We start from the raw sequence: 48,925 nt of genomic DNA on the forward strand, positions 1-48,925 counted from the left end.
AGCCGTTCGAGACTAGGACGTTGATAGGTCAGGTGTGTAAGCGTTGTGAGGCGTTGAGCTAACTGATACTAATGACTCGAGAGGCTTAACCATACAACCCAGATGGGTTTTGCTAAGTAGCACTTAGCTTGAATAGAAACACTTAAGAAGTGATACTCAATACAGCTTTCTAAATTAACAAATAAAGATTAATTACGCAGGAAATTGTTAGGCTGACAAAGCCGTGACGAGCGAGGCGCGGAGTGTACGTTAGTACATGAGCACAGTAGCGAGGAGACAATGCCGTCAGACGGACAATTAACCAGTAAGAATTTGCTTGGTGACAATAGCCTTGTGGAACCACCTGATCCCATCCCGAACTCAGAAGTGAAACGCAATCGCGCCGATGGTAGTGTGGGGTCTCCCCATGTGAGAGTAGGTCATCGCCAAGCGCCTAAATAAACAATGAAGCCAGCTGAATAAGCTGGCTTTTTTGCATTTAGAGTTTTGAATTTCAACGTTCTATTCTTCAAAATACTTCTCTAATCACTGACTTCTTTAATTTATCGCCTCATACGCAATGTAAACAGAGAGCCCCTCATTGCTCCGTTTTCTTCATTCTCTAACACCCTTAGCATCATTCATTTAAATGGCTGCTTGGTCTAAATACTGTAGCGCATTGAGACCCCTTTGATTTTTGTCCTTATAGGACTAATCAGTAAATTTAAAGCTTGTACTCTTTGTATGCTCGTTTAAGGGGGAGTCAGAACCTTATTGTCAGCCCATTTTTGCTTTTGGTTTCATCTTGGCTGGTATCTTCATTTCGTCATTACTCCTCAATAAAAATTTCTGCTTTGCCGTTTCATTAGCGAATATTCATTTTATCGGTCGTTCACTAAGGATCCCTCAGACACTTGTTGCTGATCTTATGTTAATTGGTCTTACCAATTTACATTCGTCGATTAAGTTTGTTATCAATACAGATGTTGTGTGGTTGTTAATTTAAAACGCGAATGTTGGTTAAGGGCGAAGGAGGTAGGGCAGTGAAAGGGGAGCTAACGCAACAGTTATTAGACGCTGTTGGCATCATGTTATTGGGGATGGGGCTGGTCTATTTATTTTTAAGTGTATTGATATTAGCTGTGAATCTGGTTGCTAAGTGGTGTCGTGAAGAGCACAAAGCAGTAGAACCGTTAAAGGTCAATGATGCGAGCTCAACTGGAGCTGCAAGCACTTTAGATCCTAAATTGGTGGCTGCGATTAGCTTAGCCGTCCAGCAGTATCGTTCTCAGGCTCAATAATGGAGCGCCATATGAACCGAGTAAATTCGATTGTGGCGTCTAAGCCATTACAGTTAACCGATGTCGTCTTGAGGGATGCACATCAGTCTATTTTAGCGACGCGTTTACGCCTCGATGACATGCTTCCGATTGCACCTTTGCTTGATAAAGTCGGTTTTTGGTCGCTGGAGTCTTGGGGCGGAGCGACCTTCGATGCCTGTATCCGTTATTTGGGTGAGGATCCTTGGGATAGGATCCGCGAACTGAAAAAGGTCATGCCCAATACGCCTCAACAAATGTTGCTGCGCGGACAAAACCTTTTGGGTTATCGCCATTATGCCGATGATGTAGTCACACGTTTTGTTGAGCGTGCCCATGCTAATGGTGTCGATGTCTTCCGTATCTTTGATGCGATGAATGATGTGCGTAACCTAGATATGGCAGTTAAAGCGGTGCGTGATGTCGGTGGGCACGCGCAAGGCACAATTTCTTATACAACTAGCCCTGTTCATTCGGTTGATACTTGGGTTGATATGGCAAAGCGTCTTGAGGACATGGGCTGCCATTCGCTGTGTATTAAAGATATGGCGGGCTTACTCAAGCCTATGGAAGCTTTTGAGCTTATCAGTCGTCTAAAATCACAAACTCAACTCATACTATCTCTGCATAGTCACGCGACTACAGGGCTGAGCACGGCGACCTATCAAAAGGCTATTGAGGCGGGAGTCGATGTGCTCGATACCGCCATTTCTTCCATGAGTCAAACCTATGGCCATACCGCAACTGAAACGGTAGTCGCTATGGTGGAAGATACTGAACGTGCAACAGGCTATGATCTTGTATTACTTGAGGAGATTGCCGCTTATTTTCGTGAGGTTCGCAAAAAATACGCCAAATTCGAAGGTGCGCTAAAGGGGATTGATCCCCGTATTCTACGTGCGCAAGTCCCTGGCGGCATGCTGACAAACATGGAGAGTCAACTCAAAGAGCAAGGTGCACTAGATAAGATGGATGCGGTGCTGGAGGAGATCCCTCGGGTACGCCAAGATTTAGGTTTTCTGCCTTTGGTTACACCAACTTCGCAAATTGTTGGCTCGCAAGCCGTTATCAACGTACTGATGGGACAAAGATACCAATCGTTAACGAAAGAGACTGAAGGTGTGTTAAGGGGCGAATATGGCGCTACGCCAGCGCCAGTGAATTCAGAGTTGCAGGCAAGAGTACTTAATGGGCAGGTGGCGATCACCTGCCGTCCTGCGGATTTACTCGTACCAGAGTTAGACAAGTTGCGTGCAGAGTTATTATCAAAGGCGCAGGATCAAGGGATTAGTCTCGTCTTAGAGAGTAAGGAAAAGTCTTCGGACGATGATTTACTCATTTATGCGCTCTTCCCACAGATTGGCTTACAGTTTTTAAAGCACCGTCACGATCCAACGGCCTTTGAGCCAAACCCTGAACTTGCGCCAATCTTACCAGTTACGCCGCGTGAGGCCGAAACCTATACCGTCACGGTTGAGGGGCAAGCTTATGTGGTTGAGGTTGCCGAGGGCGGCGAAATTAGTCAGATCCAACCTCAAGGACAGGTAGCTTCGCAGCTTAATTATGCCCCTACTTCTCATTTAAACAGTGCTCCATTGGCTCAATCCGCCGAGATTAAGCTGAAGATGAGTGCGCCGCTATCGGGCAATATCTTTAAAGTGCATGTGGGGATTGGCGACAAGGTCTGCGCTGGCGATGTGGTGATCATCCTTGAGGCGATGAAAATGGAGACAGAGATCCGCGCTCAGGGGGATGGTGTTATTACCCATCTCTTTGTGAAAGAAGGCGATTCAGTTGTCGTGGGTTCTCAATTATTGGCCTTAGCCTAGGAGTCTATATGGATGGTTTACTGGCGTTTTGGGCCGAAACGGGCATAGCCCATTTTACCGCAGGGCAGGTCTTAATGATGGTCGTTGGCATGTTGCTGTTATACCTCGCTATCGTGCGTGGATTTGAGCCTTTGTTGCTGTTGCCTATTGGCTTTGGTGCAGTGCTGGCGAATATTCCCAACGCAGGCTTTACCGAAGAGGGAGGAATACTCTACTACGCCTATCATGTGGGGATTGAAACCGGCGTTTTTCCACTGCTGATCTTTATGGGAGTCGGAGCACTAACAGATTTTAGTGCGCTGATCGCCAACCCAAAAACCTTATTACTCGGCGCGGCGGCGCAGTTTGGGATCTTTGCGACCTTAATTGGCGCTATAGCGCTGAATTTGGTGCCAGGCTTTGAATTTACCATGCAGGATGCCGCAGCCATTGCCATTATCGGTGGCGCGGATGGACCAACGGCTATTTTCCTTGCCTCTAAGCTTGCACCTGAGTTACTGGGAGCGATTGCTGTGGCGGCTTATTCCTATATGGCGTTGGTGCCGATTATTCAGCCGCCGATCATGCGTTTACTCACAACCCAAGCGGAACGTGAGATAAAAATGGAGCAGCTACGGGAAGTCAGTAAAAAGGAGCGGATTATTTTTCCGCTGATGGTATTAGGCTTAACCATTCTGTTTTTACCCGCGGCAACGCCACTGGTAGGGATGTTTTGCCTGGGTAACTTAATGCGCGAATCGGGCGTGGTGGATCGGCTCTCAAAAACAGCACAAAACGAGCTGATTAATATCGTGACGATTTTTTTGGGCTTAGCTGTCGGCTCTAAATTATCGGCCGAGCAGTTTTTGCGGGTAGAAACCTTGGGGATCTTAGTACTTGGTGCCCTTGCTTTTGGTATAGGTACTGCCGCAGGAGTGTTGATGGCAAAACTGATGTGTAAGTTATCCGGCGGTAAGGTTAATCCGCTGATTGGGGCGGCAGGAGTATCGGCTGTGCCTATGGCTGCAAGGGTAGTGAATAAAGTGGGATTAGAGGCTAATCAGCATAACTTTCTATTAATGCATGCTATGGGACCGAACGTTGCTGGCGTGCTAGGTTCTGCGGTCGCTGCGGGGATACTACTTGCCGTACTCGGCTAATAGGATAAAACGAAAAATATAGTATTAACCCATAGTGTAAGGTTATCGCGCCGGCTAAAGCGAGTACTAGGGCGTGTTGACGTTTTATGGTTATTTTTGCAGCAATTAGGCTGGCGTTTATGCAAGGCAAAGTCCGTGCAGTGTAGTTATTCTACATAAACGGACGATAACGCAGCAGAAACGTCAGCCAAATGCTGCCCGAAGGGTTCGTCTGGCAAGCCCTTTCTCTTACTTTCTGTCATAAGAGCCGCTCGTCATTTGAGTAAACTACACATCATTCCTCGTTTCGCGAGCACGAGCTTGCCAGAACGAACAAAATTTAATCTCGAAACGTCAACACGCCCTAAATACATTGATGTGTTGGTAGGCCATATTTACACGATCTAAATAGGCTGGAGCCCTAGGCTACAGCGTGCCATGTGCTAAACCATGGCAGGCTTATGCACCGATTCATTAACCTGTCATTTTCAACGGTGAAGCTTAAGAGAAACTTAGCTATTGTCCGGAATAAAATTTATATAATCATGTTGAAAATAGAGGTTTTTTTATTTTATATAAATGATAGGCTAGTAAAAAGTGTGCGCAATAGCACACTTTTTATCGCGTTAATGGAGACGAGATAATGGGCAATGATGATCTTTCAGCGTGTTTAAATGGTGAATATGTCGTTCTAGAGCCTCTGTCGTTATCCCATGTGGCGGCACTTAGCTTAGCGGTCACTGATGGTGAACTGTGGCGTTTATGGTTTACCAGTGTGCCTGAGCCGAGTGAGATGAAAGCTTATGTAATGAAAGCCTTAGCTGAAAAATCCCGTGGGGAAAGTTTTCCCTTTGCGGTGCGAGACAAAGTTTCTGGTGAGATTGTGGGTTGTACGCGCATTTGCCATTGGGAGAGTGAGCATCGCCATTTAGAGATTGGTTACACTTGGTATGCTAAGCGCGCCCAGCGCACAGGTATTAATACCGAGGCTAAATTGCTACTACTCACCTTTGCCTTTGAAACCCTTGAGGCCATTGCGGTGGAGTTTAGAACCCATTGGCACAATCAAGCTTCGCGCCAAGCCATCGCTCGTTTAGGAGCCAAGCAAGATGGGGTTTTACGGAATAATAAAATTCTTAAGGATGGCACCATTCGGGACACTGTGGTTTATTCCATTATTGATTCTGAGTGGGCGACGGTGAAACATCATTTAATCTTTCGCTTACAACAGCGACTGGTAGTGTAAGGAATGATGCGTATCGCGCATATCTAATATGAGTAGATATAGCTTGATAAGACGTCAATATGGATATGGACTTAAGGTTGGTTAAGCCGATGGCAAATAGAATCATTCAAGCTAATGAGTCCCACAGTCATGATATTGCTCCTTTATTTAATGAGTATCGGCAGTTTTATGGCTGTAAGGATGATGTAGAGGCCGGTGAGCTGTTTATCCGAACTCGTTTGCATGAAGGGTCATCGGTGATTTTTTTTGCGCGCTCACCTCAAGGCTTAGGCTTGGGTTTTGTGCAGTTATATCCCAGTTTTTCATCCCTTAATTTAGCGCCGATTTTTATTCTGAATGATGTATTTGTCACGCAGCATGCGCGATGTGTCGGGCTAGGTCGGGCGCTGGTACAACGGGCAGCAGACTATGCTCGTAGCCAAGGAGCGCGTTATTTAGTGCTCGAAACCCAAAAAGAGAATTTACGTGCTCAAGGGCTTTATGAAGCACTTGGGTTTGTGCGCGATCAACAATTTGTAACCTATGAACTTGAGCTAAATCCTTAGCTTAAGTCGCTTACTCTTAATTACTAATAAAAAGGACTATATCAATGTTAAAAGCTTTTGCTATTGCAGGTCTTATGCTGACGATGAGCCACAGCGTGTTTGCGGATGAAGCACAACAGGCTTTGGCTAAAGAAGCCATAGAATGTGCAGCCTATTATCAAATTAGCTCTGAAGCGATTGGCGCCATGAATGCTCCACAAATGCAAGCGGTGGGTGAACGCTTAAAAGCGTCTAAAGTTGAAGCCGAAAATCTGGCGAAGAAATACCAGTCAGAAGCCGAGGTCACTCAAGCGGTTGCCGATGCCAAAGCTCGTCAAATACAAAGCTTGGGTGGCTCTAGTAATCTCGGGGTATTGATGGGGAAATATAAAGAAGAGTGTAAAAACTTACTGGCTGATCCTCAAAAGCGTCTCGATTACTGGACAATGGCAACCATGTAACGTGGTTACTATGACTGACGTAAAAACCACCTTCGGGTGGTTTTTAGCATGCATTGCGATAAGGAGCGAAGAGGTCGAGCATCCACTCGATAAATGCTTGCACTTTTAACGGCAAGCTTGGGGATTTAGGTGTGAGTAGGTAATAAACGTATGGGCTGGTAAACGGTGCATGAAAGGGGATGACTAAACTGCCATTAGCTAATTGTTCTTCAATAAAAAAGCGTGGGATCAGCGCCGCGCCCATGCCACTGGCAGCTGCCTGACTCAACATGTAAAAATGCTCCACGCCAAAGGTTTGTTCTTGCGTGAGTGTTAAGCCTACCTTTTCAGCCCAATAATCCCAAAGTTCTGGGCGAGTGGTGTGTTTGAGTAAGGTGACATGATTAATATCCTCAATACATTTCAGTTTTGGGGCCAATGACGGCGCGCAAACTAAGCACAGATCTTCATCCATGAGTTTGATGTAATTCACTCCCTTGGGCAGCTTGGTACTACTGCGGATCGCGATGTCGTAGCGCCCTTGGCTGAAGTCAACGGCAAAGTCACCTATCGAGAGATCCACATATAAATGTGGATAACGCGACTTAAATTGCTCCATACGAGGGATTAACCAGTTGATGGTTAAACTTGGTAATACATTGATGGCTAAGGTTTGTGGCCGAGAACCTTGGCTACGCAAATCGGCGGTGGCGCTCGATAGGGTTTGCAGCGCCGCTTGTACATGGGGGAAGTAACGCTTGGCTTCGTCTGTGAGTTCGACTTTTTTATGTAGCCTAACAAAGAGGGCGAAACCTAAAAAATCTTCTAATACCCTGATTTGTTTACTGATTGCGCCATGGGTGACGTGCAGTTCTTTGCTCGCCAGCGTCATACTCTGTAAGCGGGCAGCAGACTCGAATGCCCGTAATGCATTGAGCGGTGGCAAGCTAGTAAACATATTCATATCCAAATCAAAGTGTTTAACAAACGGTTTAGTGTGAGCTTTGCTCACGCTAGCGCGACAATAACTCCTTTGCATTTATAAGGCAAACGCAGTCTAATGCGAAGCCTTAGCTCCTATAACTCAATTATAAAAATCATGGAATTTGAATTAACTCTACAAGTTGCAGCATTACTGTTTGGCGTGGCGATGGTGGCGGGCTTTATCGACTCTATTGCTGGAGGTGGGGGATTACTGACCATTCCTGCGTTAATGTGGGTTGGGTTACCGCCAGCGGTCGCTCTTGGCACTAACAAGTTACAGGCCTGCGGTGGCAGCTTTTTTGCGAGCTTGTACTTTGTTCGTAAGGGATTGGTTGATCTCAAAACTGTCAAACTCGCGCTGTTTTGTGCCTTTATCGGCGCGGCGTTAGGTACAGTGTTGGTGCAGTTAGTGGATACCAAAATCCTTGAGTTAGTATTGCCGTTTTTAATCCTCGCTATTGGTTGCTACTTCTTGTTCTCGAAAAAGATTTCGGAAGATGATCGCCACCAAGTCTTAACCCCTACCGCCTTTGCTTTTACTGCCGCGTTAGGTGTGGGCTTGTATGATGGCTTTTTTGGTCCGGGGACTGGCAGCTTTTTTGCGTTGGCGTTTGTTACCCTTGCGGGTTTTGGCCTCGCCAAAGCGACGGCTCACGCAAAGGTGTTGAATTTTTCGACCAATATTGCCTCGCTGATTTTTTTCGCCCTTGGCGGAAAAGTCATTTGGTTACTCGGCTTAGTGATGTTAGCGGGCCAAGCCATTGGGGCAACCTTAGGATCACGTTTAGTGGTCACTAAGGGCACAAAGATCATTAAGCCCTTAGTAGTGACCATGTCACTGGCCATGAGTGTGAAATTGCTCGCCAGCCAATACCAACTGTTTTGATGATGATTTTGGTACGGATCAACTTTCTTCAAGCTGAGCACTGACCTTATTTGCGCTAATGGTGATCTGTTAGCGCAGTCTTCGACCTCTTTGCTGTAAATCTCTCCACTCCCATTGTATTGACTATACTCAGCGGCATTTTTTAGGATAACCTAGCATTTTTTAAAGTGTTTTTAGGGTTTATTGGCGAGTCATTGGGCGAGGTTATCCGACAAGCAGCTTCGACAAATAACTTAACGACAAGCATCCCGCGCCATAGCGTTGGCTTAGCATCCATTAAGGTTTAGCAATAATGCGATTTATTCACACCTCAGACTGGCATATTGGCCGTCAGTTACATAATCAATCATTACTGGATGATCAGGCCTATGTACTTGATCAAATTGTTGCATTGGCGCAGCAGCACAGTGTTGATGCGGTGATTATTGCGGGGGATATTTACGATAGATCGATTCCACCCGCCAGTGCCGTCGCTTTGCTTAATGATGTGCTTAATCGCCTTGTTAACCAATTGGGTATACAAGTACTGATGATTGCTGGTAATCACGATGGCCATGAGCGTTTGGGATTTGCTGCTAAACAAATGGCTGCCAGTGGTTTACATATTATTGGGCCGCTACAGGCCGAATTAGTGCCTACTCGTTTAACCAGTGCCAGTGGCGACGCTTACTTTTATCCGCTGCCTTACGCTGAACCTGCTACCGTGCGCCAAGTTTTTGAAACCGATGCCAAAGGCCTTAGCGTATCGAGCCATGAAGAGGCGATGGCGTTATTGCTAGAACAGGTCCGCTCCCATGATAGCCAAGGTTTACCTAAAGTGGTGGTGAGTCATTGCTTTTTGGATGGTGGCAGCGAGTCTGAATCCGAACGGCCATTAAGTATCGGCGGCGCGGATAAAATTTCCCCACGGCTGTTTAGTGACTTTGACTATGTCGCCCTAGGGCATTTACATGGTCCGCAATACAAAGGCTGCGAACAGGTGCGCTACTCAGGCTCAATCCTAAAATATTCCTTTAGTGAGCAACACCAGCATAAGTCTGTCACCTTAGTGGATATCGCTGCGCAATCTCCCGCTCAAATCCAACTCTTACCCTTAACTGCGCTACGTGATGTGCGGATAATTGAAGGTGAATTGGCACATTTATTAGCAGTAGGGAAAACCGATGCCAAGCGTGAGGATTATTTAATGGTGCGTCTGCTCGATAAACACGCCATTTTAGATGCCATGGGCAAACTGCGCAGTGTTTATCCCAATGTGCTGCATTTAGAACGCACCGGATTGATGGCGGGCGATCAGGCGGTGGTGCTCAATCGAGATCATATAAAAAAAGGTGAAATGGCCATGTTCCGTGACTTTTTTGCCCAAGTCTCGGGGGATGAATTAACGCCGGCGCAGCAGGCGGTGATGGAGGATATCCTAACCCAGCTTCATCGAGACGAACTTGAACGCAGCGAAACACATCGTGACGTAAAAGAGGAGCAGGCAGAATGAAGCCTCTACAACTTTCCATGTCGGCTTTTGGCCCGTTTGCTTCGACTCAGACCATTGATTTTACTGAACTTGGTGATAATCCGTTATTTTTGATCAACGGGCCAACTGGCGCGGGTAAAACGACTCTGCTCGATGGTATCTGCTTTGCGTTGTATGGAAAAACCACCGGCAATGAGCGTGAAGGCAGCCAAATGCGCTGCGATATGGCCGATGATAATCTGCTTACTGAAGTGACCTTTAGTTTTAAATTGGGTAACACTGCTTATCGTATTCGCCGAGTGCCCGAACAGGACAGACTCAAAAAGAATGGCGAGGGGTCGACAGTCCAAAAGAGCGAGGCGCAGCTGTTTAAGATCGCTCCCTATGGTACTGAAACCCTATTAGTCGCCAGTAAAGTCTCAGAGGCAACGGCTGAAATTGAAGCATTAACGGGCTTAGACGTAGAACAATTTCGTCAGGTTATGGTGCTGCCACAGGGGAAGTTTCGTGAATTACTCATGGCTGACTCCAAGGCACGTGAGCAAATTTTTAGTCAATTATTTCAAACCCATATCTATAAACGTATTGAAGATATCTTAAAGGCGAAGGCGGCCGATATCCGCGGCTTGGTTAAAGAGCAGCGTGCGCGTCGCGATGGCATTCTACAAACCGCGGAGCTAGCGAGTGATGACGAGCTTGCCGCTGAATTTAGTCGAATAGAACCCGAATTGGCGGCCGCTATCGCCGCGAAAGAACGTAGCACGGCGGCGCATCTACAGGCGTTAAAACAGCATGACAGTGCGCAGCAACGGTTTGCTGAATTTACTCGTTTAAGTGAATTAGAATCCCAAGCCACTTTGCTTCATGAACAGCAAGCAGATATTGCAGCGCAAACGGCTCGCCTGAATGTCGCAAAGCAAGCGCAGCGTCTTAAGCCCTTATTGGATAATGCGTTATCGAGGGAGCAGGAAGCGACAATTGCTAATGATCAGCGCAGCCATGCCCAAATGGTACTTGAAGCGGCAAAGCTTGCGCTTGCCAAAGCTGAGATCGAAGCGCAGGAACTTATTCCCCTTGAACAACAGCTGCGCGATTTTGATCAACAACATAATCAACTCAGCACGTTAGTACCGCAGTTGGCAGAATTTTCTAGCCTTGAACAAGCTTTATCGCAGGCAAAAGAGATACTGCAACAAACCAAAGATCAGGGACAAGAGACTAAGACGGCGCTTGTAAGCTTAGTTGATCAGCGCAGCACCTATGAAAATCAATTGCCAGCATTACAACAGCAAAGTGAGCGTCAACTCGCGACCGCACAAGCCTTGCAGCAACAGCGCCACTTACTTGAGTTGTTCAAACAATGGCAACAAATTTGCGCCAAAGTTGCACAAACCGAAGAGGCGCTTGTACAAGCAGGATTACAAGGAAAGACGCTGAGCGCGCAGCATCAGGCAGCGCTAAGTGACTATAAGTCTTTACAGCTCAGTTGGTTTCAAGGTCAAGCAGCCATTTTAGCGAGGGAACTCAAACTCGATGAACCCTGCCCAGTTTGCGGCAGTATCGAGCATCCTCATCCTGCAACCAGTCATGATCATTTACCAACGGACGCACAGCTGCAAGCTGCGCAGGATGCCGAGGTGAATGCACTCGAACAGCTCAGCAAAGCGAGGGCAGAGTATCGGGGGCTACAAAAACAGTTAGAAGCACAGCAGTCGCAGGCAAATGAACTGGCCTCCTCGCTGGGGGATACGGTTGAGTTACCACTTGAATCGCATGTCCACCGGCTTGAGGAATTAACACGCCAAGCAAAACAAGCTGAAGTCGCCACCCAAGCATTGCAGCAGTTACAGCAGCAAATCAAAGCGTTGCAGCAGCAAGAGTTAGTATTGATGCAACAATTAGAGCTTGAGCGTGAGCGGTATCATCAACAAGAAGGTGAAGTGGCGCGTCTATCCGGTCAATTAGCGGAAAAGGCGCTTCGGATCCCTGACGAATACCGCTCGCTTACTGCGTTAAATCAAGCGATTAATAATAATCAACGGCAGCTTGAGAACACTCGTGAGCAGATTCATGCTCTTAGAAACTCACTAAAGCAGGCATCTGAGCATTGTGTGGCGGCGCAAACGGCGCTAGAGGCTGCGATACAACGCTGCCATAGCGCAGATGAGCAGCAGGCTGTGGCCGATGGTGACCTTAACTCACAACTGCATTTAGCGGGTTTTACTGATAGGGACGCATTAAGGGCGGCATTGTTAGCCGATGAGCAAATTCAAGCGTTGGGCGAGCGTATTGAAACCTATCATCGACAGTGCGCCTTAAATCAATCACAGCTTGATCAGCTAAGAACTGAGCTTAGTGATGTCAGCGTGCCCGACCTTGATGCCCTAGAATCCATGCTCGCAGAAAAGCACCAACAACTTAATCTCGCTGAAGCTACATGGAGCCAACTTAATACGCGGTTCTCTTTGCTTAAACAAACTCAAACACAGCTCAGTATTGTCGATCAAAAAGCGAAAGCCCTTGAGGATGAATACGCCATTATTGGCACCTTGGCCGATGTGGCCAATGGCAATACCGGCAACAAGATTTCTCTGCAACGTTTTGTATTAAGCGTATTACTCGATGATGTTTTACTCGCAGCAACTCAGAGATTACACCTGATGAGTAAAGGTCGTTATCGATTACTGCGTAAAGAAGACAGAGCGAAGGGAAATAAGGCATCAGGGCTTGAGCTTGAAGTCGAAGACGCTTACACCGCAAAAGTGCGTCCCGTGGCGACCTTAAGTGGTGGGGAGAGTTTTATGGCAGCTTTATCAATGGCGCTGGGTTTATCAGACGTGGTGCAAGCCTACGCCGGTGGGATAAAACTTGATACGTTATTTATCGACGAAGGTTTTGGCAGCCTAGATCAGGACTCCCTTGAACTTGCCATCCGTACCTTAATGGATTTGCAATCGGCGGGTAGGATGATCGGCGTGATATCCCATGTTTCTGAGATGAAAGAGCAGATAAATACCCGAATAGATCTCTTGAAAACCTCCCATGGGAGCGAAATCAAGGTGATTTTGCCTTAGTGTCAGTTAAAGGGATTAATTGTTTATTTAACTTATTGTTTTTATTGTGATGGAAGACGTTATTTTGTGCTGTTTAACATCTGGATACAGAACGCACAATTGATTTAAAGTGCCAACTGACGCATGTTTTTGGGAAATAGTGCTGTTAAAGTGCAAAATAGCGTTTGTCATAATCGGTTTTTTGGGATAAGTTGGGAAAATTCGGGCTTCCCTAGGCGGGACTGGTTCAAAAATATAACGCAAAAACGATAACAAAAGGTGAAAGCGTTGCAGACAGGCAAACCCAATTTGGCTAATTTTCCGCAAATTCGTTTGCAGAATTTATCTTCAGCCCATAAAAATATTCTCCTCGTAGGTGGTTTATTGATCGGTGCGGCGATGTTAATGCCGAATGCTAATCATGTCGTACCCACAGCACAACGAATTCCCGTAGCTCTCGACATTGAAACTGTTTTACCGCAAGTTTCTGAGCCTGTTGATTCTACCACTGTTATTGACAATACCCCTGATTTTGAGCGTGTTATTGCCTCCGGTGATACTCTAAGCGCTTTATTCTCTAAGGCGGGTGTTGACCAGCTAACGATGTATAAAGTACTAGAGGCCGATTTAAATATTTTGGCACTCGATACCTTATTACCTGGAAACCGGATTCAGTTTTGGCTCGATAATGATGGCCAACTACAAAAGTTGGAGCTTTATTTTAACGCCGCACGTCAAGTCGTATTTACTCGTTATGAAGATGGTAGCTTCAACGTTGAAGAAATTAACGTTGAAGGCGTTTGGCAAAACCGCATTATTACTGGTGATATTAAAGGCTCATTTTACGTATCGGCTCAAAAAATGGGCTTAGCGGCAGCTGATATTCAGCGGATTGAAGATTTACTCAAAGAAAAAGTGAATTTTGCACGGGATTTACATGCAGGAGATAAATTTTCTGTTTTGGTAAATGATCAATATGTTGAAGGTGAAGCAACCGGTAGCAGCCAAATATTAGGCGTTAGCATTAAAACTGGGCGTTCAGAAATCAGTGCCTTTCAGCATACTGATGGCAGTTATTATGATGCAAAAGGGCGCAGTTTAGTGCGTGCTTTCCAGCGTATTCCATTGGCTAAACAGCCTCGCATGAGTTCACGTTTTAACCCTGCTCGTAAACATCCGATCACTGGCCGTATTTCCCCCCATAATGGTACTGATTTTTCTGTCCCTATTGGTACTAAGGTTATCGCGCCTGGTGATGGCGTGGTGAGTTTAGTAACGGATCACCAATTTGCAGGTAAATATATTGTGATTGAACATGGTGGTAAATATAGTACCCGTTATTTACACCTTTCAAAGGCATTAGTGCGTAAAGGCCAGAGAGTAACACGTGGCCAAGTGATTGCTTTATCTGGTAATACTGGGCGTTCAACTGGTCCGCATTTACATTATGAATTCCATGTAAACGGTAAACCCGTCGATCCAATGAAAGCCGATATTCCTATGGCGAGCCAATTAGCAAACCAAGAATTGCGTAGCTTTACGAATATGGTCAATAGTCGTCAGTCGTTGATGAATTTAGGTTAATTCATTTTCGTTTGTCCCGTTCTGAGTATAAAAACGCCGATGAATACTGATTCATCGGCGTTTGTATTTCTATTGAGTGTGCCTCAGCAACTAAATGATTTGAGTGGTGTATTTGTCAGGCTTTTTGTTGGGTTTGTTGTTTGGCTGCATATGCTTGGATAAGACTGCTTGCTTAAATTTGATTAAATTTCGCCCTTGTTATCGGTATTTAAAATAGTAAATCGAGCCTCTTTAGGCTTTAGTGAGCGTACAGGTATTGATTGAATGACGTGTGAATAGCGAAGATAGCTAGCAGAAAATATCTAACCACTCTTACTTTGAGATATCTTCAAATTTATTTAATCAAGATCGATAAACAATATTAACTTGCCTGGCGTTTCTGCATCGCTTTTAACGCACATTTACATAGACGCCCCTTTAATGCAGGACATCCTCCACAGGGAGACTTTTTATAAGGACGAAGTGCAAAGCTTCGCTCTGTCGGTAAGGGGGAAATACGTTTGATGGCTGCAAAGGATAAAAATTGTGCATCATTTGCGGCATTAAAATGCGCTTTGGCTAATTTTAATTGCTGCTTACGGGCTGCTTTATCAAGATCTTGAATGTGTTGTTTGGTAATATACTCAGCCAATAATTGATTTAAGTGCTTGCGTTGTGCTTTTTTACTTTTGGCCGCAGTCGTCTGTTTTATTGGTTCCGCTGAGAAAGATGATTTTGCAGCATAGTTAACTGATGCCGCATAGGATAATGTTGCCTGTTGCTTTTGCAGTTTCTTGGCTTGTTTCTTACACCATTTTTCTAGCTTTCTACCAATATTTTGCGTTTTCATACAGCCTAAGTACGTGACAGATAATACATGACTATTCTAAATGAAAACTATTATCAGTCAACTCTTGGGTCAATAAAAATAAGTACTCAAACTGAGTCTATTGAGTGCGCGATATAAGGGGATTGATTGGCATCAATACAGGTCAGCAGTAAGCGCAGATCAAATTCAAATTGGTGGTAATCTGGTTCCATATAAGTACACAGATTATAAAAAGCTTTATTGTGATCCTTCTCTTTTAGGTGGGCGAGTTCGTGCACCACTACCATTCGTAACAAAGGTTCAGGTACACGTTTTAAGCGAGAAGATATACGAATTTCATTCTTCGCTTTGATTTTGTTACCTTGCACTCTAGAGACGTAGGAATGTAAGCCAAGTGCATGATGACTCATGCTAATTTTGTCATCAAAGATCACTTTCGATAGGGGAGAGGATTGGCGTAAAAACTGATTTTTTATCCCTTGGGTATAGTCGTAGAGGGCTTTATCGCTGCGGATATGATGAATGTGCGGATGACGGCGAAGCAATACTTCCCCAAGCTTGCCACTTTGTAAAAGCTGTTCAACTTGGCGTTGGATATCTAGGCTATAACCACTGACATATTTTAGGTTTTGCATGATGCTTGCGACATGTAAGAGGCTTGGCGCTAAGTGATAGCGCCAAGCAAGAGCACTTAAGCTTTACCAAAAATATGGCGATTTTGCTGAGCGTAGGCAGCTTCAAAGGCGGGTTGTTGGAAGCGTTTCAGATCTAAGCTATCAAAGTCTACCTGAGGTGGATTGCGCTTATTTTGTTCCTTGATCGCCACTGGAGATAGCAAGGTTACAGGCAGCTCGCCTAATTGAATTGCGGCTTCGAGTTTGAAGCTAGTAGCAGAACCAGCCAGTTTGCCTTTTTGCTCACGCTCAATAATTACAATTTCATCGATCTTGTAATCTTCCATCAACTTATGGAAAGCAAAGTGAAACTCACGAATTGCCTCCGTCGATGCCGACTGTGCAATGCTAAAAGACACTTTACGGCAGCTGGGTACGTTGAAGGTTTCACCTTCGTAACTGAGCAGACTGATGATGGCTTCGCCACCTTTTAATTCAACACCACAAATTCGCATGTTACACCTTTAACTATTTCAAATTACTTATGTATCGCCGGAAGAATTGCTCCCGCGAGTCACTCATTTTGAGCGCTCAAGTTTCACGGACTTGAGCTATCTTTTGCGTTATTTTTAGATTTCGTCGTCATTATCTTGTAGCAGTTGTGCCGCAGGTTTTTTGCGCATTGGCGCATCACCGACATCAACACCCGTGATAAAGCGTTTATCACGGGATGGCGCTGCTTTAACAAGGTGCGACTTAGGTTTAGATTTGGCTTTGGTGTTTGCCTTTACCACACCTCTAGTCGCGACGGACTTTGGCTTTTCTTTTAGACCACTAAATTTAGCTTCAAGCCCCTTAATTACACTGATCTCAAAAGTTTTTCTTAAGAAAAGTTGTACTTTTTTAAAGTTATCCCAATCCTTAGGACCAACTAAGGAGATTGCGTCACCTTTGGCGCCCGCGCGGCCAGTGCGGCCAATGCGATGAACATATTCTTCGGCAAATTTGGGCATATCGAAGTTAATGACTAAGGATACATTCAGTAAGTCTAAACCACGGGATGCCACATCTGTGGTCACCAATATTTGCTGCTGACCACGGGCAAATTGGTCCATGATCTGGTTACGCGCCGTTTGTTTTAACTCACCACTTAAGGCGGCGGTTGCAAAACCTTGAGCCGAGAGCTTAGCGGCTAACCGCTCTGTATCGGCACGGGTGGCGGTAAAAATAATCACTTGCTTGTGCGATTCATCCGTCAGTAAACGACTGAGTAGGGCTTCTTTATGATCTAAATGATCACACAGATAAATTCGCTGCGAAATATCCTGATGTTCACTGTGGGCCGTGCCGATTGCCACATGTAATGGATTTTTAAGTAATGCCGCCGCAATCTCATTGATTTCACTATGATCTAAGGTTGCTGAAAACATTAAGGTCTGACGACGTTTATGATCGGCCGCCTCGTTGATAGCTTTTAACTGTGGCGCAAAGCCTAAATCCAACATACGATCGGCTTCGTCCAAAACTAACAACTCTAATCCATTGAGGAATAAGTTTTTTTGTTCTAAGTGATCAGCGATTCGCCCTGGCGTTGCAACAATAAAATGCGGCTCTTTTGCCAGCGCTTTAGCCTGATCGTTAAAGTTTTCACCGCCTAATACACTAATCGCTTTATATTGGGTATTGGCCACCAATAAGCGTAACTGACTGTACACCTGATGGGCTAATTCGCGGGTCGGTAATAAAATTAATACTCTAGGGTCGCGCTTACTGAGGGCGCGGGTGGAGATAACCCTTTGCAATGCGGGCAGCAAAAATGCCAAGGTCTTACCTGACCCAGTCTTTGATGATGCCATTAAATCTTTACCTGCCAATGCGATAGGTAATGCTTGTTCCTGGATGGCGGTTGGGGTTGCAATCCCCATATGCTTTAAGCTTTGTAACAGACGCTGGTCCAGAGAAAAATCAGTAAACTGCAAAGGTATATCCCCTAAATCTGAGTGAGGGCAGATTATAGCGCTAAATCACTATGGTCAGCTATCTTGATTGGGCATAATCTTGCGTAATCATCTAAATAGCCACTTATTTGCTTGGCTTGTGTCACGCTCGATATTTGCCCCGAGTGCTATGTTTAGCCAAATTGGCTATGAACTTACAGGATATCAAGCGACGATGTGGTTACTCTCTGCCCTTGAGTATGGCAAGGGGATAAGGCCGAGCGTAAACCATATAAATGTATCTAATGACTGGCTAGCATAACGGTTTATGTTGTCTAATGATTGACAACACTTTGGCTGGAATTTAGCTTTTTCACGTCATAGCGCTTCTTTAAATCATCGATTTATTAAGGGAATTTATTATGAGTAAGGGGACAACTCCGACGATCGGTATTGCCTTAGGCAGTGGTGCAGCCAAAGGTTGGGCGCATATTGGCGTACTCAATGGGCTCGCCGCGATGGGAATTAAACCCGATAAGGTCGCTGGATGCTCAATCGGCGCCCTTGTTGGCGCTGCTTATGCTCATAATCATTTAGCGGAACTTGAAGAGTGGGTGCGCAGCTTCTCTAGTTGGGATGTGTTGGGACTGATGGATATTCGTTGGCGTAAAGGTGGGCTAATTGGCGGCGAAAAAGTATTCGATGTGCTGCAATCGCGGATTGGTGATATCAATATCGAGGATTTAGAGCGTCCCTTTGCGGCCATTGCTACGGATCTGTATTCAGGTCAGGAAATCTGGTTTCGCCATGGTGATTTACGCCAAGCCGTACGGGCCTCTTGCTCTATGCCTGGGATATTAGCGCCTGTCCGTCAAGGTGAGCGTTGGTTGGTGGATGGTGCAGTTGTTAATCCTGTCCCCGTTTCGGTGAGCCGTGCTATGGGGGTAGATATTGTCATTGCCGTTGATTTACAAGGTTTTCATACCGGTCGATTACAAGTTTTACCCGTTAATATGACCAGCCATCGGGCACCTAAAGATGAAACCCAAATGCCCGCGCGCCAAGAAACGGGTTTTATGGATTTATTCGCCCGCGGGCGAGAATATGTCGGTAGCTTAACCGATAAGTTTTCCCTAGGGACTAAATCTAATCCCGGTATGATTGCGGTGATGTCCCAGTCGATGAGTATTTTAGAGCAGCGACATAAACGGGCGCGTTTAATGGGTGACCCTCCCGATATCTGTGTTGTACCCGAAGTGGCTAATATCGGCACCATGGAGTTCCACCGAGCAGCTGAAGCCATTGCAGCAGGTGAAGCTGCCGTGGCAAAAGTGGCACATTTAATTGAAGCTGCGATCTGGAAAGGCTAAAAATGTCAGGATGAATTTATCTGTTAATTACGATGTGACACTACTTACTGCTTGATTGGCTTAGTTTTTGCTTTAACACCATTAATCAGTATTAGACGCCGAATTATTGACGATGAATTCTCTTTTAAATGCCCTTAATCTAAATCGTAGCAGTGCTGCTGAAGCTTATGGCCTGAATAGCAAAAAGACGGAGACAGGTAAAACTGAATCGAGTACGGAGTCAAACTCCTCAGCCAAAGAACCCCCTAAGGTTGATACTAAACCGAGTGAGGAGATAGCGCTGTCACCACGGGCACTGCGAGCACAAAAAATTCAGGCCATGTCGAAAGACTTTTTTGCTGATGGCAAATTTAGCGTGGCTGAGATACCCGCTTTAGTCTCGCGGTTACAAAAAGACGGTATTCTTTCCGATGCACAGGTAGAACGGCTCTCGCAAAACGGCATTAGTTTGCCAAGCCAAAGTACCAATAAACAGTCTTTGCAGGATTTTATCGATGATGAGCTAAAGTCTTTGGCTGAAAAATCGCCTAATAGCCCGATGATCAACACGTTAGTGGATGCTAAAAATGTGTTAAAAAACATGGATGATGCCCAGTCGCCAGTGCTGGCACAAAAGGCGACTAAAGTGTTTGGTCAATTAACGGATTATTTGAATAGCAACCCCACCATGAGCGATAGTCAAAAACAGTTATGGCAGGGACTTAAATCAACGATGCAGGTGGCTTCATCCATGGGGATGCAGCAATCGGCGTTGGGACAATTGAGCAGTTATCTTGCCTTAGCTAAGCGCTAGTCTTATTTACAATATTCTTTCAAAAACAATAGACTTTGGCTTTTGGGTCAGAGTCTTTTGTCATTACTAGCGCCATTTCCTGCGTCTACTATCTTGCTTTAGCATCAAGGTCAAGGCCTAAAACTGAGATCATTGGGTTTGGCAGCAGTTCTTATTTGTTCTTTTTATCCATCCGATAAATCATGATCTGGATCATGGAATTTTAGGTGTCGATGCCGCTTAATTGCCTACATATTGTGTTGATAGATTATTTAATCACTATATATAGTGTTAATTTTAATCGGGATGGAGAGGAATTAAACAATGCCAGTCGTGATCAAGCGGGATGGTTGCCGCACACCTTTTGATGAAACAAGGATAAGAGATGCAGTGGTCGCTGCTGCAAACTCGGTTGGGATAGAGGACGCAGATTATGCCGCGACGGTAGCCGCTTGTGTGAGAGAACGAGTGGCGAATATGGCAGAAGTTGAAATCCACCATCTACAGGATGCAGTTGAAAACCTATTGATGGAAGGCCCTTATAAATCATTGGCACGGGTCTACATTGAATATCGTCACGACAGAGACATTTGCCGCGATGCTACCAGTAAGCTCAATCTTGAAATCCGTGGTTTAGTCGAGCAGAGCAATGCCGCACTGTTAAATGAAAACGCCAATAAAGACTCTAAAGTGATCCCAACTCAACGGGATCTGCTGGCGGGCATCGTGGCTAAACATTATGCCAAGAGCCATATTCTGCCTAAGGATGTGGTGGCTGCGCACGAAATCGGTGAGATCCACTATCACGATCTTGATTACTCGCCCTTTTTCCCGATGTTTAACTGTATGTTGATTGATTTGGCGGGCATGTTGACCCATGGCTTTAAGATGGGCAATGCCGAAATTGAGACCCCAAAATCGATCTCTACCGCTACGGCTGTGACGGCGCAAATTATTGCCCAAGTGGCAAGCCATATCTATGGCGGCACCACGATTAATCGTATTGATGAAGTGTTAGCGCCTTTTGTGGCCAAGAGTTATGACAAACATTATCAAGTGGCACTGAATTGGCAGATTAAAGATGCTAAAGCCTATGCCACTGCTCAGACTGAAAAAGAATGCCACGATGCTTTCCAATCCCTTGAATATGAGGTGAATACCTTACATACCGCTAATGGACAAACCCCGTTTGTGACCTTTGGTTTCGGTCTAGGTACTTCGTGGGAGTCGCGTTTAATTCAACAATCGATGCTGAAAGTACGCATGGCGGGGTTAGGTAAAAATCGTAAAACAGCGGTGTTCCCTAAATTGGTGTTTGCCATCCGTGATGGTATTAACCACAAAGTCGGCGATTGCAATTACGATGTAAAACAAATGGCCCTTAAATGCGCCAGTATGCGCATGTATCCAGATATTTTGAACTATGAGCAAGTGGAAAAAGTGACGGGTTCGTTTAAAACCCCTATGGGTTGCCGCAGCTTTTTAGGTTCCTATAAAGAAAATGGTGAACTCGTCCATGAAGGGCGCAATAACCTTGGTGTTGTTAGCTTAAACTTGCCACGTGTTGCGCTAGAAGCGAATGGCGATGAGGCTGAGTTCTACCGTATTCTGGATGTGCGGCTATTACTTGCCCGCCGTGCATTAGATACGCGTATCGAACGGTTAAACGGAGTGAAAGCCAGAGTTGCGCCGATTTTGTATATGGAAGGTGCCTGTGGCGTGCGCTTGCGTGCCGATGATGATATCGCCCAAATCTTTAAAAATGGTCGGGCATCGATTTCATTAGGTTATATCGGTTTACATGAAACCATTAATGCGCTCTATGGCACTGAAACCCATGTGTTTGATGATGCTAAGCTTCGTGAAAAAGCGGTGGCGATTGTTGCGCATCTTAAAGCGGCTACCGACGCATGGAAGGCCGAAACGGGTTATGGATTCAGCCTTTATAGCACCCCAAGTGAGAGTCTCTGCAGTCGTTTTTGTAAGCTCGATGCGCGCCAGTTTGGTGTGGTTGCGGGGGTAACCGATAAGGGCTATTACACCAATAGCTTCCATTTAGATGTGGAAAAGCACGTGAATCCTTACGATAAAATCGATTTTGAGCAGCCATATCCCGCCATCGCCAATGGTGGTTTTATTTGCTACGGCGAATATCCTAATATGCAGCACAATATCGAAGCGCTCGAAAATGTCTGGGATTACAGCTATAGCCGTGTACCTTACTACGGTACTAACACGCCGATTGACGAATGTTATGATTGTGGTTTTACCGGCGAATTTAGCTGTACTAGTAAAGGATTTACTTGCCCTAAATGCGGCAACCATGAGCCAAGTCGAGTGTCTGTTACGCGCCGTGTGTGTGGTTACTTAGGTAGTCCCGATGCCAGACCGTTCAACCATGGTAAGCAAGAAGAAGTGAAGCGTAGGATCAAACACTTGTAACATTTTTGCCTTATTGTGTTTGTTACACTGATATCAGCACAGTCGCTTAGCATGGGACTGTGCTTTGATTTTTTAGCCAGTCTGGCGCTCCTTGTATTTCGTATTGGACTTATACAATGAACTATCAGCAATATTATCCCGTTGATGTGGTCAACGGCCCAGGCACTCGGGCCACCTTATTTGTTTCAGGCTGTGAGCACCAATGCCGTGGTTGCTATAATCAAAGTACTTGGGATGTGCGCTCTGGCCATTTATTTGATAAGGCAATGGAAGATAATATCATCGCCGATTTGCAGGATACGCGAATCGTTCGCCGTGGCTTATCACTCTCTGGCGGCGATCCACTTTTACCCGCCAATCTTGAGGGGATTTTGGCGCTTGTTAAGCGCGTCAAAGCTGAATGTCCCGGTAAAGATATTTGGCTGTGGACGGGCTATGTATGGAATGAATTGAGCGATAAACAGCGTGCGGTGCTGGAATATGTAGATGTGCTGGTGGATGGCAAATTTGAGCAAAATCTTGCAGATCCGAGCCTTCCATATCGAGGTAGCAGTAATCAGGTGATCCGTTTCTTATAAAAGCGGTAACGAGGATCGCTAACTTGCTGTTATAATCCCACACCTTGACACAGTGACCCAGACAAACAGGCCAAAGATTAGGTCAATATCGGTCGGGACTCACTAAAGTAATTTAAGGTAACATAATGAATTTAAAGCAAGAACTGCAGCAGCTAAACGATAAGTTAGATAAGTTTCGTCGTAAACTGGCGGCGGCAGAGCAACGTGGCGATGTTGTCATCGTGGCGCAGTTTAAACGCGAGATTGAGGCTGTTACTAAGCAAATCAATAGCGTAAAAACGCAGCAGTCGCGTTTATTACAAAAGCAAGGGGTGGATATTCAGCACTTGCCATTTCACCGCGCCCTCACCAAAGCCGAGCAAGCCGATATGGGTCAACTGAAAAAGTCAGTAAAAGGCTTAGTTGTTGTGCACCCAATGACTGCTTTAGGGCGCGAAATGGGCTTGACTGAAGTAACAGGTTTTGCACCAGCAAAATTTTAAGCTACATTGCTAAGTTATTCAATAAGTTGCAAAATAGAACACTTATCTATTTTGCAGCGCCTTGGCTCGACATATTACCCATTGAGCTAAATGAGTCACGCAGTTAATAGCTTAGTTTTGTAGTTGATTAAATTACTAAAGTATTTCGTGATTGCTGAAAACACTTTAGAATAGGTGCGCCGTAGGCTAAGTACCTAATCATTGTTTTGTTTATGGATGTTCCTTCCGTCTCATGGAATGAGAGTTGTCGTTAAGGTTAAGTCATGTCGATAAAATATGTCGCGACGTCAAAATTACCCACTCCCTGGGGCGTTTTTGCCATGCACGGTTTTGAAGATACCGAAACCGGTAAAGAGCATGTTGCCCTCACATTTGGCACCCTAAGTAGCGATGCTCCTGTTTTAGGCCGTATTCACTCTGAGTGTCTCACGGGCGATGCCTTATTCAGCTTACGCTGTGACTGTGGATTCCAGCTGCAAACCGCGATGCAAAACATTGCCGAGACCGGCAGTGGGTTTATCTTATATTTGCGTCAGGAAGGTCGTGGTATTGGTCTGCTAAATAAGATCCGCGCCTATGAGTTGCAGGATAAAGGCGCCAATACGGTTGAGGCGAATGAACAGTTAGGTTTCCCTGCGGACATGCGTAAATACGATATGATCCAGCCTATGCTTGAGCAGATTGGCGTAAAGCATGTACGCTTAATGACCAATAACCCTCGCAAAGTCAAAGCGATGAAAGAAATCGGCATCGAAGTGGTTGAGCGCGTACCCTTACAAGTCGGTAAAAATCGCTATAATGAGGCTTACTTAAAGACTAAGTCCACTGAGCTTGGGCATATGATGTCTGAGTATCATTTTACGGATGAACAGTAGTTCTTAGTGCAATAAATTTACCGATTAGGCTGCAAATTAGGATCTGTTTGCGTAAATTGAATATCATTTTTAGTCGGTTTATCGTCAACCTCTGCTCCATTTCGGCGCTATCAATGGGGATTGTTTTCCCGCTGTTGGCGTCGACAGAGCCTGTTTCAAACTCCAGTCACCCGCAAGATTTTGCTGCATTTGCCCCCCAATCTTCCCAAGCGTTTTCGAAGATTAGCCCTGAAACGCCGATTGATGGGAAAAATAATCCTAACTCTGTTTATGCCTTTGGCAGCTACCTTGGCACAGGGGTATATCGAGCTGCTGAGCAAAATGCCACCGTCGTTAGTATTCCGTTAAACTTTGATTTTTTGAAGGATGATAGTAGTCAGACTTGGCTGCGTTTACCCTTATCCTTCGGTTTTTTTGACTACTTAGCTAAAGACATCACCGACGGCGAATTGCCATCGTCAGTTGGCACCATGACGATAACGCCCGGCATTGAGCACCATTGGCAGGCAACGGCAAATACGCGGATGGAAGCTTATTTGGATGTGGGCTTTGGGACAAATTTTGAGACCGATGCGAATGTGGCGATTTTAGCCTCAGGTGTAAGTACCTTGTATGATTTTAGTCTCGCGGGTGAAGACAGCGTCTGGGTATCGAGGTTAAGGTTTGCGGGCTATAGTGAACGGGTAGGAAAATTAACCGACCAATTTGCGGTATTGCAAACCGGGGTGGATATTGGCCTTTCGCCGCGCTGGCAATGGTTGAATATCCAAATGCAACCTAGATTATTTGCGGTTGGTTATTGGTACTTCAACGAGCTGGATTTTAGCCAAGATACTGAAGATGAAACCATAGTCTCTGGAAGCTATGAGTTTGGTGCCACACTGGCATTTTCTAAGCCTTTGGGCGGCGATCTCCTCGGCATAGATAGAATTGGCATCAGTTATCGAACTGGTGACGGGTTAAATATTTGGCGTTTATTGTTTAGTTTCCCAATCTAGTTTACAGCTACCAAGATTGAAAATGATTCTGTACTCAGCTTAGCCTGCGTTTTTTTGTGCATCGCGCATTTTCTGGTCCATTAACACGGCAATTTGGTTACCGAGTTGCATAATTTGTTCCTGCAATAGCTTACGTTGCTGAGCTGCGGCCTCGGAATCATCCCCTTCCAGTTTCGTGAGCATCTCCTGCAAAGCTTTGATTTGCTCTTTCAGACGCTTAATTTGTTCGTCGATGATAGATTTGGGTTCTTCATTCTCAGCACTTTCCGTCTGTTGCCGTTTTTCCGCGGTTTGACCTCTGAGAGAAGCGCCTACTTCGGTAGCGAGAGCTTGTCTTCCGGCATTGGATATATTGACCGTTTCTTGCGTGCCGGTCTCTGCCGACGAATTCTCAGAAGCTGAGCTAGCTGTTGGCGTAGTGGTGATATAAGCGCTGGAAACAGATTTGAAGGCGCTGCTATTTGCGGTCGTGTTTAATCCATTAATGTTCACGATAGGCTCCATAAGTACCTGAAGGTTATTTATCGAATTATCGGCCTTGAGATAAAAAACTTAAGTGCTAAGCATCCTATTTGATACAAAAGGCGTATCTAGGATAGGTTAGGGGATTAATGGTTAAGGTCGTTCACTTTTTGACTGATAAGGATATGAAAGATATGGCTCGTAAACTACAAATAACATGCGCTGCATTTTTGGCTTTGAGTGGAATAAGTGTGCCTGCGATGGCTAAAAATATTTTAGATAAACTGACCGTTGCAGAAGGCTTTAACCTGAGCTTATTTGCAGATAATGTTGACAATGCGCGCGAAATTGCCGTATCCGAAAAAGGCATTGTCTATGCGGGCTCGATGAAGGCCGGGAATGTTTATGCCCTTATCGACCGTAACCAGGACGGTGTTGCCGATGAGAAAATTCTGGTTGCCTCGGGACTAAAGCTACCATCAGGTGTGGTGATCAAAGATGGCGATCTGTATGTCTCCGAAGTGGAGCGCATCATTCGCTTCAAGGATATTGATAACCACTTAAACTCACCAACATTTGAGGTGGTCTTTGATGGGTTTCCAACTGAAACCCACCATGGCTGGAAAGTACTAGGGGTTTCACCGACTGGCGAGTTAATCATTCCTGTAGGCGTGCCTTGTAATGTGTGCGCGGAGAATGAACGCTATGGACGTATTTTCTCGCTCAATCTCGAGACTAAAAAATTAACCACCATTGCCCAAGGGGTTCGTAATTCCGTCGGGTTTGATTTTCAGCCTGGCACTCAAACCCTTTGGTTTAGCGATAATGGCCGCGACATGATGGGCGATGATATTCCTCCCTGCGAAATCAATAAGGTCAGTTACTTGGGTGAACATTTTGGCTTCCCCTATGTGCATGCAGGTACAATTCTTGACCCTGAGTTTGGCCAAGGTAAAGATCCTACCAAGTACACCGCTCCTGCGCTCTCCTTAGGGGCTCACGTGGCGCCACTAGGCATTCATTTTTATCTTGGTAAACAGTTCCCTAGCGGCTATCAACAGCAGTTGTTTGTCGCTGAACATGGTTCATGGAATCGCACTAAGAAAGCGGGTTATAAAGTGGCCGTGGCGACGATAGAGCAAGGCAAGGTGGTCAAATACACTCCATTTTTAACTGGCTTTATGCAGGGCGAGCAAACCTTTGGTCGCCCAGTGGCCTTTGCTGAATTGGCCGATGGCAGTTTACTCGTGTCGGATGATTATGCAGGGGCAATCTATCGCGTCACTTATCCGCAGACAAAGTAGCCAATAGGTGAAGTCTTAAACGCTTATTCTTAGCCGTTGGCTTGATTAGCAGGGGACTCTTGCCAATCATGGTTGCCCACCGAAGGATATTGGATTGGCGCTAATCTAGCTGATAGACAGCTTAAAAAATAATGCGCGGGATAATTGAAATTGAATTAATTATTCCGCGCATTTTTGTCTGTTCTTGTGAATATGCGTTTGAATATTCAAGCGAAATTTAGTCGCGCTTGCCCCAGATATGGCTATTAATCTGGCCATCTGTTGCGGCTATCGATGTAGCCGTACTTGCCTGAGCTGGTTTCTGTGCTGGTTTCTGTGCTGGTTTTGCAGGTTTTTTGGCCGATGTTTTCGCTGGTGCATTGGATGTTTTTGCGGCGGGCAACGGCAGTTTATTGGTTTTTAAATATAAATATTCTACTTTTTCCCGTGCCCAATCGGTTTTTCTTAAAAATCGTAGACTCGATTTGATACTCGGATCTTCGGTAAAACAGCGGATCTTGATGCGAGCTCCGAGTTCTTCCCAGCCATAGTGCTCAACGAGTTGTGTGACTATGGTTTCCAGTTTGATGCCGTGTAATGGGTTATTTTCTTGAGTCATTTTGTATAAATTACCGTGAACAATAATCGGATTATACCAGTATTATACCGATTGACTAAAATCATAGATAAAAAAACGGGCACTCATCAGTGCCCGTTTGCTTTGTATATCAATATTGTTGGAAATTAAGCTTCATCGGGTAATTCGCTGTCGCTATCAACTTCACCTTTACCTTTGGTTTTCACAATCAGTAAGCCTGTGATGACTAGCGTTGAAACAGTCCCTGCGATGGTGGATAAGGTCATCGGTAAGCCTGCACCTAAAGTTGCAGAGTTAAGTAGGAAGGTGATAACCACTGTGGTCATAAACATGGCTGGAATGGTGGTGATCCAGTGCAGTTTATTGTGACGCAGTAGGTAAGCAGAGGCCGTCCAGAGCATTAATACAGCAGTCGCTTGGTTAGCCACACCGAAGTAGCGCCAGATCACGCCGAAGTCGACTTGAGTCAGTAAGCCACCAATCACAAACAATGGAATAGCTAACACTAAACGTTTAGGTAAAGCCACCTGCGGCATGTTAAAGAATTCAGCCAAAATCAGACGAGCAGAGCGGAAAGCCGTATCGCCTGAAGTAATTGGCAGAATGATCACACCAAGGATTGCCATAAAGCCACCCACTGCGCCTAACAGACCAGTTGATGCTTCGTATACAACGTTTGCAGGGTTACCCGCCATGCCTGTGCTTAATCCTTCAACACCGTGGAAGTAAGATAGTGCAATCGCACACCAGAGTAGGGCGATGATACCTTCACCGATCATGGCACCAAAGAACACAAAACGACCGTTCTTTTCGTTTTCAACGCAACGTGCCATCAGTGGTGATTGCGTAGCGTGGAAGCCTGAAATCGCACCACAAGCGATGGTGATAAACAGCGCAGGCCATAATGGCATATCTTTAGGGTTTAAGTTTTGGAAGAAGTCGCCCGCTTGCACATTGGGCAGTAGCGTATGTTCGCTAGAAAACATAATCGCAAAGGCTAAACCAAATGACATGAAGAACAACAGCGCGCCAAAGAAAGGATATAAGCGACCGATAATTTTATCGACGGGTACCACAGTGGCAATCAGGTAGTAAACGAAGATAATTGCAACGAAAATGCTAACATCCCAACCCGTTAGCTTGCCTAACAGGCCTGCTGGCGCAGAGATAAACACCACACCTACGAGCAATAATAGAATGATGGCAAACACATTCATAAAGTGCTTGGCACTTTTGCCTAAATACTTACCGGCAAGGTTTGGTACAGATTGACCACCATTACGGACCGACAACATACCGGAGAAGTAATCGTGCACCGCTCCTCCGAAGATACAGCCGATCACAATCCACAACATCGCTGAAGGACCGTAGAGCGCCCCGAGGATTGGACCGAAGATTGGACCCACACCCGCGATATTCAATAATTGGATTAAGTACACTTTGCCTTTCGACATAGGCACATAGTCCACACCGTCGGTTTGGGTAAAAGCCGGTGTTTGACGTTTTTCGTTGATACCAAATACCTTTTCGACAAAGGTACCGTAGATAAAGTAGCCGCCGATCAATAGACCGACACAGAGTAGGAACCACATCATTTTAGTTATCTCCCCATTTTGAGTTGTGCAGAGTGTAAACAAGTTGTTTACATAAAACAGGGGTAACTGGGTGAGAGGTCGATAATGCTGACTCAGCGGCAATAGAATGGGGCGAGCGGTTGTATGAGGATGTCATTCATAAGTATTAACCGCCTCCAGCGGCTTAGATACGCGCATTAGTGGTTAACAATGGGGCTATTGGAAGCCGAACAATTGCTTAAGACTTTTTAAATAACGGCGAGAAACGGGCACTTTGTCGCCAAGCAGAGTCGTGACTTCGGCGCCAGTATCGAGCAGCTCTATTTCGGCAATGGCTTTGGGTGAAATCAGATATTGGCGATGGCAACGCACTAGCGGTGTTTTTTCTTCCAGCACTTTAAGGGTAAGTTGGGTATGGACTTTGCCCTTGATACAGGCGACATGAATACCGCTTAAATCACTAAAAACATACTCAACATCTTGAATGGGGATCACTTTTAATTTACTACCGCTGTAACAGGGTAGGTGCTCGAGGCATCGAGGCGCGATCAGATTAACGGCTTGCGGAGTGAGGTCCTTACGAACACGTTTTAGGGTTTGGCTGAGTCGATCGGCATCTATTGGCTTAAGTAAATAATCAAAGGCATGATTATCAAAGGCTTTGACGGCAAATTCATCAAATGCAGTGACAAACACGATTTTAGGTAAGGTGTCGGGATCGAGCATAGCAATCAGTTCCATGCCTGAAATACGTGGCATTTGGATGTCGAGAAAAACTAATTGAGGCTTTTCTTTGGCAATGGTTTGCAATGCTTCTATGGCGTTGCTGCATTGGCCAATAATTTCAATGTCGGCTTCTTGGCCGAGCAAATCCGCAAGCTCCTCGCGAGCAAACAATTCATCATCGACAATCAAACAAGTGATCACGTGCTAGTTTCCGTCTGTTCTATGGGTAAGCGGATGGTCACCTTGGTGTATTCATCCGGTTTGCATTCAACTTGGATGCCATACTGTTCGCCAAACAGATTTTGTATCCGTTTATGAACTAAATTCATCCCCAATCCCTCAGAATCGATTGAGGGTTGATAAAGGCCAGCGTTATCTGTCACCTCAAGGGCTAATATATGGTCATCCATGCGTCCCGTGACCTTGATTTGTCCTTGCTCAATCATATGGGAGGTGCCATGTTTTACCGCATTCTCAATGATGGGTTGTAGGGTAAATGCAGGCACTTTACAGTGGTAAAGTGATTCAGGTATAGCAATGTTGACCTGTAATTTATCAATAAATCTCGCTTTCTCAATAGTGAGATAAGACGCTATGTGATCGAGCTCATCCCCGAGTGTCACTAAACCCGTTGTACGTTTTAAATTGATCCGCAAAAATTGTGACAACTGCTGCAACAGTTGCTTCGACATATCGGGATCGCGCTTAATAATCGCACTGATGGTATTGAGAGCGTTGAATAAAAAGTGTGGATTCACTTGAGCTTGCAGTAATTTTAATTCCGCTTGGGTGAGCAGGTTTTGCTGCTGTTCAAAACGGCCGTAGAGGATCTGGTTCGACAATAGCCGAGCAATCCCTTCCCCTAAGGTGCGATTAATGTTCAAAAATAGTTTATTTTTTGGCTCGTATAACTTGATGGTGCCAATGACTTCGGTGTCGCTGCGAAGTGGGATCACAAGGCTCGAACCGAGTTTACACTGGCTCGAAATCGAGCAGGAATAGGGCATCTCCACCCCATCGGCGAACATCACCTTGTTTTGGTTTATGGCCTCAAGGGTGATTTTTGAGGAAATCGGTGTTCCAGGGATATGATGGTCGGCACCAATACCGATAAAGGCCAAAAGTTTTTCTCTGTCCGTAATGGCAACAGCACCCACATTGGTTTCTTCAATGACAATTTGCGCGACCTTGCCGCTGCTTTCTTCGTTAAACCCCTTAGAAAGCAGCCCAACACTGCGCTCGGCAATTTTAAGCGCCTTGGTTGAGAAACTAGAGGAGAGCTTGTCAAACATGGTTTTTTGGTCGCGGATCATGCTCATAAACAGCGCTGCGCCAATGGAATTAACCAACAGCATAGGCGGAGCTATCTGCCGCACTAATTCCCATGCGGCATCAAACGGGCGTGCAATCAGCAAAATAATGCTCATTTGCATCATTTCGGCGTAAAAGGTCACCAAACAGACTAAGAGCGGATTGTAGATAAGTTCACTCTTACCCGCGCGGCGTAGGTAAAAACTGATCATTCCCGCGGAGAGTCCTTCGAGAGTGGTTGAAATCGCGCAGGCTAAATCGGTAAAGCCACCCATGCTGTAGCGGTGTAAACCGCCAGTGAATCCGACTAAAAATCCGGTGACAGGACCGCCGAGTAAACCGCCTAGCACGGCACCCATGGCGCGAGTATTGGCAATGGCCCCTGAAGTTTGCTCACCAAAATAGGTCGCCATGATACAAAAGCTAGAAAAAACCAGATAAATAAATATTTTATGAGGTAGGCGCGGTGATGTTTCTGCAAACAGTTTAAAAAGAGGTGTTTTACTGACTAAATAAACAATCACTAAATAAAGTGACATCTGTTGGGTCAGTAGCAAGATCAAGGACATAGTGGCTCACTTTATCGTCACAGCGGTCAGCGCAGTTATTGACATTGGCAGTATGTGCGCGAGATCAGGGTTAAAATTCAACAGTTCGGTTATAAAGCCTAATCTTATTTGCATCTTTTGGAGAGACTATGTCCGATTCTGTTCACGGTCATGACGTTATGGCGCTGATGGTAGCGCAAGCTCATCCCGTTTTAAAGCCTCAGTTTATTGCTCTGATGACTGAAACTTTTGGTGAAGCAGCGCGTTATCACACTTGTAGTGCCGAAAACCTTACTGCGGAGGAGTTAATTTTTTTGTTGTTGAGTAAAGGGAAAATGGCAGAATCAGCGCAAGGGCTCGCCCTTGTTGCTGGGCGGCAGTGTCATCATTCTCATCATTAAGTATGGCTAATCTGGTCTATGAGCCGCGCAATAGCTTGGGGTCATAGGCCATAACTTGCTGTTAAAGAAAGGGTGATCAGCGGATTGGTTTACCTTGATGCTCATGAAGATTAATGCTCATCCTGCTTACTTTTATTTACCACTTCAAGCTGTTCTGCAATCGTTTTTTGACAGAATTCATCAATCAAGATCCGCAATAAGCGTGATTTGGCTATTTTAGTTCCTTTAGCGAGCCCATCTAATTGGGTAATACTGGTTTCCGTTAAGGTAAAGGTGGCATGGCGATAAATTTTGGCTGACTTTTTATCTAAGCCTTTTGGCTCTGCGGGAGGCACCGCTAAAATACTCGCTTTACCTAAAGCATAGTTATTGGCATCTTCGATAAAATCCTCAATAGAAACCGTTTTGATAACTTGTTTTGGTTTCTTGCGTTTAAGATCAGTTAAGCTCATAACTATTTTCTGGTGGTAAGGTGAACAGCTCATCCACTATGGCGCGGATCTCGTCGGCCGCTTTCCCATCTGGCTCAATTTCCATTACGGACGATCCTTTTTCCTCACTGTCATCGTAGATATTTCGGCAAAAAGTCACCGAATTGAGTACGCGTAATCCAAAGGATTGGACTACTTCTTTGGCCTCTAAAATACGCTTTACTTGGGTGGGCAAAGCGGGACATTGGGTTAGCACAATGGTTGCCACCATTTTGGGATTAACCATCTTACAGGTGCTGAGCATATCTTCCATATGGGGTAAGGTTTTAAGATCGCGACGTTTGGGTCTAAGTGGGATAACTACGTAAGTGGCCACCGACATGGCGGCGCGCATAGCAAGGTTATCTTGACCGCCACAGTCAACAATGACGTAGTCGAAGCGTTCATTAAGACTGAGCAGATCGTTACGTATTTTGCCGTAGAGCTGAATACAATTGATTGCTGGGAGGCTAGGGTCGTTGTTTCGAGCTTGGATCCAATCGGATGTTGTACGTTGGGGATCGCAGTCTACCATTAGTACATTGGCGGCAAATTTTTGCTTTATATAAACCGCAAGATTTTGCGCGAGGCAACTCTTGCCACTGCCACCTTTCTCTCCACCCACCAGCAATATCATAGCAATGTCCTTTGTACGAATAGTTCAACTAATTCAGTGTAGAACAGCTCAATCGACCCTGCGTAGCTAGATTGAAATTAAAGCAATTGCATCGCGACATGATAACTTTGATCATGACGTTTAGAGCAGCGGCAAACTTGGCCTTTTACGCTATTTTGTCGGGATGTTTCTGGATTGAATGTCACGTTAACTAATTCACCGAGTTCAAATGGGTTTTTATAATCAAACAGAATGCCTCTGCGGGCTAAATCGATACATACGCCTTCGTCCGTATGTTCAACGCCATTCTTATCAGTCCAATGCAAGAGCACGCGTTCAGCTTCCATATCTACTCGAAGTGAGCTGCGTTTTTCTTCAAATCCAACTGGATGTTCACCCATAACTCAATTGTCCCGTAAATAATTGATCTCAGTAAAACTAGCATAATTGCTTTTTGGCAGAATACCAATCTGAAAGCGAGGGATTTGGAAGGATTTTGCAGGTAAAGAATGGCGCCATTGAGCTTGGTTGGCAATGGCGCCCAGTAGTAATTAGTTATCGTATTCTTGATTTTTAGGATAGGGCATTTTTAATTGGCCCCAACGGATCACGATGACCGTTGCCGCAAGGATCAAGGTTGAAAGCGAAATTGCGGCGATCCGCCAGTCATCCATACTCTTCATATCTAAGATCAAATAACGTGCAAGGGCAACAATGGCAATATACAGCGGCATGCGCACGGGCAATTTTCCCGATTCTGCATAATTAGCAACCATGGCCAGTACTTCGAGATAAATAAACAATAACAACAGATCGGCAAGGGCGACTGCGCCGACATTAAATACATGGACAATTTCTTGACCAATAGCAACCACAGTCGCTATTGCTATGATGATTAAGACGAGATGCTCAACTGCTTTTAAGCCTTTGGCACCATATTGACGATAAAATGGCATGGGTACTCCCTACTCAATATTTTTGTAAATAGTAACAGTAAAAATACTTTAGGTAGGGAAAAGAGACGCGATTCTCTGTGACTCAATTCACAAGATAGTAATTGGTTGTCTGCTAAAGGCATCGCGCCATGAGTTTTCTCAAGTCACCTTGCTTAGCCTGGCCGCCCATCGGCTCTGACGCGACAAAGCATTGGTGCGTAGTAGTAACAGAAACACCCAAAAGCCAGCATCCAACAAATAATGGCTGCGAGCATTAATTCAATAAACCATGCACTGGGTAAACCCGCTAAGACACGGAACTCTGTAGCCAGTAACATTAACCCAAAAGCCAGTGTCATTGGCCTAGCGGGTTTTAGTTGTCTGCCGGTATGGCCTAGCGATACCCTCGACATCATTGCGAGGATCATGCCGCCAAGTCCTCCAACAGTAATGGCATGCATTCCTACGGAAAGTGGTAGTCCTGTAGCAATCAGTATCAAACCAATGGGAATACATAAGTAACTTAAATGCAGTGACCATAACAGCGGCACAGACCAACTTGCCAGCCATCCCCAACGAGACCAACGTAGTAACAATACCAGACCCGCTATACCAGCCAGAGCGCGCGTCAGTAATATTATCTGCGGTAAAAAGAGACTCGCAACAAGCGCTAATAGGCTAGCAAAACTTAACCATTCCAGTACGGGAATGGGGGAGTGTCTTTGCCATTGGGTGGCGCGCTCAGTAAAGAATGGGATCACTCTACCACCAAGCAGAGCAACAATTACCCCAACAAGGATGACTGCTGCATAAAGACCATTATTAGCCCACTGTAATTGATTAGTTATTAAACCGTAATAGCTAAATCCATTAAAAAGCGTGAGTAAACTGAGAATAGGGATAAACACAAAGTTACGCCATTGGCGTACTTTAACCACAGATATTGATAATGCAATTGCGGTTAAGGGTAAAAACATCAAGTCGATGATCATGATCGCCACAAACGGAATATCTAGCGGCAATATAAATAAAAGCCTTGGTAGTAACCAGACCGTAAATAGCCCTATAAGGGGTAAGCCTTTCAACCCAGGTTGCCCTGTCCAGTTTTGTACTGCGGTGAGTAAAAAACCTGCGACGACGGCACAGGCAAACCCAAAAATCATCTCATGACCATGCCACCATAAAGGATTGATGTTGTTAGGAAGTAATGGCAGACCGGAAAGAAATCCTCCCCAGATCCCTAAACTTAATAGACTAAATAGACTCGCAAATAAGAAGAAAGGTCTAAAACCTAAGCGGAAAAGCGGTATTTTAGGTTGTAAATGTGCAGGTTCATCAATATTCAACATAATGACAGCGTAGTAGTGAAACACGAAAAGTATTTTAAGCTGCAAATTAAATGAATGTATATATCTACTTATGAGTAGCTTGTAAGTAAGTGTCCGGGTGAAGGGATAAAGATAGTCTTATCGTCGTGGTTTAATCTATTGATAAGGTAAGAATAAATTACAATAGAGGACGTAAAGGAAATACAGAGATGCAAACACTAAAAAGGTGTTAATGCTTAACTTGTTCAATTAGGAAAGTTAATTTCTCTAACATAAAACAAGTTAAGCCATTGTGTCTGCAAGTCGCAATTATTTGGTCTTACGCTTTTGCCACTTAAACATGATCGAGTATTTCCAGAGGTTACTGATCATTAAATATCCTACAGTAGAAAACACGATCCCTAATACTAGGCAACCTAGTAGGAATGCTGGCCCAATTGTGGCTAATGAGGCTTCTATCCATTGCCAGCTTGCCTCAAAGGCAAATTCCTGCGGTGCGTGGCCCAGAATTTTTGCACCTAATAAATAAGCCCCATAAAACATAACTGGCATCGTAAGTGGATTGGTGATCCAGACTAAAGCGACGGAAACGGGAATATTGACATTAAAAAGGATTGCAAAGGCCGCGGCGACCACCATCTGAAAAGGCATTGGGATCCAAGCGACAAACAAGCCTATGGCAAAGGCCCCCGGCGCAGAGCGTCGATTAAGCGCCCAAAGATTAGGATTGTGTAATAAGCGACCGAAAATGCGTAGGTGTTTGTGCTCACGCAGGGTTTCAGGCTTAGGCATAAATCTTTTTATTAATTTTTTTGGCATAGGCTGAAATTGCTGTCTTAACTTAATTCACTATGAATGGATTCATGTTTGGCTTTAGTGCCACCTTACTGTCAGCGATGTTATGGCCTTCGCTGCCGCCAATTACTTATCTACCCTACTTTTGCTTTGGGGCTCTCATCTTATTCAAAAAAGCACCTAGCTTATCTGGCACACTCTTTGCGATGTTCTGGCTAACAGGATTTTGCTTAGTGTTATCTCGGCAGGATCTTCCTTTATCCCAACAGCCTATACAGGTGAGGGGCGAAATCATATCACTAGTTAGTCAAAACAGCGACTGGGTTAGCTTCGATATTGTTGTCGATAAACCAAATTTAATCTTTGGGCCAACGGCTAAGTTGCGTTTAACCTGGCAATCCGAGGCGACACTGCAAGTTGGGCAAGTTTGGGATTTCACTTTTATGCCTAAAAGTATATCCAGTGTTCTCAATCAAGGAGGATATAACGAACAAAAGCAATTGATTAGTCAGCATATTGTCGGTAAAGGCCGCGTTATGCATGCAAGGCTTCAAGCTGAGCGTTTTTCGTTAAGACATCACTTAATCACACGACTTGCTCCAAAGTTATCTGCGTTAACACAGGGGGATATTCTGCTGGCGTTAATCCTCGGGGATAAACAACTTATCTCGCAAACTAAGTGGCAGGCGTTAAGGCAAACGGGCACGGGCCATCTGGTGGCGATATCGGGATTACATTTATCGGTGATCACCGCTTGGGTCTATGCTTGCGCTTTGTTTTTTCTTACGCGTTTGGCGCCGCATCCAAGTCGACGAAATATAGTTATTGCGCTCATTTTAGCAGGAGTGAGTGCTCTATTTTATAGCTATTTAGCCGGTTTTGCCGTGTCAACACAGCGTGCGTTAGTGATGATTTTATTGGTTATGCTGTTGAGTTTATTAAGACGCTACTCAAGCGCATGGGACCGTTTGCTGTTTGCCTTATTTGTGGTGTTACTCATTGATCCTCTCGCTTGTTTGAGTGCTGGATTTTGGCTTTCTTTTTGTGCTTTGGCGATTATTTTATATACCTTAGAAAGTGCCAAATTTACACAGTCTGTTGATAGTAAAACAACTTTTTTAGCCAAGTTGCGAGTCAGAGTCATACAGTTTTGGTCAATACAATGGCGCTTAAGCCTGATATTGGGACTGCTGCAAGCCATCTTTTTTGGTGGTGTGAGTATCCATAGTTTGTGGATGAATATGCTGGTGGTGCCTTGGTTTAGTCTTATCGTCATTCCGCTATCGATGCTGGCTTTTATCATCTGGTGGTTAGGTACGTTTTTAGGGCAATCGTGGCTGGGATTATTCAATTTGGCGGATTTAGGACTATTTCCCTACGGCAAGTTACTTGAACTCAGCGTCGATTTACCCGCCCATTGGCATGTGGTTTCCGAGACATTATTAGCAGGCGGCCTGTGCGCACTTTTTGCGTTGATTCTGTGGCGATATGTTCCTCATCGGCGCCAATATTGGCACTGGCATTTATTGATAGGGTTACTGTTTCTTCCTCTGGCATTGTCTGTTTTTCAGCGCATTACAGCATTGAAAACCACTCAGTGGACGCTACATTTACTTGATGTCGGGCAAGGATTAGCCGTGGTGGTTGAAAAGGATGATAGGGCACTTATCTATGATACGGGCGCCGCATTTGGCGATGATTTTAGCTACAGTGACCGTGTGATTATCCCTTTTCTTAATACTCGAGGATTAACTGATATCGATTTTATTGTGATCAGCCACGGCGATAACGACCATGCTGGAGGCGCTCAAGTACTGGCAAAAGCGTATCCTCAGGCAAAATGGATTACTGATGTTGACCACTTAAATGCTCAGCCTTGTTTGCCACAACAGATTGATTGGCAACAACTTACCTTACGCTTTATTTCCCCACAAACCCAGGCGGGTGGCAATAATGCTTCTTGTGTGCTGCGGATTGATGATGGTCAGCAAAGTCTATTACTGAGCGGTGATATTGAAAAGGAAACAGAGAGTATATTGATTGAGCGAGTGCAAGCGGGCTTTATACTTAAAAGTCAGGTGCTTATTGCTCCACACCATGGAAGCCGCACCTCATCTACGCTGGCATTTATTGAAAGGGTGGCACCGGAGTTAGTACTTTTTCCAGCGGGGTTGAATAATCGTTATGGCTTTCCTAAAGCCGATGTCGTTGCCCGCTACCAAGCTTTGCAGATAAACCACTTAACCACCGGGATTGAAGGACAAATTAGCGTTACTTTTGAACAAGGGCGACTCGACGTAAAAACCTATCGGCAAGATTTAGCTCCATTTTGGTATAACCGCTTGTTTAGATTTGGTGACTTGATTAATCCAGAGTAGAATGAGCACTTTGCCATAATTTAGTGTTACCAATGACAGCATATCCTAAAGACGAAATGTGGACCGTATTCAAGCGATTACTGGCCTATCTCAAACCGATGAAGGGCATGTTTTTGCTTTCAGTTGCTGGCCTTATTGTGTATGGGCTTGTCGATGCGGCTTTTATTTCTTTTATTGGCCCTTTTATCGATAAAGGGTTTTCCAGCAGTACACCAGCGATAAGTAACGGTATTGCACTCCCCACGAACCAAGGCTTTCATGCCGATAACCAAGTGCTATTAATGGCGCCTATCGTGGTTATTTTAATGTTCTCCCTGCGCGGCTTTGCAAACTTCGTATCCACCTACGGCATTTCTTATATGAGCGCTAGGTTAATTATGGATATGCGCCAGCAAGTGTTTCAACATTATCTAAGTTTACCAGTGAGTTACATGGATAAGGAAAACACGGGCAATTTAATTTCAAAAGTGACCTTCGATACCGAGCAAATTGCCCGTGCATCTGGCAGTGCCTTGATTTCGATTGTTCGTGACGGTGTGACCGTTATCGGTATGCTGGGATTGATGTTTTATAACTCTTGGAAGCTTTCTCTGTGTATTTTAGTGATTGGTCCGATTATGGGATTAGTGATGACTATTGTGAGTCGCCGCTTCCGTAAGGTGTCGAAACAAATCCAAACGGCGATGGGGGATGTCAGTGCCGCAACGGAGCAGATGATCAAAGGTCATAAAAACGTACTGGCCTTTGGTGGACAAGAAACAGAAACGGCTCGCTTTGCCAAAATTAATGACAGAAACCGTCATCAAAATATGAAGCTTGCGATCGCACAGGCTATCAGCCAGCCGCTTATCATGGTGATTGGCTCTTTTGCCTTGGCCTTTGTGCTGTATGCGGCGAGCCTAGATAGCATGAAAGCCGATTTGACCGCGGGTACCTTTGCGACGATTCTTGGGGCGATGATGGCCATGCTGCAACCCATCAAAAACCTCACGCGTGTGAATGCCGAATTTCAACGTGGTATTGCAGCGTGCACCACAGTATTTGAACTGTTAGACACTTTGCCAGAATCGGATACTGGTACTTATACCGTTACTCGTGCTAAGGGCAACTTACGTTTCGATAATGTTTCTTTTAGTTACGAAGGCCAGGAGCGCCGCGCTTTAGATAAAATTGACTTTGAAGTGTCCCAAGGGCAAACCTTAGCCTTAGTCGGGCGCTCTGGGTCGGGGAAATCGACGATTGCAAGCTTGGTGACTCGTTTTTACACCGGACTAGCGTCTGGCGATATTCTGCTTGATGATGTGAGTATTTATGATTATTCATTGAAATCATTACGTAGCCAAGTGGCTTTGGTATCGCAGCAAGTGACACTGTTTAACGATACTATTGCCAATAATATCGCCTATGCCTATCCGGGCGAAGTCACCCGCGAGCAGATTATTCAGGCGGCGACTTTAGCTCATGCAATGGAATTTATTGAGCAATTACCCGATGGCTTAGATACCCAAGTCGGTGAAAACGGCGTGCTATTGTCAGGCGGTCAGAGACAACGGATTGCGATTGCGCGGGCAATGTTACGTGATGCACCAGTGCTCATTCTGGATGAAGCGACATCGGCCCTTGATACTGAATCTGAGAAAGCGATTCAGCAGGGATTAGACAATTTACGCCAAAACCGCACCTCGGTTGTGATTGCTCACCGTTTATCAACGATTGAAAGTGCTGATCAAATTTTAGTGGTCGATCAAGGTCGCATCGTTGAGCGTGGTACCCACAAATCGCTACTCGAACTTGGCGGTATGTATGCCAAGTTATACCAAATGCAGTTTGGTAGCTAAATGCAGGCGTTAGTTAATAAAATTTGGTATCAAGGCCACCCATTACGGTGGCTCTTACTGCCTTTTTCTGCGTTGTTTGCGCTTATTACCACAATTCGCCGTGGTTTATTTCGTTTAGGGATTAAATCACAAACCACACTGCCAGTCCCCGTGATCGTGGTGGGCAATATTACCGTTGGCGGTAGTGGTAAAACCCCCACTGTCATCTATTTGATTGAACTGCTGCGTCAACAGGGGTTTAATCCGGGTGTGATCAGCCGTGGTTATGGCGCGCATATCCAAGGGGTAAAAGTCGTTAGCGTAAAGGATGCTGCAACTGATGTGGGCGATGAGCCAGCTATGATTGTGGCGCGTACTGGTGTGCCTATGGTGGTGGGCCCTAAACGTGTTGATACCGCAAGAACCTTGCTGGCGCAGTTTGCCGTGGATGTCATTATCTGTGACGATGGCTTGCAACATTACGCCCTCGGCCGTGATATTGAGTTGGTGGTGATTGATGGAAAGCGCGGTTTAGGGAATCGTCATTTGCTTCCAGCAGGCCCACTACGGGAAGGTGCTTGGCGTCTTAATCAAGTGGATTTTGTGGTGGTCAATAGTGGACCCGCGCAGGCGAATCAATATGAGATGCAGCTGAGTCCAAGTGCGGTGTTGCCGGTAAATCCTAAGGCTGAGGCCGTGTTTGACCCGACGCAGCCCGTGGTGGCAATGGCGGGTATTGGTCATCCGGCGCGTTTTTTTGAAACCTTAACGCAGCAAGGTTTTCAACTCGCGTTATCCCATGGTTTTGATGACCACCAAGCCTACGATAAACACGTGTTATGCGAGCTTGCAGCATCTCGCCCCTTGATGATGACTGAAAAAGATGCGGTTAAATGTCGCGATTTTGCACAAGAAAACTGGTGGTATTTGGCTGTCGATGCCAAGCTATCGCCACAATTTGATCAACAGTTGCTGAGCCGATTACGCTCTGTGGCTGCAGCTAAAAAAGGAAAATCCCATGGCGTTTGATAAAAAACTGTTAGATATCGTTGCTTGTCCAGTATGTAAAGGAAAGTTGGAGTACGATAAGGCGGCGCAGCAATTGATTTGTAAAGCGGACAAATTAGCTTATCCCATTACCGATGGCATCCCAGTGTTATTGGAAAATCGTGCCTTACCGTTAAATGAAGCAGTTTGATTTTTAGGCATAAAACTCAGCGTTATTGCACTTAACGGTTTGAGCAAGTCGTGTACTTGCGACACCGCCGTGCATAAGTGTAGAGAACAGGGCGATCATCTCGCCCTTTTCATGACTTAAAAGCGCACAAACTTTTGTTTATCTTCCTCAGTGGCGCCTTCTTTACATTCACCACGTATTTCTCCCCGTCCTGATTCTATTATTCGGCTCAACTCAAAGTAACCTTCGCGGCAGTAACCTGTCATTTCTAAGGTTTTCTCGAGTCCCAATTCAACTTGTCTGCCCCAGATATCGAGTGCATCCGCTTGTTGTTGGTATAAACGACGCTGCTCGCGGGGATCTTGCGCGACTTGACGCATACGTTCTTCGTGGGGGAAGGGGCGTTCGGTGACATCTCTTGGTGAGTATTCCTCCGCAAAACCTGCCTGATAGGTAAAGAGTTTAAGGCCATCTGCGCGGATATCAGTGGTGAGTTTGTCTTTAAATTTACCTGCAAATTCAGAGGGGTCTATCGGAGCGCTGCTGCAAGCGAGTAATGTTAAGCAGCTCAATAATGTCAGGCTTATCGATCTCAATGGCATATCAAGGATTACTCTTAGATGATTTACTTAGCGAAGAATACCTTAATATGTCGCTCAATATCATGCAATTATCGGTTTTATTCGCGATATACTGGTAAAGAAGTTTATTCGCCCGAATAAGTTGGTTAATCACCCTATACCGATACAACTTGAATCTGCTCTGAAACTTGTCGCGATAGGTTGAATGGGCATCTACTCCGGAGCCTTACTGATGCTGGATTTTTGGGCCAAGCGATTTGCTGAAATAGACTGGAATATCAGCCCATTACAGGGGGTAAGCCTGCTACTGCTGGGACTTTGGATTTATGCTATTTGGCCTAAGGAAGAGTTACTGCAGGTTGTTAAGGATAAAGGCTTGCAATGGCGGTTGTTGTTAACGCTGATTGCGGTAAATACCTTATGGCTCCTCAATGCCAGTATTCAAGTCGGAATTCATTTACATTTTCTAGGGATAGTCACTTGTCTATTGATGTTTGGTTGGCGCTTAGCGACGGTTGCCTTACTCCTCCCAAGTGCGTTTTTCAGCATATTTGTCCTAAAGCAGCCTGGTGAGTTTGGTGCATTTGGCTTGTTTGCAATAGCCCTCCCGTTATTCTGTGCGTTTATGCTTTACAGCCGCAGTTACCATTTATTTCCTAAGCATCTTTTTGTGTTTATTTTTGTTGGCGCCTTTATTAATGCAGGATTATCGACGGTTTTTCATCAATTTAGTTGGGCATTTTGGCTTTGGTTGTCGGCGGATTATGACTGGAGCATGTTAGTTGATAACTATCTGATGTTAATCCCGTTATTAGCCTTTCCTGAGGCGTTGCTCAACGGCATGGCGGTGACGCTGTTGGTGGTGTATCAACCCCAATGGTTGTTTGATTATTCTGACCGTGAGTACTTGTGGCGTAAATGAAAAGCGCGCCGTGGGGCGCGCATTGTTGTGCTAGGCAAAACGTTGTTCTAAGTAGCTGATGATATCCTTAGATTCATATAGCCATTGCACTTGACCATTGTCTTCAATCCGTAAACAGGGCACTTGTTGCTTGCCACCTTGGGCGATGAGCTCATCTTTATGTGGGGATTTTTTTGCATCCAAGGTTTGGATATTTAGCCCTTGACGGCGCATGGCTCGGCGCACTTTTACGCAGAAAGGACAAGCATTGTACTGATATAGCGCCAGTGCTTGAGTTTGCGCATCGATTTTTTGTTGTTCTGCTGATGGGCGTTTGAGTTTCTTTGGGGCGAACACAAAGTTAAGCAACAAAATGATCCGGCCTAAAATCCAGCGAATAATGAACATAACTACCTCGAGTAAAAGTGTTTTAGCGCGCCGCAATATTGGCTGTGCGAAAGGGGATAGACGCGCGGAATGTGATTCCGCTCGCATAAAGCCGCAGAGTTTAACCTAATGGATGTTTTAGGCCAAGTAATAGAACGAGGGGGCGCTACCTTAATCAACCAATAAAAATGCCCAGTGAATACTGGGCATTTGATTCTCTATGGTCTTGTACAACGCGTTATTTAGCTTCGATGCTCATATTCACTTGGGCAGCATCTTGATTGAGGGTGACGCGACTTTCGAGTAGGAAAATGCGTTCAGGTGCGATGCCCTTGCTATCAACAAGGTAGGCCTTGACTGATTTCGCTCTCTCCTGCGCTAAATCTCCCAACCTGTCTTGACCGACCGTTTGCGCTTTTAGCGAAAGGTTATAAAGCGCGATATGCCATCGGGTGGTCAGTTCCTCTTTACTCAGTGGTGCATCTTTGGTTTCAGCAATAATATTGTCTTTCACATCATCAGGATTGGCCTTAACTTCCTGCTCATAGAGTTTGAGAAGGGCATCGGCTAGAGGTCCTTGAGTCGGAAACTGACTCGGGCTGAGATCTGCCGGCAATTCCGTCAGTTGAATATTCGCTAAGGCAGCCAGCTTGCGTTTCATCATACGCTCGCTAATTGCTTGGCTATCGTTTATTGCATCGACACTGCCCTCAAGACTGAGCTGTAGCATGGGTCTATCCTCTAATCCTTTGGCGAGCTTATCTAGGCTTTCTTGCTCACGGGAAGTGAGGGTAAATTGCCCGGGATTAAAGGGGATTTTATCTAAGGTATCATCAGCGCCAATGAGACCTGCAAGGAAAGAGAAGGGGGCTGTGACGGCTTTAGTAATCACATTGGTAATGGCTGTCATGATGATGCTGCCAACACTAAAGCTGGGTGAGTCTAGATCGCCAGAGACTTCCATTCCTAGGTCAATTACGCCATGGCGATCCTGCAATAATGCAATCGCTAACGTTACGGGTAAACTGGTGGCTAAATCACTGTTACTGCGTTTCCCCAGTTTGAGTTGATTAATCACTAGGTGGTTGCTGCCCTTGAGTTGGTTTTGCTCAAGTTTGTAGTTAAGTGCTAACGACAATTGCCCTTTATCAATGTAATAGCCCGCATAGGTGCCAGAGTATGGGTTTACTGACGTCAGCTCAACACTCTTAAAAACCAGGTCTAAATCAAGATAAGGTTTATCTAACAAGGGATTAATATCCCCCTTTAATGTCACTGGTGCATAGCGGTCAATTTTGCCTTTAATATCGACTGATGCCTTAGTACCCGGCTTGGAGGATAGGTGACTGATATAACCTTCTAGCTGCTCGATGCCTGAGGCAAAGTTAGGTGTTAGCGAATTATCGGCAAAAAATGCTGATCCTTGGTTAAAGCTAATTTTTTGAATATCTAAGCTTAACTCGGGCTTCTTAGCTGCGGTTTGGGATGGTGCAACTGTATTGGTGCTGATTTCGGCTTGAATGCCAGTTTGCGCCATTTGTCCAGTGACTTTAGGCTCGGCAATGGCTTGCTGTTCAATAATCAGATTGCTGATATTGGTTGTACGATCCTTCGCGATAACAACCTTGGCATAAGGTTGCTCAAAACTTAAATGATCAATCTTGATTTGATTCTGTTGCTGGTCAAAATCGAGCTGATTAATATGCATTTTTTGCCATTTCACCAATGGCGCTTTGCGGATGCTGTCGAGGATATTCAAATCATCCAGCTCAACGTTACCTTGATAAATGGCTTTGCCTTTGCCATCGGCATGAACCTCGCCATTGCTACTGAATAGGCCGCTTTTTAGCTGCATATTGACATAGGGCTCAAGGTAAGGTTGAAATTGGGCTAAGGCCAACTGCTCCACTTTGAGGTTAGCGCTGATGGCTTGCCCAAGGACATCGACTTGCCCCTTGGAGGTAAAATGGCCTTTATCGTTTAGTCCAAAGGAGAGTTGGTATTCAATCGGGGCTTTTAAATCGCTCACTATGGTTTCAGTCGCAAAATCTAATGGATAGATTCGCCATTGCTGCGCCGTTTTGCTGAGTTTGTGCTCCTCAAGCTGAATATCATAGTTTTTGACATTCAGCCCTCCCAGGGTGACAAGCCATCCATTAGGGTTTTCTGTGGCACTGTTATTTGCCACAGCTTGCGAAGTGGTGGGGTTAGCGACTATCGCTTCAGACGCTTCAGTTGCATCAGAGGGTGTTGGTGTACCAGAGGTCGCTGCCATCGATTTGGGCATCAACAGTGGTACTAAATCAATACCTTGTTCATCTAGCTTGGCCTTAAGACTTAAGCCTTCAGTGTGGATTTGCTTAATATTGACCCGCTGCTTGGCCAGATTAGCGCTGATCCCATCTACAGCCAGCAAAGGTAAGGTGATAACTGATTGGTCACCATTGAGCAAATTCACTTTTTCAACAATCACTTGTCCACGTTCGGCAGTGAGTTGTAATTCACCTTGCTCGGGTAAATCTACTTGGTAATGGGCGTTAATACTGAGCTCACCTGTCCCCAGTTTGACATTGAATTGATCGGCAACAAATTGCCAGAGCGGAGCAAGTTTGAGTTTGGCAAGCTGTACATCCCCGACGAGCTTAAAGGGAAACAGCTGAAATTGTCCGGCAAGGCTCACTTCACCTGCGTGGGCATCCTGCAACTGGGCGACAAATTGGTTATGCACGATAGTCGTAGTGGCATTTGTCGCCGATGTTGCTGGAGTAGTATTCGCCGTAGTTGTTGCTGGAACGGCATTGTTTGTCACCGCATCTTTGGTTGATGACGTCTTAGCTACGCTAGCAGGATTAGGTAACATCAGGTATTCAGTATCTAATTGACTGAGTTTGAAGTTGATATTGGGGTAATCAATTTGCGCCTTGGTTATCTTGTCATCAAATTTGAACTGGGCAGCACTGACGGTTAACTCACCTAAGATGATGCGCAAAGGACGTGCTTGTTCAGCACTCGTGTCTGGTTTGCTGGCGGTTTTAGCTTGGTTGAGGGTGGTAACGATGTCGTCAAAGTTAAACTGAGTTGCCCCATGAGTTTGAAACCGTTGGATATGAGCAAAGGGCGTTTGCAACTGAATATGATCAATCACTAAGGCTCGATTGAATATAGACTGCCAAAAATGCACCTCAAATTGGAGCTGTGCTAATCCGGCAAAATCCCGATTATCTTTCTCTTTAACGGCGAGCTGGTCGATATTGACGCGGTAGTTAAAAGGATTGATATGCATACCCTGTAAACTGACCGGACGCCCTAATAGCTGTGAAAGCTTCTCTGGGGCGAAGGCGACGATAGCCTTGGGGAGTATTAATCCGAGGGCGATAAGGTAACTTAAGTAGGTAATGGTTAAATAGACGAGAACTCGTTGGTATCGGGGGCGACTAAAAAACGCAAGTTTTAACCGTGATAGTTGAGTTAGCATAGTCAGATTAATGCTCCAATACGCACGCTGTCGCGAAATCTATCAATAAATGTGGTTATTCTAGCGAATAATGCTTATCTCTGCATGATTTTTTTTGGTGTTTTGTCAATTAAATCTGAGTGTTACCGTATGGCAACCAATGTGAGTCAGAATGTATGTTAACTCATAACCCTCGCTTTACGAGGGTAACATGTTGTGTCTCCAGTGGGCATTTTATGACCGCTAAGCTTTTTAATACGAATAGCTTAGTTTAAGTGGTGAGATAACTTATTGCGGCGATGACGGCGCCTTGTGGATCTTTTATCCAACAAAAGCGACCCACTTTCGGAATATCTTCTGGACCAAACAGAATATCGCCACCAAGTTTTTTAGCATTAATCGCGACCAAGTCGACATCGGCGACCGTGACATAACCTGTCCAGTGTGAAGGTAGCGTCGGGAGCTGATTGTCAGTGATACCGCCGATACCTACACCTTGGTTTTCAATCAAGTGGTACTGACCATGGGGCATCTTGACCGTTCTAAATTGCCAGCCAAATACTTCACCATAAAAGCGCATGGCCTCTTCAGTGTTGTGGGTCGTGAGTTCATGCCAGCCTAAGGCACCAGCGGTATTAAATGCAGAGTCCATAAGCGCGTCCTTTATATTATTGAGCCTTGTGGCGAGGCGATTAGTATTTTGAGTGTAGACGATGCTTTTCAATAATTCCTAAGCAGATCCAGAAATGTGACATTATTTTCTGCTGTAAATCATTAAACTAAGTTAATGTTAATTAATGAAATAACAAAAATCTGTTTATCGAGTTTGTCTTGATGTTGTGCTTCTGCTGCTCCGCTGAGTATTTGCTGAGTTTGCGCTCTGTTTTGCGGCTGATTGGTGGTGTTAGTATTGTTTTACAGCATTAGACCTTACTCCCCTTCGCTTGCTAAACTAGCGCCATTTGCAATCGATGAAATTGCGTAATAGGGGGGATTAACGATTGAATAAGAGTTTAGTGACCAATGTGTTGGCAGCCATTTGTGTGATCTTGGGATACGTGCTGAGCTTACCCATTCTATTTAATGTTGGGTTGTTTGCATTATCTGGTGCGATAACCAACTGGCTTGCGGTGTATATGTTGTTTGAAAAAGTCCCTGGTTTGTATGGTTCTGGTGTGGTGCCTTCGCGGTTTGAAGAATTTAAACTCGGCATTGCTCATCTGATGATGAAACAGTTTTTTACCGCTGAAAACATTGATCGTTTTTTGTCTGAAAAAGAAGGCATAAGCCAAATCGATTTAGCGCCTGTGATTGAGAAAGTAGACTTAGCACCGTCTTTCGATGCCTTAGTCAATACTGTGGCACAATCTTCATTTGGTGGCATGTTAGCCATGTTTGGGGGGACTGAGGCGCTAATGCCGCTAAAAGAACCCTTTATTGAGAAGATGAAAGCTTCATTGGTCGATATGGCCGAGAGTGAACAATTCCGCAGCCTATTGAAGCAAGAGCTTGAACAACCAAATGTGATGGCCGATTTACAACAGAAGATTGCTAATATCGTTGAGCAACGCTTAAATGAATTAACCCCGCAAATGGTTAAGCAGATAGTTCAGGAGATGATCCAAACGCATTTAGGTTGGCTCGTGGTGTGGGGCGGTGTGTTTGGTGGTGCCATCGGACTTGTCGCCGCCTTAGTACAGGGCTAATCTGAGATTAGCCACTATCGCGAAGGGAGCAATGGCTCCCTTTTTTATTTTTAGCCCAAAACCACCTACTTCAGTAGGTGGTTATCATCATTTGAGGCTTTGCCTGTATACCTACCCATGTTAAATGCATCTTTGATTTTTAGCGAAGTCAAAAGAGGCAAATAACAT

45 protein-coding genes and 2 rRNA genes are annotated in these 48,925 nt (G+C 45.2%); 27 read left to right on the forward strand and 20 right to left on the reverse strand.

What is annotated here, in order from left to right; translation table 11 throughout:
* The 8 genes from MMG82_RS14675 to MMG82_RS14710 form a co-directional block, all read left to right on the forward strand.
* Nucleotides 1-93 (forward strand): 23S ribosomal RNA (locus MMG82_RS14675); the annotation flags it as partial.
* Between the two features lie 222 nt (nt 94-315).
* Nucleotides 316-431: ribosomal RNA gene (gene rrf / locus MMG82_RS14680) — 5S ribosomal RNA — on the forward strand.
* A 561-nt stretch (nt 432-992) separates the two neighbouring features.
* The gene (locus tag MMG82_RS14685) at nt 993-1,280 is read left to right on the forward strand and encodes an OadG family transporter subunit (RefSeq protein ID WP_052183951.1); all 288 of its coding nucleotides are present in this window, start codon (nt 993-995) and stop codon (nt 1,278-1,280) included.
* 11 nt (nt 1,281-1,291) lie between these two features.
* Nucleotides 1,292-3,127 carry a sodium-extruding oxaloacetate decarboxylase subunit alpha gene (gene oadA, locus MMG82_RS14690; RefSeq protein ID WP_047533319.1) on the forward strand — a complete coding sequence of 612 codons (1,836 nt, stop codon included), beginning with the start codon at nt 1,292-1,294 and terminating at the stop codon, nt 3,125-3,127.
* A gap of 8 nt (nt 3,128-3,135) precedes the next feature.
* Nucleotides 3,136-4,266 (forward strand): sodium ion-translocating decarboxylase subunit beta, encoded by a 1,131-nt coding sequence (locus MMG82_RS14695; RefSeq protein WP_047533321.1) that lies wholly within the window; start codon nt 3,136-3,138, stop codon nt 4,264-4,266.
* Between the two features lie 622 nt (nt 4,267-4,888).
* Entirely contained in the window at nt 4,889-5,491 is a 603-nt protein-coding gene (locus MMG82_RS14700) for a GNAT family protein (RefSeq protein WP_037419555.1), read from the forward strand.
* Nucleotides 5,492-5,580: 89 nt separating this feature from the next.
* A complete protein-coding gene (locus MMG82_RS14705) occupies nt 5,581-6,036 on the forward strand; it encodes a GNAT family N-acetyltransferase (RefSeq protein ID WP_037419745.1) in 456 nt (151 codons plus the stop codon).
* 44 nt (nt 6,037-6,080) lie between these two features.
* On the forward strand, nt 6,081-6,476 hold the full coding sequence (locus MMG82_RS14710) for a hypothetical protein (protein WP_037419558.1): 396 nt from the start codon (nt 6,081-6,083) through the stop codon (nt 6,474-6,476).
* A 43-nt stretch (nt 6,477-6,519) separates the two neighbouring features.
* Here MMG82_RS14710 and MMG82_RS14715 read toward each other — a convergent pair whose 3' ends face one another.
* Nucleotides 6,520-7,413 (reverse strand): LysR family transcriptional regulator, encoded by an 894-nt coding sequence (locus MMG82_RS14715; RefSeq protein WP_037430889.1) that lies wholly within the window; start codon nt 7,411-7,413, stop codon nt 6,520-6,522.
* 141 nt (nt 7,414-7,554) lie between these two features.
* Between MMG82_RS14715 and MMG82_RS14720 the strand changes: the two genes are divergently transcribed.
* The 4 genes from MMG82_RS14720 (at nt 7,555) to MMG82_RS14735 (ending at nt 14,433) form a co-directional block, all read left to right on the forward strand.
* Nucleotides 7,555-8,325, forward strand: a complete 771-nt coding sequence (locus tag MMG82_RS14720) for a TSUP family transporter (protein WP_241407022.1) — start codon at nt 7,555-7,557, stop codon at nt 8,323-8,325.
* Nucleotides 8,326-8,617: 292 nt separating this feature from the next.
* On the forward strand, nt 8,618-9,817 hold the full coding sequence (locus MMG82_RS14725; protein WP_047537459.1) for an exonuclease SbcCD subunit D: 1,200 nt from the start codon (nt 8,618-8,620) through the stop codon (nt 9,815-9,817).
* Nucleotides 9,814-12,870, forward strand: coding sequence for an SMC family ATPase (locus tag MMG82_RS14730; RefSeq protein WP_241407023.1), 3,057 nt, complete (start codon nt 9,814-9,816; stop codon nt 12,868-12,870). The genes MMG82_RS14725 and MMG82_RS14730 overlap by 4 nt, the downstream gene beginning before the upstream one ends.
* A 267-nt stretch (nt 12,871-13,137) precedes the next feature.
* Complete coding sequence (locus MMG82_RS14735) at nt 13,138-14,433, forward strand: peptidoglycan DD-metalloendopeptidase family protein (RefSeq protein ID WP_037419574.1); 1,296 nt, start codon at nt 13,138-13,140, stop codon at nt 14,431-14,433.
* 361 nt (nt 14,434-14,794) lie between these two features.
* Here MMG82_RS14735 and MMG82_RS14740 read toward each other — a convergent pair whose 3' ends face one another.
* From MMG82_RS14740 to MMG82_RS14755, 4 genes are all read right to left on the reverse strand, one after another.
* Entirely contained in the window at nt 14,795-15,262 is a 468-nt protein-coding gene (locus MMG82_RS14740; RefSeq protein ID WP_037427304.1) for a hypothetical protein, read from the reverse strand.
* Between the two features lie 86 nt (nt 15,263-15,348).
* Nucleotides 15,349-15,876 (reverse strand): M48 family metallopeptidase, encoded by a 528-nt coding sequence (locus MMG82_RS14745; protein ID WP_037427302.1) that lies wholly within the window; start codon nt 15,874-15,876, stop codon nt 15,349-15,351.
* Nucleotides 15,877-15,932: 56 nt separating this feature from the next.
* Complete coding sequence (locus MMG82_RS14750) at nt 15,933-16,370, reverse strand: DUF3010 family protein (protein WP_037419582.1); 438 nt, start codon at nt 16,368-16,370, stop codon at nt 15,933-15,935.
* Between the two features lie 114 nt (nt 16,371-16,484).
* On the reverse strand, nt 16,485-17,834 hold the full coding sequence (locus MMG82_RS14755; RefSeq protein WP_240293290.1) for a DEAD/DEAH box helicase: 1,350 nt from the start codon (nt 17,832-17,834) through the stop codon (nt 16,485-16,487).
* A 380-nt stretch (nt 17,835-18,214) separates the two neighbouring features.
* On the opposite strand from MMG82_RS14755, the gene rssA reads away from it, so the two are divergent.
* The 7 genes from rssA to MMG82_RS14790 all read left to right on the forward strand — a co-directional run bounded on the left by rssA (nt 18,215) and on the right by MMG82_RS14790 (nt 25,309).
* A complete protein-coding gene (gene rssA / locus MMG82_RS14760) occupies nt 18,215-19,162 on the forward strand; it encodes a patatin-like phospholipase RssA (RefSeq protein ID WP_037419588.1) in 948 nt (315 codons plus the stop codon).
* Between the two features lie 112 nt (nt 19,163-19,274).
* Nucleotides 19,275-19,955: a hypothetical protein gene (locus tag MMG82_RS14765; RefSeq protein ID WP_047537471.1), complete on the forward strand. Its 681-nt coding sequence runs from the start codon at nt 19,275-19,277 to the stop codon at nt 19,953-19,955.
* A gap of 303 nt (nt 19,956-20,258) precedes the next feature.
* Complete coding sequence (nrdD, locus tag MMG82_RS14770) at nt 20,259-22,376, forward strand: anaerobic ribonucleoside-triphosphate reductase (protein WP_047537474.1); 2,118 nt, start codon at nt 20,259-20,261, stop codon at nt 22,374-22,376.
* Between the two features lie 116 nt (nt 22,377-22,492).
* Complete coding sequence (gene nrdG / locus MMG82_RS14775; RefSeq protein WP_047537477.1) at nt 22,493-22,954, forward strand: anaerobic ribonucleoside-triphosphate reductase-activating protein; 462 nt, start codon at nt 22,493-22,495, stop codon at nt 22,952-22,954.
* Nucleotides 22,955-23,079: 125 nt separating this feature from the next.
* The gene (locus MMG82_RS14780; RefSeq protein ID WP_037419602.1) at nt 23,080-23,436 is read left to right on the forward strand and encodes a YibL family ribosome-associated protein; all 357 of its coding nucleotides are present in this window, start codon (nt 23,080-23,082) and stop codon (nt 23,434-23,436) included.
* A 263-nt stretch (nt 23,437-23,699) separates the two neighbouring features.
* A complete protein-coding gene (gene ribA / locus MMG82_RS14785; RefSeq protein WP_037427288.1) occupies nt 23,700-24,311 on the forward strand; it encodes a GTP cyclohydrolase II in 612 nt (203 codons plus the stop codon).
* A 113-nt stretch (nt 24,312-24,424) separates the two neighbouring features.
* Entirely contained in the window at nt 24,425-25,309 is an 885-nt protein-coding gene (locus MMG82_RS14790; protein WP_037419607.1) for a hypothetical protein, read from the forward strand.
* Nucleotides 25,310-25,348: 39 nt separating this feature from the next.
* Here MMG82_RS14790 and MMG82_RS14795 read toward each other — a convergent pair whose 3' ends face one another.
* Complete coding sequence (locus tag MMG82_RS14795) at nt 25,349-25,801, reverse strand: FlxA-like family protein (RefSeq protein WP_047537480.1); 453 nt, start codon at nt 25,799-25,801, stop codon at nt 25,349-25,351.
* A 164-nt stretch (nt 25,802-25,965) separates the two neighbouring features.
* Between MMG82_RS14795 and MMG82_RS14800 the strand changes: the two genes are divergently transcribed.
* Nucleotides 25,966-27,075, forward strand: a complete 1,110-nt coding sequence (locus tag MMG82_RS14800) for a PQQ-dependent sugar dehydrogenase (protein ID WP_080612398.1) — start codon at nt 25,966-25,968, stop codon at nt 27,073-27,075.
* 217 nt (nt 27,076-27,292) lie between these two features.
* On the opposite strand, the gene MMG82_RS14805 is transcribed toward MMG82_RS14800, so the two are convergent.
* From MMG82_RS14805 to MMG82_RS14820, 4 genes are all read right to left on the reverse strand, one after another.
* The gene (locus MMG82_RS14805) at nt 27,293-27,673 is read right to left on the reverse strand and encodes a VF530 family protein (protein ID WP_241407024.1); all 381 of its coding nucleotides are present in this window, start codon (nt 27,671-27,673) and stop codon (nt 27,293-27,295) included.
* Nucleotides 27,674-27,798: 125 nt separating this feature from the next.
* A complete protein-coding gene (locus MMG82_RS14810) occupies nt 27,799-29,247 on the reverse strand; it encodes a carbon starvation protein A (protein WP_037419613.1) in 1,449 nt (482 codons plus the stop codon).
* 195 nt (nt 29,248-29,442) lie between these two features.
* Nucleotides 29,443-30,153: a two-component system response regulator BtsR gene (btsR, locus tag MMG82_RS14815; RefSeq protein WP_037419615.1), complete on the reverse strand. Its 711-nt coding sequence runs from the start codon at nt 30,151-30,153 to the stop codon at nt 29,443-29,445.
* Nucleotides 30,150-31,832 carry a sensor histidine kinase gene (locus MMG82_RS14820; RefSeq protein WP_037419617.1) on the reverse strand — a complete coding sequence of 561 codons (1,683 nt, stop codon included), beginning with the start codon at nt 31,830-31,832 and terminating at the stop codon, nt 30,150-30,152. The genes btsR and MMG82_RS14820 overlap by 4 nt, the downstream gene beginning before the upstream one ends.
* A 128-nt stretch (nt 31,833-31,960) precedes the next feature.
* On the opposite strand from MMG82_RS14820, the gene MMG82_RS14825 reads away from it, so the two are divergent.
* The gene (locus tag MMG82_RS14825) at nt 31,961-32,212 is read left to right on the forward strand and encodes a YecH family metal-binding protein (protein WP_037419620.1); all 252 of its coding nucleotides are present in this window, start codon (nt 31,961-31,963) and stop codon (nt 32,210-32,212) included.
* Between the two features lie 110 nt (nt 32,213-32,322).
* Here MMG82_RS14825 and MMG82_RS14830 read toward each other — a convergent pair whose 3' ends face one another.
* The 6 genes from MMG82_RS14830 to MMG82_RS14855 form a co-directional block, all read right to left on the reverse strand.
* Nucleotides 32,323-32,664: a hypothetical protein gene (locus MMG82_RS14830; RefSeq protein WP_047537483.1), complete on the reverse strand. Its 342-nt coding sequence runs from the start codon at nt 32,662-32,664 to the stop codon at nt 32,323-32,325.
* Nucleotides 32,651-33,319, reverse strand: coding sequence for an AAA family ATPase (locus MMG82_RS14835; RefSeq protein ID WP_011623182.1), 669 nt, complete (start codon nt 33,317-33,319; stop codon nt 32,651-32,653). The genes MMG82_RS14830 and MMG82_RS14835 overlap by 14 nt, the downstream gene beginning before the upstream one ends.
* Nucleotides 33,320-33,396: 77 nt before the next feature.
* Nucleotides 33,397-33,699, reverse strand: a complete 303-nt coding sequence (locus MMG82_RS14840; protein ID WP_037419625.1) for a PilZ domain-containing protein — start codon at nt 33,697-33,699, stop codon at nt 33,397-33,399.
* A gap of 150 nt (nt 33,700-33,849) precedes the next feature.
* The gene (locus MMG82_RS14845) at nt 33,850-34,254 is read right to left on the reverse strand and encodes a phosphate-starvation-inducible PsiE family protein (protein ID WP_011623180.1); all 405 of its coding nucleotides are present in this window, start codon (nt 34,252-34,254) and stop codon (nt 33,850-33,852) included.
* A 152-nt stretch (nt 34,255-34,406) separates the two neighbouring features.
* A complete protein-coding gene (locus tag MMG82_RS14850) occupies nt 34,407-35,582 on the reverse strand; it encodes an NnrS family protein (RefSeq protein WP_047537487.1) in 1,176 nt (391 codons plus the stop codon).
* Nucleotides 35,583-35,870: 288 nt separating this feature from the next.
* Complete coding sequence (locus MMG82_RS14855) at nt 35,871-36,380, reverse strand: DUF2062 domain-containing protein (RefSeq protein WP_037419631.1); 510 nt, start codon at nt 36,378-36,380, stop codon at nt 35,871-35,873.
* Nucleotides 36,381-36,412: 32 nt separating this feature from the next.
* Between MMG82_RS14855 and MMG82_RS14860 the strand changes: the two genes are divergently transcribed.
* From MMG82_RS14860 to MMG82_RS14875, 4 genes are read left to right on the forward strand one after another with little or no spacing between them, the layout of a single operon-like run.
* Entirely contained in the window at nt 36,413-38,734 is a 2,322-nt protein-coding gene (locus MMG82_RS14860; protein WP_241407025.1) for a DNA internalization-related competence protein ComEC/Rec2, read from the forward strand.
* 32 nt (nt 38,735-38,766) lie between these two features.
* Entirely contained in the window at nt 38,767-40,572 is a 1,806-nt protein-coding gene (gene msbA, locus MMG82_RS14865; protein ID WP_047537493.1) for a lipid A export permease/ATP-binding protein MsbA, read from the forward strand.
* A complete protein-coding gene (gene lpxK, locus MMG82_RS14870; protein WP_047537495.1) occupies nt 40,573-41,580 on the forward strand; it encodes a tetraacyldisaccharide 4'-kinase in 1,008 nt (335 codons plus the stop codon). It begins immediately after the preceding gene.
* Nucleotides 41,570-41,749, forward strand: coding sequence for a Trm112 family protein (locus tag MMG82_RS14875; protein WP_037419644.1), 180 nt, complete (start codon nt 41,570-41,572; stop codon nt 41,747-41,749). The genes lpxK and MMG82_RS14875 overlap by 11 nt, the downstream gene beginning before the upstream one ends.
* Nucleotides 41,750-41,865: 116 nt before the next feature.
* Here MMG82_RS14875 and MMG82_RS14880 read toward each other — a convergent pair whose 3' ends face one another.
* Nucleotides 41,866-42,330: a hypothetical protein gene (locus MMG82_RS14880; protein WP_037419646.1), complete on the reverse strand. Its 465-nt coding sequence runs from the start codon at nt 42,328-42,330 to the stop codon at nt 41,866-41,868.
* Nucleotides 42,331-42,541: 211 nt separating this feature from the next.
* Here MMG82_RS14880 and MMG82_RS14885 point away from each other — a divergent pair, with 211 nt between their 5' ends.
* The gene (locus MMG82_RS14885; RefSeq protein WP_047540500.1) at nt 42,542-43,231 is read left to right on the forward strand and encodes an energy-coupling factor ABC transporter permease; all 690 of its coding nucleotides are present in this window, start codon (nt 42,542-42,544) and stop codon (nt 43,229-43,231) included.
* A 30-nt stretch (nt 43,232-43,261) separates the two neighbouring features.
* Here the strand turns inward: MMG82_RS14885 and MMG82_RS14890 are convergent, their stop codons facing one another.
* The 3 genes from MMG82_RS14890 to MMG82_RS14900 form a co-directional block, all read right to left on the reverse strand.
* A complete protein-coding gene (locus tag MMG82_RS14890) occupies nt 43,262-43,618 on the reverse strand; it encodes a glutathione S-transferase N-terminal domain-containing protein (RefSeq protein WP_037419649.1) in 357 nt (118 codons plus the stop codon).
* A gap of 217 nt (nt 43,619-43,835) precedes the next feature.
* A complete protein-coding gene (locus MMG82_RS14895; protein WP_241407026.1) occupies nt 43,836-47,072 on the reverse strand; it encodes a DUF748 domain-containing protein in 3,237 nt (1,078 codons plus the stop codon).
* Nucleotides 47,073-47,322: 250 nt separating this feature from the next.
* A complete protein-coding gene (locus tag MMG82_RS14900; RefSeq protein ID WP_037419655.1) occupies nt 47,323-47,703 on the reverse strand; it encodes a VOC family protein in 381 nt (126 codons plus the stop codon).
* Nucleotides 47,704-48,052: 349 nt separating this feature from the next.
* Here MMG82_RS14900 and MMG82_RS14905 point away from each other — a divergent pair, with 349 nt between their 5' ends.
* On the forward strand, nt 48,053-48,757 hold the full coding sequence (locus tag MMG82_RS14905; protein ID WP_241407027.1) for a DUF445 domain-containing protein: 705 nt from the start codon (nt 48,053-48,055) through the stop codon (nt 48,755-48,757).
* Nucleotides 48,758-48,925 lie beyond the last annotated feature (168 nt).

The sequence above is a fragment of the Shewanella sp. MM_2022_3 genome, assembly GCF_022557375.1.
In the GTDB taxonomy this organism is placed as follows: Bacteria; Pseudomonadota; Gammaproteobacteria; order Enterobacterales; family Shewanellaceae; genus Shewanella; species Shewanella xiamenensis.

Bases quoted from the DNA above. Each gene is read 5' to 3' on its own strand.
- MMG82_RS14685 (WP_052183951.1), top strand. From the start codon at position 993: ATGTTGGTTAAGGGCGAAGGAGGTAGGGCAGTGAAAGGGGAGCTAACG.
- oadA (WP_047533319.1), top strand. From the start codon at position 1,292: ATGAACCGAGTAAATTCGATTGTGGCGTCTAAGCCATTACAGTTAACC.
- MMG82_RS14695 (WP_047533321.1), top strand. From the start codon at position 3,136: ATGGATGGTTTACTGGCGTTTTGGGCCGAAACGGGCATAGCCCATTTT.
- MMG82_RS14700 (WP_037419555.1), top strand. From the start codon at position 4,889: ATGGGCAATGATGATCTTTCAGCGTGTTTAAATGGTGAATATGTCGTT.
- MMG82_RS14705 (WP_037419745.1), top strand. From the start codon at position 5,581: ATGGCAAATAGAATCATTCAAGCTAATGAGTCCCACAGTCATGATATT.
- MMG82_RS14710 (WP_037419558.1), top strand. From the start codon at position 6,081: ATGTTAAAAGCTTTTGCTATTGCAGGTCTTATGCTGACGATGAGCCAC.
- MMG82_RS14715 (WP_037430889.1), bottom strand. From the start codon at position 7,413: ATGTTTACTAGCTTGCCACCGCTCAATGCATTACGGGCATTCGAGTCT.
- MMG82_RS14720 (WP_241407022.1), top strand. From the start codon at position 7,555: ATGGAATTTGAATTAACTCTACAAGTTGCAGCATTACTGTTTGGCGTG.
- MMG82_RS14725 (WP_047537459.1), top strand. From the start codon at position 8,618: ATGCGATTTATTCACACCTCAGACTGGCATATTGGCCGTCAGTTACAT.
- MMG82_RS14730 (WP_241407023.1), top strand. From the start codon at position 9,814: ATGAAGCCTCTACAACTTTCCATGTCGGCTTTTGGCCCGTTTGCTTCG.
- MMG82_RS14740 (WP_037427304.1), bottom strand. From the start codon at position 15,262: ATGAAAACGCAAAATATTGGTAGAAAGCTAGAAAAATGGTGTAAGAAA.
- MMG82_RS14745 (WP_037427302.1), bottom strand. From the start codon at position 15,876: ATGCAAAACCTAAAATATGTCAGTGGTTATAGCCTAGATATCCAACGC.
- MMG82_RS14750 (WP_037419582.1), bottom strand. From the start codon at position 16,370: ATGCGAATTTGTGGTGTTGAATTAAAAGGTGGCGAAGCCATCATCAGT.
- rssA (WP_037419588.1), top strand. From the start codon at position 18,215: ATGAGTAAGGGGACAACTCCGACGATCGGTATTGCCTTAGGCAGTGGT.
- MMG82_RS14765 (WP_047537471.1), top strand. From the start codon at position 19,275: ATGAATTCTCTTTTAAATGCCCTTAATCTAAATCGTAGCAGTGCTGCT.
- nrdD (WP_047537474.1), top strand. From the start codon at position 20,259: ATGCCAGTCGTGATCAAGCGGGATGGTTGCCGCACACCTTTTGATGAA.
- nrdG (WP_047537477.1), top strand. From the start codon at position 22,493: ATGAACTATCAGCAATATTATCCCGTTGATGTGGTCAACGGCCCAGGC.
- MMG82_RS14780 (WP_037419602.1), top strand. From the start codon at position 23,080: ATGAATTTAAAGCAAGAACTGCAGCAGCTAAACGATAAGTTAGATAAG.
- ribA (WP_037427288.1), top strand. From the start codon at position 23,700: ATGTCGATAAAATATGTCGCGACGTCAAAATTACCCACTCCCTGGGGC.
- MMG82_RS14790 (WP_037419607.1), top strand. From the start codon at position 24,425: ATGGGGATTGTTTTCCCGCTGTTGGCGTCGACAGAGCCTGTTTCAAAC.
- MMG82_RS14800 (WP_080612398.1), top strand. From the start codon at position 25,966: ATGGCTCGTAAACTACAAATAACATGCGCTGCATTTTTGGCTTTGAGT.
- MMG82_RS14805 (WP_241407024.1), bottom strand. From the start codon at position 27,673: ATGACTCAAGAAAATAACCCATTACACGGCATCAAACTGGAAACCATA.
- MMG82_RS14810 (WP_037419613.1), bottom strand. From the start codon at position 29,247: ATGATGTGGTTCCTACTCTGTGTCGGTCTATTGATCGGCGGCTACTTT.
- MMG82_RS14820 (WP_037419617.1), bottom strand. From the start codon at position 31,832: ATGTCCTTGATCTTGCTACTGACCCAACAGATGTCACTTTATTTAGTG.
- MMG82_RS14825 (WP_037419620.1), top strand. From the start codon at position 31,961: ATGTCCGATTCTGTTCACGGTCATGACGTTATGGCGCTGATGGTAGCG.
- MMG82_RS14830 (WP_047537483.1), bottom strand. From the start codon at position 32,664: ATGAGCTTAACTGATCTTAAACGCAAGAAACCAAAACAAGTTATCAAA.
- MMG82_RS14835 (WP_011623182.1), bottom strand. From the start codon at position 33,319: ATGATATTGCTGGTGGGTGGAGAGAAAGGTGGCAGTGGCAAGAGTTGC.
- MMG82_RS14840 (WP_037419625.1), bottom strand. From the start codon at position 33,699: ATGGGTGAACATCCAGTTGGATTTGAAGAAAAACGCAGCTCACTTCGA.
- MMG82_RS14845 (WP_011623180.1), bottom strand. From the start codon at position 34,254: ATGCCATTTTATCGTCAATATGGTGCCAAAGGCTTAAAAGCAGTTGAG.
- MMG82_RS14850 (WP_047537487.1), bottom strand. From the start codon at position 35,582: ATGTTGAATATTGATGAACCTGCACATTTACAACCTAAAATACCGCTT.
- MMG82_RS14855 (WP_037419631.1), bottom strand. From the start codon at position 36,380: ATGCCAAAAAAATTAATAAAAAGATTTATGCCTAAGCCTGAAACCCTG.
- MMG82_RS14860 (WP_241407025.1), top strand. From the start codon at position 36,413: ATGAATGGATTCATGTTTGGCTTTAGTGCCACCTTACTGTCAGCGATG.
- msbA (WP_047537493.1), top strand. From the start codon at position 38,767: ATGACAGCATATCCTAAAGACGAAATGTGGACCGTATTCAAGCGATTA.
- lpxK (WP_047537495.1), top strand. From the start codon at position 40,573: ATGCAGGCGTTAGTTAATAAAATTTGGTATCAAGGCCACCCATTACGG.
- MMG82_RS14875 (WP_037419644.1), top strand. From the start codon at position 41,570: ATGGCGTTTGATAAAAAACTGTTAGATATCGTTGCTTGTCCAGTATGT.
- MMG82_RS14880 (WP_037419646.1), bottom strand. From the start codon at position 42,330: ATGCCATTGAGATCGATAAGCCTGACATTATTGAGCTGCTTAACATTA.
- MMG82_RS14885 (WP_047540500.1), top strand. From the start codon at position 42,542: ATGCTGGATTTTTGGGCCAAGCGATTTGCTGAAATAGACTGGAATATC.
- MMG82_RS14890 (WP_037419649.1), bottom strand. From the start codon at position 43,618: ATGTTCATTATTCGCTGGATTTTAGGCCGGATCATTTTGTTGCTTAAC.
- MMG82_RS14895 (WP_241407026.1), bottom strand. From the start codon at position 47,072: ATGCTAACTCAACTATCACGGTTAAAACTTGCGTTTTTTAGTCGCCCC.
- MMG82_RS14900 (WP_037419655.1), bottom strand. From the start codon at position 47,703: ATGGACTCTGCATTTAATACCGCTGGTGCCTTAGGCTGGCATGAACTC.